The organism is Microbulbifer agarilyticus (genome assembly GCF_001999945.1).
Taxonomy (GTDB): Bacteria; Pseudomonadota; Gammaproteobacteria; order Pseudomonadales; family Cellvibrionaceae; genus Microbulbifer; species Microbulbifer agarilyticus_A.
Genome location: NZ_CP019650.1, coordinates 1211099 through 1268769 on the forward strand (window position 1 = coordinate 1211099; position 57671 = coordinate 1268769).

General features: G+C 53.2%; 37 protein-coding genes (2 of these 37 running past the window's edge). 21 read left to right on the top strand and 16 right to left on the bottom strand.

Annotation, left to right across the window (positions count from 1 at the left end):
- Positions 1-546: the start of a nitrate reductase subunit alpha gene (locus tag Mag101_RS04915; RefSeq protein WP_077401623.1), read on the bottom strand. Its footprint begins 3168 nt before the window's first position; only the first 546 of its 3714 coding nucleotides appear in the window; it begins with the start codon at positions 544-546; its stop codon lies off the left edge, out of view.
- 329 nt (positions 547-875) lie between these two features.
- Here Mag101_RS04915 and Mag101_RS18105 point away from each other — a divergent pair, with 329 nt between their 5' ends.
- The 3 genes from Mag101_RS18105 (at position 876) to Mag101_RS04930 (ending at position 6270) form a co-directional block, all read left to right on the top strand.
- Entirely contained in the window at positions 876-1061 is a 186-nt protein-coding gene (locus Mag101_RS18105; protein WP_077408058.1) for a hypothetical protein, read from the top strand.
- A gap of 237 nt (positions 1062-1298) precedes the next feature.
- The gene (locus Mag101_RS04925) at positions 1299-3128 is read left to right on the top strand and encodes a carbohydrate-binding protein (RefSeq protein ID WP_077401628.1); all 1830 of its coding nucleotides are present in this window, start codon (positions 1299-1301) and stop codon (positions 3126-3128) included.
- Positions 3129-3426: 298 nt separating this feature from the next.
- Positions 3427-6270 (top strand): carbohydrate-binding protein, encoded by a 2844-nt coding sequence (locus Mag101_RS04930; protein ID WP_198040094.1) that lies wholly within the window; start codon positions 3427-3429, stop codon positions 6268-6270.
- 161 nt (positions 6271-6431) lie between these two features.
- Here the strand turns inward: Mag101_RS04930 and Mag101_RS04935 are convergent, their stop codons facing one another.
- On the bottom strand, positions 6432-8324 hold the full coding sequence (locus Mag101_RS04935) for an ADP-ribosylglycohydrolase family protein (protein ID WP_232325138.1): 1893 nt from the start codon (positions 8322-8324) through the stop codon (positions 6432-6434).
- A gap of 309 nt (positions 8325-8633) precedes the next feature.
- The gene (locus Mag101_RS04940) at positions 8634-10286 is read right to left on the bottom strand and encodes an amidohydrolase (protein ID WP_077401637.1); all 1653 of its coding nucleotides are present in this window, start codon (positions 10284-10286) and stop codon (positions 8634-8636) included.
- A gap of 513 nt (positions 10287-10799) precedes the next feature.
- Between Mag101_RS04940 and Mag101_RS04945 the strand changes: the two genes are divergently transcribed.
- On the top strand, positions 10800-12854 hold the full coding sequence (locus Mag101_RS04945; protein WP_232325139.1) for a cellulase family glycosylhydrolase: 2055 nt from the start codon (positions 10800-10802) through the stop codon (positions 12852-12854).
- A 210-nt stretch (positions 12855-13064) separates the two neighbouring features.
- Complete coding sequence (locus Mag101_RS04950; protein ID WP_077401640.1) at positions 13065-14339, top strand: sugar MFS transporter; 1275 nt, start codon at positions 13065-13067, stop codon at positions 14337-14339.
- 56 nt (positions 14340-14395) lie between these two features.
- Here the strand turns inward: Mag101_RS04950 and Mag101_RS04955 are convergent, their stop codons facing one another.
- Positions 14396-15220, bottom strand: a complete 825-nt coding sequence (locus Mag101_RS04955) for a LytR/AlgR family response regulator transcription factor (protein ID WP_077401643.1) — start codon at positions 15218-15220, stop codon at positions 14396-14398.
- The gene (locus Mag101_RS04960; RefSeq protein ID WP_157520178.1) at positions 15208-16383 is read right to left on the bottom strand and encodes a sensor histidine kinase; all 1176 of its coding nucleotides are present in this window, start codon (positions 16381-16383) and stop codon (positions 15208-15210) included. Before Mag101_RS04960 ends, Mag101_RS04955 begins: the two co-directional genes overlap by 13 nt.
- Positions 16384-16737: 354 nt before the next feature.
- Between Mag101_RS04960 and Mag101_RS04965 the strand changes: the two genes are divergently transcribed.
- Both Mag101_RS04965 and Mag101_RS04970 read left to right on the top strand, forming a co-directional pair.
- The gene (locus Mag101_RS04965; protein ID WP_077401649.1) at positions 16738-18042 is read left to right on the top strand and encodes a sugar MFS transporter; all 1305 of its coding nucleotides are present in this window, start codon (positions 16738-16740) and stop codon (positions 18040-18042) included.
- Between the two features lie 364 nt (positions 18043-18406).
- Positions 18407-20239 carry a glycoside hydrolase family 3 protein gene (locus Mag101_RS04970; protein WP_077401652.1) on the top strand — a complete coding sequence of 611 codons (1833 nt, stop codon included), beginning with the start codon at positions 18407-18409 and terminating at the stop codon, positions 20237-20239.
- 57 nt (positions 20240-20296) lie between these two features.
- On the opposite strand, the gene Mag101_RS04975 is transcribed toward Mag101_RS04970, so the two are convergent.
- The 4 genes from Mag101_RS04975 to Mag101_RS04990 all read right to left on the bottom strand — a co-directional run bounded on the left by Mag101_RS04975 (position 20297) and on the right by Mag101_RS04990 (position 27729).
- Positions 20297-21802, bottom strand: a complete 1506-nt coding sequence (locus tag Mag101_RS04975) for a tryptophan halogenase family protein (RefSeq protein WP_077401656.1) — start codon at positions 21800-21802, stop codon at positions 20297-20299.
- Complete coding sequence (locus tag Mag101_RS04980) at positions 21799-23202, bottom strand: tryptophan 7-halogenase (RefSeq protein WP_077401659.1); 1404 nt, start codon at positions 23200-23202, stop codon at positions 21799-21801. Before Mag101_RS04980 ends, Mag101_RS04975 begins: the two co-directional genes overlap by 4 nt.
- The gene (locus Mag101_RS04985) at positions 23199-24746 is read right to left on the bottom strand and encodes a tryptophan halogenase family protein (RefSeq protein ID WP_077401662.1); all 1548 of its coding nucleotides are present in this window, start codon (positions 24744-24746) and stop codon (positions 23199-23201) included. Before Mag101_RS04985 ends, Mag101_RS04980 begins: the two co-directional genes overlap by 4 nt.
- 76 nt (positions 24747-24822) lie before the next feature.
- Positions 24823-27729, bottom strand: coding sequence for a TonB-dependent receptor (locus Mag101_RS04990; RefSeq protein WP_077401665.1), 2907 nt, complete (start codon positions 27727-27729; stop codon positions 24823-24825).
- A gap of 269 nt (positions 27730-27998) precedes the next feature.
- On the opposite strand from Mag101_RS04990, the gene Mag101_RS04995 reads away from it, so the two are divergent.
- Both Mag101_RS04995 and Mag101_RS05005 read left to right on the top strand, forming a co-directional pair.
- Positions 27999-29204, top strand: a complete 1206-nt coding sequence (locus Mag101_RS04995) for a helix-turn-helix domain-containing protein (RefSeq protein ID WP_077401668.1) — start codon at positions 27999-28001, stop codon at positions 29202-29204.
- 694 nt (positions 29205-29898) lie between these two features.
- The gene (locus tag Mag101_RS05005; RefSeq protein WP_232325140.1) at positions 29899-31953 is read left to right on the top strand and encodes a TIM-barrel domain-containing protein; all 2055 of its coding nucleotides are present in this window, start codon (positions 29899-29901) and stop codon (positions 31951-31953) included.
- Positions 31954-32029: 76 nt separating this feature from the next.
- Here Mag101_RS05005 and Mag101_RS05010 read toward each other — a convergent pair whose 3' ends face one another.
- Positions 32030-34345 (bottom strand): S46 family peptidase, encoded by a 2316-nt coding sequence (locus Mag101_RS05010; RefSeq protein ID WP_077401677.1) that lies wholly within the window; start codon positions 34343-34345, stop codon positions 32030-32032.
- Between the two features lie 215 nt (positions 34346-34560).
- Here Mag101_RS05010 and Mag101_RS05015 point away from each other — a divergent pair, with 215 nt between their 5' ends.
- Positions 34561-34776 carry a DUF3820 family protein gene (locus tag Mag101_RS05015; RefSeq protein WP_077401680.1) on the top strand — a complete coding sequence of 72 codons (216 nt, stop codon included), beginning with the start codon at positions 34561-34563 and terminating at the stop codon, positions 34774-34776.
- A 59-nt stretch (positions 34777-34835) separates the two neighbouring features.
- Here Mag101_RS05015 and Mag101_RS05020 read toward each other — a convergent pair whose 3' ends face one another.
- On the bottom strand, positions 34836-35102 hold the full coding sequence (locus Mag101_RS05020; protein WP_077401683.1) for a glycine zipper domain-containing protein: 267 nt from the start codon (positions 35100-35102) through the stop codon (positions 34836-34838).
- Between the two features lie 830 nt (positions 35103-35932).
- Between Mag101_RS05020 and Mag101_RS05025 the strand changes: the two genes are divergently transcribed.
- The gene (locus tag Mag101_RS05025) at positions 35933-38806 is read left to right on the top strand and encodes a glycosyl hydrolase family 18 protein (protein ID WP_077401686.1); all 2874 of its coding nucleotides are present in this window, start codon (positions 35933-35935) and stop codon (positions 38804-38806) included.
- Between the two features lie 110 nt (positions 38807-38916).
- Here the strand turns inward: Mag101_RS05025 and Mag101_RS05030 are convergent, their stop codons facing one another.
- From Mag101_RS05030 to gltA, 5 genes are all read right to left on the bottom strand, one after another.
- Positions 38917-39465, bottom strand: coding sequence for a Tll0287-like domain-containing protein (locus Mag101_RS05030; protein ID WP_077401689.1), 549 nt, complete (start codon positions 39463-39465; stop codon positions 38917-38919).
- 18 nt (positions 39466-39483) lie between these two features.
- A complete protein-coding gene (locus Mag101_RS05035) occupies positions 39484-40824 on the bottom strand; it encodes a cytochrome c3 family protein (protein ID WP_077401691.1) in 1341 nt (446 codons plus the stop codon).
- Complete coding sequence (locus tag Mag101_RS05040) at positions 40825-42855, bottom strand: FAD-dependent oxidoreductase (protein WP_077401694.1); 2031 nt, start codon at positions 42853-42855, stop codon at positions 40825-40827.
- Between the two features lie 176 nt (positions 42856-43031).
- Positions 43032-43538 (bottom strand): hemerythrin domain-containing protein, encoded by a 507-nt coding sequence (locus Mag101_RS05045; protein ID WP_077401697.1) that lies wholly within the window; start codon positions 43536-43538, stop codon positions 43032-43034.
- Between the two features lie 277 nt (positions 43539-43815).
- Entirely contained in the window at positions 43816-45105 is a 1290-nt protein-coding gene (gltA, locus tag Mag101_RS05050; protein ID WP_077401701.1) for a citrate synthase, read from the bottom strand.
- A gap of 659 nt (positions 45106-45764) precedes the next feature.
- Between gltA and sdhC the strand changes: the two genes are divergently transcribed.
- The 10 genes from sdhC to Mag101_RS05100 all read left to right on the top strand — a co-directional run.
- A complete protein-coding gene (gene sdhC / locus Mag101_RS05055; RefSeq protein WP_077401703.1) occupies positions 45765-46139 on the top strand; it encodes a succinate dehydrogenase, cytochrome b556 subunit in 375 nt (124 codons plus the stop codon).
- Positions 46133-46501 carry a succinate dehydrogenase, hydrophobic membrane anchor protein gene (gene sdhD / locus Mag101_RS05060; RefSeq protein WP_077401706.1) on the top strand — a complete coding sequence of 123 codons (369 nt, stop codon included), beginning with the start codon at positions 46133-46135 and terminating at the stop codon, positions 46499-46501. Before sdhC ends, sdhD begins: the two co-directional genes overlap by 7 nt.
- 3 nt (positions 46502-46504) lie before the next feature.
- Positions 46505-48277 (top strand): succinate dehydrogenase flavoprotein subunit, encoded by a 1773-nt coding sequence (sdhA, locus tag Mag101_RS05065; RefSeq protein ID WP_077401709.1) that lies wholly within the window; start codon positions 46505-46507, stop codon positions 48275-48277.
- A gap of 18 nt (positions 48278-48295) precedes the next feature.
- Positions 48296-49000, top strand: a complete 705-nt coding sequence (locus tag Mag101_RS05070) for a succinate dehydrogenase iron-sulfur subunit (RefSeq protein ID WP_077401713.1) — start codon at positions 48296-48298, stop codon at positions 48998-49000.
- Positions 49001-49193: 193 nt separating this feature from the next.
- Positions 49194-52019: a 2-oxoglutarate dehydrogenase E1 component gene (locus Mag101_RS05075; protein ID WP_077401716.1), complete on the top strand. Its 2826-nt coding sequence runs from the start codon at positions 49194-49196 to the stop codon at positions 52017-52019.
- Positions 52020-52101: 82 nt separating this feature from the next.
- Positions 52102-53292: a 2-oxoglutarate dehydrogenase complex dihydrolipoyllysine-residue succinyltransferase gene (odhB, locus tag Mag101_RS05080; protein WP_077401719.1), complete on the top strand. Its 1191-nt coding sequence runs from the start codon at positions 52102-52104 to the stop codon at positions 53290-53292.
- Between the two features lie 171 nt (positions 53293-53463).
- The gene (gene lpdA, locus Mag101_RS05085) at positions 53464-54903 is read left to right on the top strand and encodes a dihydrolipoyl dehydrogenase (protein ID WP_077401722.1); all 1440 of its coding nucleotides are present in this window, start codon (positions 53464-53466) and stop codon (positions 54901-54903) included.
- Positions 54904-55053: 150 nt separating this feature from the next.
- Positions 55054-56220 (top strand): ADP-forming succinate--CoA ligase subunit beta, encoded by a 1167-nt coding sequence (gene sucC / locus Mag101_RS05090; RefSeq protein WP_077401725.1) that lies wholly within the window; start codon positions 55054-55056, stop codon positions 56218-56220.
- Positions 56221-56222: 2 nt separating this feature from the next.
- Positions 56223-57095, top strand: a complete 873-nt coding sequence (sucD, locus tag Mag101_RS05095; RefSeq protein WP_010131883.1) for a succinate--CoA ligase subunit alpha — start codon at positions 56223-56225, stop codon at positions 57093-57095.
- A gap of 282 nt (positions 57096-57377) precedes the next feature.
- Positions 57378-57671, top strand: partial view of a hypothetical protein gene (locus tag Mag101_RS05100; RefSeq protein ID WP_077401728.1) — the 5' portion only. It continues 45 nt past the right edge of the window; the window shows 294 of its 339 coding nt (coding positions 1-294); the start codon lies at positions 57378-57380; its stop codon lies off the right edge, out of view.

Below are 57671 nucleotides of genomic sequence, written 5' to 3' on the forward strand. Positions count from 1 at the left end.
GGGGCCGTGCTTATGTACGGTATAGGCATTTGCCGCGGCGACAATCTCCGCCACTTCATCCCAGCCAATACGCACAAAGCCGCCACGACCGCGGCGCGACACCCAGCTTTCGCGCGTGGGAGCATCTTCGACAATGGAGCGCCAGGCTTCTACCGGCGACTTACTGACCCGGGCAGCACGCCAGGCTTCCACCAGCCTGCCGCGCACCAGTGGATAGCGCACGCGGGTACCGGAGTACAGGTACCAGCTGTAACTGGCACCGCGCGGGCAGCCGCGCGGCTCATGGTTGGGAAGGTCGGGACGGGTGCGCGGGTAGTCGGTCTGCTGGGTTTCCCAGGTAACGATGCCGCCCTTTACGTAGATTTTCCAGGAACAGGAGCCGGTACAGTTCACGCCATGGGTGGAGCGCACGATCTTGTCGGCGGCCCAGCGCTTGCGATAGGCATCTTCCCAGTCCCGTGGATCTTCAGTGGTGATGCCGTGGCCGGCGGAGAATTTTTCTGTTTTTTTGCGAAAGAACGTGAGACGGTCGAGAAATTGACTCATCGGCGGCGCCCATCCATGGCTTTTACATCGGGTGATACGCTTCAAACTAGGCGCGACTTATAGCCCCGTCAAACCGGTTTGCCCGGTAAGTTGGACTTAAATTCGCCAATTCCTTCTATCGGTAGAAATTGGTGCGTTTTGCATTTATTTGGGTGTTTTTCTGGAGTTCCTCGTAAGCTGAGTGGGGATATTTACAATGGGATTCCGTTAACGCAGCGCGTTGTATATCCTGCATAGAAAGAAAACATGCGCCGTGTGGCGCAAAATCATCCGAATAGAGATATTTTGCGTAGCAAGATATTAAAGAAGCACTTCAAGTGGAGAAAATGGTGGGAGATGTCATCCAATTCAAGCGGAAGACGGCTTGGGAAAAGCATAAGGGCAGTAGCTTATGTCGTGACGGATTTCACAAATGGAAGGTGGTGGCCGAGCGAAAATTTGATGTAAAGCAAGGAAAGCTGGTCACGGAATCACGCTGTCAACGGTGCGGAAAAGTAAAAAACGAGTTGCTGTAACTTTTTAGAGTTTCTTTGGAATTGATTGTGAACCGGCTAATTAGCCGGTTTTTTATTGGTTGTCCGGAATAACTGTTTTCTATCCCGCTTTACCTCATCGGGGCGTTTACTCGCTTTGTTCAGTGACATATTGAACCCGGTTTATCCGAGCGACAAGTTCTTGAACGGTTACTCGGATAACGTGTTTTAGCCGTTAAATCACAAATAACAATAGTAATGAAACGGAGCGACTATCTGATGAAGAATGAAAATGGGTGTGCATTTCCTGTAGGAAAAGCACGTAAAAGCATGCTTTTGGCCGCGCTGGCGCTGATGTCCAGTAGCGTCTTTGCGGTTGAACCACTGTCTGTTAATGGTAACCAAGTATTGATTGGTGGCCAGCAAGGTAGTGTGGCAGGCAACAGTTTCTTCTGGAGTAACAATGGCTGGGGGGGCGAGAAGTTTTATAACCCAAGTACCGTCAGCTGGTTGAAGTCCGATTGGAAGTCCGGCGTGGTACGTGCTGCCATGGGCGTGGAAGATCCGGGCGGCTACTTTGATGATCCTGCAGGGAACGAAGCTAAAGTTCGTGCCATTGTAGATGCAGCCATTGCCAACGACATGTACGTGATTATCGATTGGCACTCCCATTACGCGAATGAACATGACTGGAGTCAGGCGGTCAATTTCTTCTCGCGCATGGCCGCCGATTATGGTCATACCAACAATGTTATTTACGAGATTTTTAACGAGCCGAAGCAGGTCTCTTGGTCCAGTGGCGTTAAGCCATACGCAGAATCCGTTATCTCATCAATCCGTTCAATTGACCCGGACAACCTGATTATTGTCGGCACCCCGAACTGGTCTCAAGACGTGGATGACGCTTCCTTTGACCCCATCCAGGGCCACGTCAACATTGCCTACGGCCTGCACTTCTACTCCGGTTCCCACGGCCAATGGTTACGTGACAAGGCGCAGACCGCGTTGAATAACGGTATCGCGTTGTTTGTGACCGAGTGGGGCACCGTCAATGCCGATGGTAACGGCGGTGTTAACTACGGTGAGACCGATGCGTGGATGGAATTTCTTAAGAACAACAATATCAGTCATGCCAACTGGTCGATCAACGATAAGTCCGAAGGTGCCTCTGCACTGGTACCAGGTGCAAGTACCACTGGCAGCTGGGATTCCGCCCAGTTGACGGCATCGGGCAACAAGGTCCGCGACATTATTCTCAACTGGGGTGGCGCCGCAGGAGGCGGTGATGACTGCGATTCTGCAACTGCGGTGAATGTACCCGGACGCATCGAAGCCGAAGCGTTTTGTGGCGCCGATGGGATACAAACCGAAGCCACCAGCGATACCGGCGGGGGTGAAAACGTTGGCTATATCGATATCGACGATTGGATGGCCTATCGCATCAATGTTCCGGCGGCAGGTGATTACGAAATTTCTTATCGTGTAGCGGCCAATGGTGCAGGTGGTGTATTGCAGTTTGAAGGTAAAGGTGGTTCACCGGTATATGGTCAGCTTGACATACCCAACACCGGGGATTGGCAGTCTTGGACAACAATATCTCAAACTGTAAGTCTGCCGGCAGGTGATCAGCAGGTAGCGGTCGCCGCAGTAGGCCCAGGCTGGAATATCAACTGGCTGGATATTAAGTCTGTTGGCCCCAATCCAGACCCCGATCCAAAACCCGGTGAAACCATTCTCATCGAGGCGGAGAACTACAGCTTCATGGGTGGTGTGGAAGTGGAGTCCACCTCCGATGTAGGCGGTGGCCAGAATGTAGGCTATCTCGATGACGGTGACTGGATGGCATACCACGGTGTAAACGTACCGAGTGCTGGCAACTACCGCGTGGAGTTCCGGGTAGCCTCTCAGGGCGGCGGCCAGCTGAGCTTCGAACGAGCGGGCGGCAGTCCGGTATACGGCACCCTGAACGTGCCCGCCACCGGTGATTGGCAGAACTGGACCACGATAAGCATGGATGTTTATCTGGACGCAGGTTCTCAGGACTTTGGTATCGGCGTACCGACTGGTGGCTGGAACCTGAACTGGTTTAGTTTGACCAAGCTCGATTGATTCTTGATTTTCTAGGCGGCTTAACGATTGCCGCTATAGGGGATCGCGGATATCCATACCATATGAAAAGCCCGCGCTAGCGCGGGCTTTTTGTACTTATACACCTGCCTGCACGTTATCGCTTTTGACTTTGTGCTTTCCTAAACTCAGTGGATAAGTCCAAATCTGCGCGTTCGGCTGGCGTCAGGTCATGCGAACCCGTACGAAATTAAGAAAACTCTCTTATTGATACGACGCTCCCCAAGAATCTCCGTATTTTTCACTCCCTCAATAATGAACAAATTCGATGGTGAGAATAATGAAGAAGAACGGAAGAGCATCGCTAACGGTGCTGACCCTGTCCGCGCTGGCATTTGCCAGCTTGTCACTGGCGGAGGAGGTTAGTGTCCTCACTACCCAAGGCGACCGAGGCAAACTGCTACATGAACAGGTTCTTGACCTCCCGTTTACCCAGCCCGCCGCCACAAACGGGTTTGCGATTGAAATTGACCCTTCGCAAACGTTTCAATCCGTAACTGGCCTCGGCTATGCACTCACGCAAGCCAGTGCAGCGGCCATCCTTTTGCTACCAGAAGCCGAACAGAATGCGTTTCTAAACGAGATGTTCCATCCGCAGGTGGGAAACAACGTTTCCATGGTGCGAATCAGCATCGGCGCATCCGATCTCTCTACATCTCTGTACACCTATAGTGACGAAACCCGCAGCCAGGAAAACTTTATTCCGGATCCGGGTAAGACCTACTACATCGACATGCCCGCCCACGGCGTGCGCCTGGGTGCCAGTGGCTCTAACGAAGATCCTTACACAGCACCTGACTCACCGCACGGGCCGGACTTCGAGTGGAAATTTGTCCCTGCGGGCGATGGATTGTTCTTTATTGATCGCGCTGCCGGTGGCAGCGTGCCTCGGTTGCGCACCGACGATACCAATATGGCGGATATGCAGGAAACTTCCTCTGACGGCTGGTGGGAAAAATGGGAGCTGACACCCGGCGAAGGGCATGGCGCTTACTTCCTATCATTGCCGCTAAAAGGCTTCGGAAATCACGACCGGCTGCATATCGATGACAATCTTCTGGTTCGCATGGTAGATAACGACCAATCTGCCGGCACCTGGGAATCCTTTACCTTTACCGAAGTAGGCAGCGACCGCAGTTTCTCTATGCAGGGGCCTGACACGCTGACCTTGCTCCCTGTGCTAAAGAAAATCCTCGCCATAAATCCAGAGATCAAAGTCCTCGCCACGCCGTGGACTGCACCATTGTGGATGAAAACCAACAATGACTGGGTCGGCGGGGCGCTCAAGTCCGAGCACTACGCCGATTTGGCTAACTATTTTGTGCAATATATTCAGGCCATGGCTGCTGAGGGTATTACGATCTGGGGGATGACGCCGCAAAACGAGCCAGAAAACCCTTGGAATGAACCCAGTATGCTGATGAATGCCGAGCAGCAGTACGACCTGATAGAAAACTATGTCGGCCCGGCATTGCAGCAAGCCGGTCTTGGACATATCAAATTACTCGGCTTTGATCACAATCTCGACCACCCGGAGTTTCCCATCCGCGTAGCCCAGAGCCAGTACATTGATGGTTCCGCGTTCCACCTGTACGCGGGTGAAATAAGTACCATGAGTGATGTTTATCACGCGAGTGGTAAAGACGTTTACTTTACCGAGCAATGGACAGGCAGGCCCGAAGACGATACGCCCGCGGGATGGGCTGCGGCGTTTGATGGCGACCTCGCCTGGCATATGGAAACGGTGGTAATGGGTTCCCTACGGAACTATGCGCGCACAGTACTCGAATGGAACCTCGTAACCTCACCGCCTACCACCCCAACCGGTTGTACTGCGTGCCTGGGCGCGATCACCGTAGAAGAGGGTGGGCAGGGGCTTACGCGTCATGTGTCTTACTACATTATTTCGCAACTCTCCCGCTTTATGCAGCCTGGTGCGCGCCGAGTTGCGTCCACAGACTTCTCTGAAAGCATCGTAAACGTTGCGCTGAAAAATCCAGATGGCACTTTGGTGGCTCTGGTGTACAACAAGTCGAATAGCGATCAGATGGTTTCGGTTGCATGGGAGGACTCGGCGTTCGAGCATACTATCGCTCCGCGTACCGCGGTAACCTTTCGCTGGCAGTCAGATGTGCCGGTGGCGGATGAGGACGGGGACACCGTGCCGGACCGGCTCGACCAGTGCCCGGGCACTCCCACAGGTGTAGAAGTAGACAGCCTAGGCTGTCCCGTTCCCGGCGATGATGACGAAGATGGCGTGAGTAACGATGTCGATTTGTGTCCGCAAACACCGCTCGACGCACCGGTGGATGGTGACGGTTGTTCGCTGTTGGATGATGACAACGACGGGGTGCGCAACCCCTTCGACGCCTGTCCGCAGACCGTCGGCTCTGCAAAAAACAGTGGCTGCCCAATTGAAAGTGATTCCGTGCGTATTCAGGCAGAACACTGGCGCGAGGCCGGGGAGGTTCAAATTGAGCCAACGTCCGACATCGATGGTGGAGACAATGTGGGCTGGATTGACGCCGGAGATTGGATGACCTACAGCATCCACTTGCCAGCCAGCAATACAGGTCGCTATGAGGTGAGCTATCGTGTGGCGTCCGCGAGTAACGGCGGGGGTTTAACGCTGGAGCAACCCGGAGGCTCCGTGGAATACGGAACCCTCAATTTCAGCGCTACGGGAGGCTGGCAGAATTGGGCCACCGTATCTCATACAGTTTCCCTACCGGCAAATACCTCAGAACTTGCGATTGCTGCCATAAGCGGCGGATGGAATATCAACTGGTTTGAAATTAAACCGGTTACAGATTCCAGTTGCAACAACGATCCAAGTTGTCTGGATGACGACAACGATGGTGTTGTTAATGCAGCAGATCAGTGCACTGCAACGGCACCCGGTGTCACTGTCGACAGCAAAGGATGTACAGTGACTACCAACCAGTGTGATGGCATTACCGCTTATCCGTACTGGCTTCACGCCGATTATGCGGGCGGTCCCAACACCCACCTTCTTGGCGGAGATCAAATGACCTATCAGGGAAATTTATATCAGGCGAACTGGTACACCAATAGCGAGCCTGGAAGTGATAACTCCTGGACACTGATTGGTAGCTGCCAGTAGATAAAGATGGGCCGCATAGCGGCCCTTCGTATTACAGTACAGAAACCGGCACTTAAGGGCGTAGTGTCTGACCTCGGTGATTATTATCGGTCGAATTGTAGTTGTAGTGGGATGGGCTGGATTAATGGAATAGTATTCAGAGCATCGAATCTTCGCGGAACTTAGGGTTGCAAAGCAGTTACTTTTAGTAAAATACCGGGATGGTCTGATGGGGCGGCGTCAATACTTTTTCCGCTGCCTTTAACGTCTCGTGCAAAGCCGCAGTCAATACCATCTCCATAAAGAAGCGACAAGTCTGTACTGGAAGCGAGTGCCTGGGTTGTCGCACTATCGCAGGCTGTATTGAAATCGCCCACCACCAGTAGCGGGATTCCGCGTAAGTGCGGAGAGGTTGCAGCGGCGGTGGTTTCTCGACTATTGGCGCGACGCACCCGTTCGCTTTCGTGATCCCAGTGTACGTCAATCAGGCCGAAACGATCGACACCACGTCGAACGACAACCAATTCACCTGTGCGTACTGCGTTTGGTCCATCAGTCATATCAAAGCGTTCATTGTGCTCGAATTCCAGCCCCCTACAGCGGTTGGCAAAAACTTGATAGCGGCGCACCCAACAGTTTCCCAAAGCGCTGGCCAGAGCTTCTGCACGTCGGTAATCGGTGGGCAGGCCTTGAATCTGCCAATCTTCGACACCTTCCTGCACAGCCAGCAGATCTACATTGTGGTCGGTAACGAGCTGCGCATACCTGGTCGCGGCCGCCGGCATAGTGCCATGACCGTAAATATTCAGGGATAGAACCGCGAGGGGCTCGGCATCATTGCGTGATTTCTCAGGGTTTTGGTTATCGTGTACCTCTTTGGGTAACTCTTCAGGTAATTCGAATAATGAATTTTCCTCAAAGCGTGGGATGTGCCAGTAATCGCTTTTTGTATCTATCGAGCCTCCCAGTTCGTCTTTAACTACTCGATCTACGATACTCACGCCCACCCGCGCCATGTCAGAAAAGGTATCTTTACCGCTATTGGCAAACCCGCCACGGGTACGATGAATGTCGAATTCATCAGATAGTGGGCCAAACCACTCAGTGAGCTTTTCATGTCCGTAGATAAAACCCAGTAATCCGCCCCAGGTGGCGGCCGGGTTGTCGGAATCCCAACCCATTAACACCGCTAACTTTACGGTTTTTCGGTAGTCTCCTTCACCGTAGAACAGGCTGATTAAGCTTGCGCCGAAATTGATGCCGGCGGCGAAGCAGCCGTTGCAATAGAGGTTACGTGTACTGAGGTCGTAACCAGCTTCGCCGTTGATTTGATATTTTTTATGCAGGCTATCGCGCACTGTTTCCCAGGGTACCTTTTGTTGGTACTGCTCTTGTACGAAGTCGTACATATCTGCATTGTAGCTTCCCGGCGGGAGCTGCTGGCGCGCACGTTCGGCGATGGCGAAGAGTTGTGGCTTAACCGGGCGCGTCGAATCGATGCCCGAAGCGAGAGCATGCATCACAACATAGAATTCGGCCGCCCAGGCGGCATTTTCACGTCCGGTGGTGCGGATGGGAAGGTGGGCCATGGCGAGGGCAATGTCCGGCCTTCCGGGCGCAAACAGGCCGAATATCTCCGTGGTCAGCTGCGCATCAATCATGTCGAAGTGGGGGTTGTGGTTGGGTTCGCTGGTCTCCGGTGGCAGTAGAGATTGCTCACGCATTAAGTCGTGTGCCCGTTGGTTGGATACCCAGAGAAAGTTTTCCGCTTTCCCATCGGCAGTGGTGAAAGGGGTGTTTTCGTCCGAATAGATATGCGTGAGCCAGCCGTCGCGAATTTGCTCGGGGGTGAGCATTGTAGTCTGGTGTTGATCCAGTAGGTGCTGATATATGTATTCGATATCGGTGTCGTCATCCGCTCCCCACACTTCCCCAGGCCGGCGCAGAACCCAGTCGATGGTTGCGGACAAGTCACTGGGCACACCTTGCCCCCAAATACTGGGCTGATCTGGTTTTCCCCAGTCGTCCCGGGTGTAGAAGACACCGTGCGGGCCCGGGCCACCGATTTTGTCCATTTCAGTGACTAGCCCCGTCCAGTTGGCAAGACTTTGTCCCAACCAGAAGCCGCGTAGTTTGTTCTGGTACTGCGTACGCGTGAGCGGAAGAATCCCGTACGTGGTGACACTTATCGCCGGAGTAGCGGCGAAAGACGATGCTCCACTAAGGCTGCTGACCAAAACTAGAATTCCGGTCGTATAGGCTGTCGCTGCGCAGATTTTTTGGAAAAGTGGGTTTTGTGCCATTGCCAAACTCCATAAGGCTTTAGATCTTTGAATGCCTTTTAATTCCCGGGCGTGGATGCCCGGGAAAAGAGTTTATTTAGTTCAATCGGCTTTCGTGTAAACGCGCTCGCCTTCAACCCAGGTTTCGGCAACTTCTACCTGCCAAATATCTTCCGGGGCAATCGCAAATATATTTTTCTCCAGTAGGATAAAGTCCGCGAACTTCCCCGGTTCCAGATTGCCGATCAGGTTTTCCTGGTGGCTTGCATAGGCTGCATCCAGGGTGAATGCCCGTAACGCTTCAGTGAGTGTCATGGCTTGCTCTGGCCGCCAACCGCCTTGCGGCGTATCGGCACGATCTTGCCGGGTAACCGCGGCATGGAGCCCAAACAACGGGTTGGCGGGCTCCACCGGGAAGTCGGACCCTCCCGCGATCTTGGTGCCTTGTTCTAGAAAGGTGCGCCATGCGTAGGCGCCTTCGAGGCGTTCTTCACCCAGTCGGTCACCAGCCATGTTTTTGTCGCTGGTAGCGTGGGTGGGCTGCATTGAGGCGATCAGGCCGAGCGATGGGAATCGTGGTATATCGTTTTTCAGCATGACCTGAGCATGCTCAACCCTGTGGCGGTACGGTTTCTGGTTGTTGTCTTTGTGCAGGGTGTACAAATGGTTGAGTACAATGTGATTGGCACGATCGCCAATGGCATGTACGTTGACCTGGAAGTCGTGCTCGGTTGCAAGCCGTAGTAGCGAGAGGATTTTATCTTCCGGGTGGAGCAGGAGGCCGCGTTCATCGGGCTTGTCCTGATACGGGGCGAGTAGCGCTGCGCCATGGCTGCCAAGTGCTCCGTCGGCCGAGAGTTTGATGCTGCGCACGTAGAGTCGCTGGTCGGGCGCGCCGATGGAGCCGGCTTTGAGGAGTGTTGTGAGGTTTTCATCCTCGATGGCAATCATTGGGTAAATGCGCAGTGGAATGGCACCCTCGGCGGCGAGTTCACGGTAGGCCTGCAGGGTATTACTGTCCACCCCGGCGTCGTGAATACCGGTCAGGCCCAGTGACAGGGCGCTTTTGAATGCGGCCTTTAACGAGGCTTTATCCTGTTGCAGCCCCGCTTGAGGAATGGCGCGCTCCAGTAGCAGCATGGCATTGTCTATCAGGATCCCGCTCGGCTCACCCAATCGGTCTTTGATGATCTCACCACCCTCCGGATTTTCCGTTTCTCGGTCGATGCCGGCGAGCCGCAAGGCGGCAGAGTTGGCCCAACCTGCGTGACCATCAACCCGGCGTAGCCAGACGGGATTGGGGATGTCGAGCTTGTCGAGTGCAGACTTTGTGGGGAATCGCTTGCCAGACCAGAGTACTTGGTTCCAGCCGCGCCCCAAAATCCATTCGTTCGCAGCTTTATCTTTGGCAAATGTTCTTGTGGCGCCGAGGGTTTCTTCCAGGGAAAGATCCCTTACATCTAATTCCTGCCTTAGTCGTCCGAGTGCGAGGACGTGACCATGTGCATCTATTAGCCCAGGCAATAGTGTCCTGCCTCCAGCATCCCGTGCGTTTGATCCGGGGAATTTTTCCTTCAAATCTGCCAGTTTGCCGGTTGCCAAGATCTTGCCATCGTCAAAGATCAGCGCCTCAAATGACTCAAGGCCATCAGATGTCGTGTGATAGCCAGCAATATTGTGGATAAGCGTAGCGGCCTGGATGTTGCTACATGCCAGAGCAAGAATGGCTATGAGGAGCGTGCGGGTGAAGTGCATCGGGAGTCCACCTGTATTTGATTATTATGTATTTGCTACCTTTATACGTCTTTTTGCAGCCTTGTGGAATGACATTGTAGTGGGATGACATCTGACACAGGTTATCTGAGGATAGGGGCGGCTGACTATAGTTACGCGGTGTTTAGGACGAGGAGAGAGCACCTGGAACTCCTTCTTCTCTGTTACCACTGGCGAGTTTTTCGCTAAAAAATTTTATCTATGTATTAATCCGCTTTATCGATTTTTTTTATTTCTTTTCTTTTGGTCGTGTATAGAGACAAAAAGTCTTTTTCCGTACTGACTCCTTTTCGATATGGTTCTTGTGTACCAGTTTTCGTCCCAGGTTCGTTTAATACTGGTTTTGGTACGACTTTTGGTTTCTTCGTCTCTAGATTTTGCTCTCCCAACAATAACTCTTAGATGGTGAGAATAATGAATCAAAAAAGTAGACGTAGGTCCATTCTCGGTCGGGCCGGAAAAAAAGTCGCCGCAGTGTGTTCGGTGCTTGGTCTTATGGTCGCAGCGAGTGGTGCGGCGGCAGTAGAACCATTGCGTGTGGAAGGCAATAAGGTATTGGTGGGGGGGCAGGTAAAGAGCCTTGAAGGTATTTCCCTGTTTTGGAGTAATAACAACTGGGGCGGAGAGAAGTACTACACCGCCGCTGAAGTAGCTCGCATCAAGAATGAATTTGGTGCAAACATTGTCCGTGCGGCCATTGGTCACGGTGAGCCCGGTGGCGTGCAGGATGATTGGGCTTCGAATATGCAGCGCCTGGATACCGTCGTACAGGCCGCGATCGATAACGATATGTATGTAATTGTGGATTATCACAGTCATATCGCTCATACGAATCCCGGGGCTGCGGAAGATTTTTTCCGAGCGGTAGCACAGAAGTGGGGCCAGCACGACAACGTTATCTACGAAATCTACAACGAGCCCAAGCACGTTGATTGGCACTCCACACTGAAGCCTTACGCGGAGCAAGTTGGCAATACCATCCGCTCTATCGACCCGGACAACCTGATTATTATGGGGACACCTAAGTGGTCCCAGGATGTCGATATTGCCTCAACCAACCCGGCCAATGTTTCGAACCTGGCCTACACCATCCATTTCTACGCGAATACCCACAGAGCCGAATTGCGGGCCAAAGCGCAGGCGGCCCTGAATAACGGCATTGCTTTGTTTGCCACTGAATGGGGCATGGTGAATGCTAACGGGGCGGGTCCGGTTAATCGGGATGAAACATGGGCGTGGATCGACTTCTTGCGTAGTAACGGCATTAGTCATGCCGCCTGGGCCTACAACGATAAAGACTTTAATCACCTGGGCGAAGAAGAATCCAGCTCATTCTTCTGGTCCGATGGTACTTTGAAAGAATCCGGGTATTTCATCAAGGAGATTCTTGGTGGCCGTGAGCCAACCGAAACCATCATTGATGGTCCTTGTGATGTGGGTGGCAACGGTACCCAGATTGAAGCAGAGAGCTTCTGCCAGGCAAAAGGTGTTGAATTCGAAACCACCAGTGATTTTGGTGGCGGCGAGAATGCCGGCTGGATTGACAATGGCGATTGGCTGACCTTTGACGTGAATTTGCCACAGGCAGGCACCGCAACCGTTACCTACCGCGTTGCTTCCGGCGTGGACGGTGGCCGCATTAAGCTGGAGCAGGGTGGTGGTGAGAACACCTATGGTGTTGTCGATGTACCAAATACCGGTGACTGGCAGGGCTGGATGGATATCTCCCATCAGGTACAGCTTCCGGCGGGTCAGCAGATCCTAGGTGTTGTCGCTGAAGTTGGCGGCTGGAACCTGAACTGGTTGCGAGTTGATGTCGAGCCGTGCACTACAGACTGCAATCCTGGTGGAGAAGTTGTACGTGTTGAAGCGGAAAACTGGCGTGATGCAGGCGACGTCCAAGTAGAGGCAACTACCGACGTCGGTGGTGGTCAGAATGTGGGCTGGATCGATGCCGGTGACTGGATGACTTATAACGTTACCCTGCCTGCAAGCAGCACCGGTAACTACGAGGTGAGCTATCGCGTGGCCTCTGAAAGTGGCGGCAGCCTGAAGCTGGAGCAGCCGGGTGGTTCTGTGGAGTACGGCGGCGTAAGCTTTGGAGGCACCGGAGGTTGGCAGAGCTGGACCACAGTTTCTCACACCGTTAGTCTGCCTGCTGGCACCACCGAACTCGCTATCGCTGCGGTCACTGGTGGTTGGAATATCAACTGGATTGAGATCAAGGCGGTCGGAGACTCCGGGTGCAACAATGATCCCAGCTGTCTGGATGACGACAACGACGGTGTAGTGAATTCTGCGGACCAGTGTCCGGCCACTCAACCCGGTGTGACGGTCGATAGCAGTGGCTGTGCTGTCACCACGGGTCAGTGTAGCGGTGTGACTGAGTACCCGAACTGGCTGCATGCGGACTATGACGGTGGTCCCAATACCCATTTGCTGGGCGGCGACCAAATGACCTATCAAGGCAATCTGTATCAGGCCAACTGGTACACCAATAGCGTGCCGGGTAGCGACAATACCTGGACTCTGATTGGTAGCTGTCAGTAATGACTGCAATGGGCCGCATTGCGGCCCCTTTTTGTTTCCCCTCCCTCCTGCTCCCCCTCCCAAACTTTCCCTGTTGTCTCCAATTCTTACCACCTTGTCGAAAACCTGAAAACCATTGATTGGGGCGTGTTACAACCTCTTACGTGTGGATCAATCGGCTTATGGGCACCTTTGTGCCCGTCGCATTAATAACATTCTTGGGGTACTTAAATGGCAGCTATCGGACCAGATATAGGGCAGGCTAGCATTAGTCGTGTCGATGAAGGGGCATCAAACCAGCAGTTTGCGTTGATTGCGTTGACGTCACTGTTTTTTATGTGGGGTTTCATTACTTGTCTGAATGACATTCTGATTCCGCACTTAAAAGGGGTCTTTGACCTTAGCTATACCCAGGCGATGCTGGTTCAGTTTTGTTTCTTTGGGGCCTATTTCCTTGTGTCTTTACCCGCAGGTAGGCTGGTAGAGCGAGTCGGCTATCAAAATGGTATTGTCATTGGGTTGGGGATCGCGGTCATTGGTTGTGCCCTGTTTATCCCGGCTGCGCGCATTCAGGTGTACAGTCTGTTTTTGTTCGCGTTGTTTGTATTGGCGGCGGGTATTACCGTATTGCAGGTATCCGCTAACCCGTATGTTACGGCTCTTGGTGCAGAAGAAACTGCTGCAAGCCGACTAACGCTCACCCAGGCTTTCAACTCACTCGGTACCACTGTGGCACCGTTCTTCGGCACCGCGTTAATCCTTTCGGTTGCTGGTGTTGCCGCTTCGGATATTTCAGGTGTCGAGGGCGCATCGGCAGTAGAGCTACCCTATATGATCCTGGCTGCGAGCCTGGCCGTGTTGGCGTTTACCTTTCGCTTTCTGAAACTCCCTAAGATTGAGAGCCATATGGGCGCAGATCAGGCCGCCGAGAAGGTTGGTCGCTGGGAAGCGTTAAAGCATCGCCATCTTGCGCTGGGTGTTGTGGCGATCTTTTTGTATGTGGGCGCCGAAGTGTCTATTGGTAGCTTCCTGGTTAACTTCCTGTCCGAGAGCAATATTGCCGGCATTACCGAGCATGAGGCAGGCTTCTACGTATCTCTCTTCTGGGGTGGTGCGATGGTTGGGCGCTTTATCGGGGCCGCGGTGATGCAATATGTCTCCGCGGGTAAAGTACTTGCTGTATGTTCTATCGGGGCAGTGATTCTGTTGCTGCTGACGATTTTTGGTTCGGGTCAGCTGGCAATGTGGAGCGTACTTTCTATTGGCCTGTGTAACTCGGTAATGTTCCCGGCTATTTTCAGCCTTGCGTTGGCGCGTTTGGGGCCGTTGACCAGTCAGGGTTCTGGCTTCCTGTGCCTGGCGATTGTCGGTGGTGCGCTGGTACCGCTCGCACAGGGTGCACTGGCGGATAGTATTGGCATCCAGATGGCGTTTGCGCTACCTATCATCTGCTATGTGTATATTATGTACTATGGAATAAAAGGACACTTTGTTCGCGAAGCATAGCTTTCGAGCCTGAGGTAAGCTAAAAATGCCCGGATCATCCGGGCATTTTTTTAAGTTCAAATAGCGGCTGTGGTTTGATTGTGCTCCAAATATTCTTTAATTGACTGCCGATAATTTCGGCTGACCTTGACCTTTTCGGCGCTTCTTAGGGTGAGTAAAAACTCGCCCTTGGTCAGAACCTGAATCTCTTGAATGTAGTTTAGGTTTACCAGAGTTGATCGGTGTACACGTTTGAAGGTGTTGGGACACAATTGCTGTTGCAACTCTTTCAGTGTGCTCCGCATGATGTGGGTTTCACCTTTGGTGTGTACACACATATAGTCGCCAGCGGCATCAATCCATTCTATGTCCGACTGATTTGCCAGAATGATCCGGCCTCCGTCTTTGATCGCCAGTTTGCCAGGGGAATCAGCGGCGGCTGTTTCTCCCGCCTCCGGTGATGAATGAGTGGCAAGGGAGGTTAGCAAGCGTCCTTTTTCATCGGCCTGATTATACTGACCTTGTTGTCCTTGCTGGCGCAGTCGTGCTCGAGCGCGGTCAACTGCTAGGGCAAGCCGCTCCGGCTCCATGGGCTTCAATACATAGTCTACTGCGTTTACATCGAAAGCTTCGACAGCATAGTGATCGTATGCGGTCGCGAAGACTACTTGAGGAATAATGTCGCCCTGTAGCCTTCCAATCACATCAAACCCATTCATGCCGGGCATCTGTATATCCAGAAATAGTAAGTCAGGTAAATGGGTAGCGACCGCGTTGAGTGCTTCACGACCGTTGCGGCATGTAGCGATTACCTCTATTTCAGGTATATCCCCCAGCAGTGATTGCAGCAGCTGTAGAGCCAGGGGTTCATCATCCACCAATACCGCTTTCAGTGGGGCCATGGGCTTACCTCCTGTTGTGTTTCCCTGACAGTCTCGCTGGGTAGATTCAGTGTAACGATGAGCCCACCGGAAGGCTTTTGGGATTGGGTAAAATGAAAATCATTGCCATAGAGCGTCGTCAGGCGCTCGTGTACGTTTGATAGGCCAACACCGGTCGATTCCGGGTCTGGCCCGGCCACGGATACATCTCCACTACTTGTGCCTGTGTCACACATCTCTATATGCAATCGGCCCTGATCGATTTTCGCGCGTATTTCAATAGTTCCGCCAGTTACGCTCTGTGCAATCGCGTATTTGATGGCATTCTCTGCGATGGGTTGCAGTAGCATACTGGGCACCAGACTCTTCGAAGCACCCTTTTCAATGTCAACCTCTACGCGGAGCCGGTCCGCGAAGCGAGTCCGTTCAATGTCAAGGTACAACTGCACGGCTTTGATTTCTTCTTCTAGAGAGACTTTTTTCAGTGGCGCCTCTGTGAGAGAGAGGCGTAAGAACTGACTCAGGCGAAGCACCATATCTTGGGCTTGCTTCTCCTGCTTAATGCGAATCAGTGCGTTGATGGAATTGAGGGTATTGAAGAGAAAATGAGGGTTCAGCTGGTAGCGCAGCATCTTCAATTGCGCTTCCTTGGCAATGGATTCCGCCTGGACACGCTTTAGTTGCTCCTGTTCGTGAATGGCCGCAACCTTTAGTACAACCTTGTGCTCATCTTGCAATAGTAGGAAATATTTTACCCCGCAATAAAGGGCGCTCCAGAACAAAAAAGTGAACAGGGATGCGTAATACCATCCCCCAAACTCTGGCCAGAGTGAGTGGTCACCTAGCAGGAGCTGGTTGGTTTCCATGCGAACCATGGTCCAAATACCCGCGATAACCGCGATCGCAAGCAGGTAGACAAAGGTACGCAGTGCAATAGGTGTATACCAGGCAACATCGAAAATAGGCTTCAGGAATAGGGAAAGTAAGACTCCGATTGCGCATTGAAATAACGTATTGAATGGCTCGGACGCAGCTCCAATATCGGAGGAGCTCCATGCACTCACAGATAAAAAGGTAATGACAAGAATGCCGGACCAGCTCACCAATTGAAGCTTGATAAACCAGTGTTGCGACTGAGTCGCCGAAGGCTCAGAGGATGTTTTCCTGGGGTCGAGAGAGGTCATCTTATTGTCAATTATTGCATCATCGATAGTCACCGATCCCACAACTTCGGTACTTCGAAAAGAATACACATTTATAGAGGGGCGGGCTATTCTTTAGCTCTGTGATATGTCCACCTTGTCTTACTTTTGGGGCGCCCTGCCGGAAAGAGCTTACTTGTGCTTTTTGCAATTTCCACTTTATCGTATTTTTGGTCCTGTCGGGCGTATGGGGGGGCTGTTGAAACCACTTTGGCAACTGGGTGTGTTAGCTTCAATTACACCAATTCCATACCTCACAGGGTGTTTTTGGCACAGTGGAAGTAAGTCTGGAAAGGATGCCGTTTTCGACCTGTTTGCTAATTTTGCGGAAAGTACATGAATGAGTTAGTGCCTGAGCGTGCCAGTGGCGCAGCGACAGAGGTAGGCACCTATACCGTGGGTAAGCGTACGGGACTGTTTGTTCTGACAGTGCTGTTTTTTGTCTGGGGCTTTATTACCAGCCTGAATGACATTCTGGTGCCGCATTTAAAGAGTGCGTTTGACCTGAGTTATACCAAAGCAATTTTGGTGCAGTTCAGTTTTTTTGCGGCATACTTTCTGGTATCCGTGCCGGCCGGCATGTTAATTCGCCGGGTCGGATATCAGCTAGGCATTGTGCTCGGCTTATTGATCGCCTGTGCTGGCTGTTTATTGTTTATTCCTGCCGCCCGTATGCATGTTTACATGATGTTCCTATTGGGGTTGTTTGTGCTGGCAAGTGGCATTGCTATTTTGCAGGTTTCCGCCAACCCTTATGTCATTGCTTTGGGGCGCCCAGAAAGCGCTCCTAGTCGGCTGAATTTGACCCAGGCATTCAATTCGCTGGGGACATCACTGGCGCCCATTTTTGGTGCGCTCGTCATATTCTCCGCGAGTGCCGGTGTTGTACATTTTTCGTCAGTGCAAACTACACTCAATTACCCTGCCAGTGAGGCTGCTTCGGTCGAGCTACCCTATTTTTGGCTCGCGGTCGTACTGCTCGCCCTCGTAGCGTTCTTTTCCTGGGTTAGCCTTCCAACAATTAAAGAGGAAGGCGAGGCGCGAGAAGAGACAACACACCGGATCGTTGGGTTCTTCGAGTTTCTTCTGTTTCCACGGTTGGCCCTGGGTGCGGTGGCCATATTCTTTTATGTGGGCGCGGAGGTGGCGATTGGTAGTTTTCTCGTTAGCTATGTAACTGAGAAATCCGTTGGCGATATGGGAGTGAGCGAGGCTGCCCGCTATGTGTCGCTCTATTGGGCCGGCGCGATGATTGGGCGCTTTATTGGGGCAGGATTACTGAATTTTGTACGCTCAGGAGCATTGCTTGCGATTTGTGGCTTTAGTGCGGTAGTGCTGATTTCGCTATCGATTACTTCCGAGGGGGACCTGGCTGTGTGGACAATCGTAGCGGTTGGTCTGTGCAATTCGATTATGTTCCCTACTATCTTTAGTCTTGCACTGGGTGGGCTTCGTCAGTTCACTAGTCAGGGGTCTGGTGTCTTGTGCATGGCTATTGTTGGCGGCGCGATTGTGCCTCTCTTTCAGGGAGTTGCTGCTGATAGTGCGGGCATTCGACTTTCTTTTGTTGTCCCGTTAATTTGCTACTGTTATATCGTCTACTACGGTGCATTTTCGCCATTTCTGCGCAATAAAAAGTAACCGGCTCTATATTTTCTCTTTGTTCGTTCATTGTGTGCCGAGTATTTAATCAGGTACCTTTACCTTGATTTTCTCCTATTTGGAATATGCCGTCCGAATCGTCCCTTACTGAGACCGTCTTGTCGAGAACAACATTTCGTTCGACTTTTGCATGGTAGATTTAATTTTGAACCGAACAGCATGGTGGTTCGCCTGTAAAGCATCTCTCTTGGTCAAGAAGACCGTTGTGCTTTCGATGTTTTTTCTCGTCGAAATTGTGGCCGGTTGCATTTGCTCCGGCTTTTTTTATGCCTAGCTAGTAAAGGCTCTTTGGTATAGATGAAGAAATATTGATGAGAGATGCCCAAAAAAATGGAGATAATTTATGAAGTGGATTTCTTGCCTGAGCGCAGTTGCTACGTTACTTGTGAGTAGCAGTAGTATTGCTGCACAGGACGTTGAAAAGCGGGTTTCAGCGCTCATTGAACGTATGTCGTTAGCTGAAAAAATAGGACAAATGACCCAGGCAGAGCGGTCTCATGCAAGTCCGAAAGATGTGAAAGACTACTTTATCGGGTCCATTCTCAATGGTGGCGGTTCTGTACCCGGCGAAAATGAGAGAAGCGATTGGGTTGGGATGATCAGCGACTATCAGGATGCCGCGCGGTCAACCCGACTTGGTATTCCCATTTTGTATGGCACTGATGCAGTTCATGGCCACAGCAATGTAAAGAATGCGACGATTTTTCCTCATAACGTTGGTCTGGGTGCGACGCGTAATCCAGAACTGGCGTATTCCATCGGTCTGGCTACCGCAAAAGAAGTCGCTGCCACGGGTATCCACTGGACATTCGCTCCGACCCTGTGTGTCGCCCGCGATGATCGTTGGGGGCGCGCCTATGAGTGCTTTGGTGAGGAGCCTTCCCTGGTCGCAGAGTTTGCTGAGCCCTTCGTAAAAGGTTTGCAAGGGGATACATTGAACGGCAACACTATTGGCGAAAACCGTGTAATTGCGACGGCGAAACATTGGGTAGCTGATGGCGGCACCACCTATGGAACCGGTGATGAGGGTTATGCGATCGACCGTGGCGATACGCAGCTGACGGATGAAGAATTGCAGCGACTGCATATTTCTCCCTACCTGCCAGCTTTGTCGTCGGATGTAGGCTCGGTAATGGTTTCCTACAGTAGTGTGAATGGGAAAAAAATGCATGAACACAAGGGATTGGTGAGCGATCTCCTCAAAGACGAGCTGGGATTTGTTGGTTTTACAATTTCCGATTGGTCTGCATTGGGCGAAATTCCAGCAGAAACAAATCGTGAGCGAGTGGTCCGCTCCATTAACGCCGGCCTTGATATGATCATGGAACCAGAGAAATGGCAGGAATTTATCACCGACCTGACTGCGGCAGTAAAGGCTGGTGAAGTACCGATGGAGCGCATTGACGAGGCAGTGAGACGTATTCTTCTGGTTAAGGCAAGTTCAGGACTGCTCGAAAATCCGGTATCACCTTTGGCACTCAGTGCACAGGGCGATAGTGTCCTCGGCAATGATGAGCACCGTGCGCTCGCACGCCAGGCGGTACGTGAGTCAATGGTGTTGCTGAAGAACGAAAAGTCGCTGCTACCAATTGAGAAAAAGTCCAAAATATTTGTTGCCGGCGTACATGCCAACGATATTGGTTTCCAGTCAGGCGGGTGGACGCTTGAGTGGCAGGGTAAATCAGGAATTGATACGCAGGGCACGACGATTCTTGAAGGTATCCAGGCAGCGGTATCCACGGTTACCTACAGTGAAGATGGCAAAGGCGTCGAAGGCCATGATGTGGCGATTGTTGTGGTCGGCGAAGACCCATACGCGGAAGGTTGGGGAGACTATCGTCCGGCGCCATGTGAAAAATGTAAGCCAATGAGCCTATCAGCTGAACAGCGTCAGTTGCTGGATCGTGTGACCGATAGTGGCGTACCGACGGTTGTCGTGATTGTTTCCGGTCGTCCATTAATGGTTTCCGACCAGATATCCGATTGGCAATCTGTTGTTGCCGCATGGCTCCCTGGTACCGAGGGCGCTGGTGTGGCCGATGTACTGTTTGGCGAATATGCGCCAACCGGAAAGTTGCCGGTGACCTGGCCACGTAATCTGGCTCAGATCCCGATCAACTTTGGTGATGAGGATTATGATCCGCTGTTTCCTTATGGATTCGGTCTGAGTTATTAATGATGTGAAATAAAAGGCGGGGTTCGAGCCCCGCTTTTTATTGTATGCTACCGGTGATTATTTAACCTTGCAGTAGCGGTCGAGATACTCCCCGTGGGACGGCATGGCACCCACAACATATTGAATCCCGTCTCGAATCTCTTGCAGTCTTTCCTTGACAAATGACGCGTCCATTTTGCTCGTTAATGGGTGACAAGACTCCGTGCGAATTCCTTGTCCATGCATCACAGCAAGCCAACTGGGTACACTGAACAGTTCGTCATCTTCGCGAAATATATTGCCCGCTTGCTGGTAGCTTGTCAGCTTGCGTGCAAGGTGAGGGGGTGCCTCCATTGCGGCGAGTGCGCGCCAGAAGGGCTCTGGCCGGCGGTTGGCTCGGTAGTGCAAGATAAGAAAATCACGGATTCGCTGATATTCCAAGATAGTACGCTCATTAAAAATGCGGCGTTTATCTTCTTCAAAGTTTTGGCTGGGATAGAGCGCTATCAGTTTTTGAATCGCACTTTGAATTAGGTGAATACTGGTGCTCTCGAGAGGCTCCAGAAATCCGGCGGAAAGCCCAATCGCAATACAGTTTTTTTCCCAGAAGGACTCTAGATGTCCGGTGGTAAATTTTAGTTGGCGCGGATTTCCCTCCGCAACGCCATCCAGATTTTCGAGCAATGTCGCGGTCGCCTCATCATCACTGATGTAATCGTTGCAGTAGACATAGCCGTTGCCATTTCGGTGCTGCAGTGGGATGCGCCATTGCCAGCCCGCTGAGCGCGCAGTGGAGCGCGTGAACGGCTCCGGTGCACTGCTGCGTTCGCAGGCGACTGCTACTGCTCGGTTGCATGGTAGCCAGCTGCTCCAATCGACAAATTTTGTTCCAAGGGCTTGCCGAATTAACAGGGAACGAAAACCTGAGCAGTCGATGAATAGATCGCCATGAATTCGCTCACCCGACGTCAGCCGGACACTTTCGATGTAGCCTGATTCGGGATTTTTCTGGCTGTCCTCAATCACTCCTTCAATGCGCTCGACGCCAAGGTCTTCTGAGAATTTACGCAAGAATTGTGCATAGAGACCTGCGTCGAACTGAAACGCATATGTTAATGCATCAAACGGCGCGTCGGGCATGGGTTGCATTCTGGTGAACTTGCCGGCGAATGCAGATTGGGCAGCCAATGAGTATTCTTCGAGATCGGGTGAGTTGCTCTGGTTGTAGGACTGTAGCCACCAGTGTTGGAAATCTATGCTGTTGATACCTCGGCCATAAGTACCGAACGGATGGAAGTACCGATCACCTTCAGCACCCCAACCCACAAAATCGATCCCTAGCTTGAAGGTGCCTTTGGTCTCGGCCATAAACTGGTTTTCGTCTATACCCAGCATTTTGTTGAAGGTGATGAGGCTTGGGATGCTTGCTTCGCCCACTCCTACGGTGCCAATAGACTCAGACTCGATCAATTGAATCTTGCTGTCGGTCCCTTGGGTAACTTTGGCGAGAGCGGCGGCGGTCATCCAGCCCGCAGTACCACCACCGACAATAACGACGCGTTTTACGGGGGAGGGAGTAGTCACAAGCGCGCTCCTCTATTAGTGGTTTTCGGCAGCGTTGCAAGGTAGTCAGTATACGCAGGAGCTCTTTGCGCGGCCTCTTGATAGTGTGGCCACAAGGCGTTGAGCCAGTTTGCATAATCTTTATCGTTTCCGGGCTCGGGAATACTGCCTTTGCGCGGCCTAATACCCGCAAAAGTGGGCAGTATTTGCCAGAGAGATTTGCCCACAACTTCGTGATCAGTTTGCGGAGTTTGACCGCAGGCGCGTAGTAGTGCCAAACGGTGCCTATTCGTGCGGGTAAGGAAACCTGTCTGTCCTGCGAGCCAGTTGCATAGATTCTGCAGGTCGTTCACTTCATCGCGATAAAGAGCAGATTCAAGGTTGAACTGTTTCTGTTGGAGTTGCCAGCCTTGGGTCTCGTTAAGAAGTGGTAGGAGCTGTTGGAGCTGGAACTGGGTCACGGCTAACGGATTCGTACTGTAACCGGGATCCGCCCAGGCTGGGCCCATGGCAAGTATATTTTGCACCCATGCATTCTGAAATTGTGGCTGTAGCTCTGCCTGGATCTCGTACTCGAACCGCTGACCACGTACTTTGAGTTGCCAGGATGTCCGTTCAAGATGTAATTGTGCAAAGGTTTTACGACCGGCTTCTTTCGCTCCAGGGATCTGTGATGCATTGATCTGGCGATATATGGGAATACCGGGGCAGGGCTGGTAGTGCTGGTCCCCATGCCGATGGTCGTCGGCCAACTGGTGCATCAATTGGCCGTCACAGTCGACGATCAGGTCGCTTGTTAGAATACGACCGTCTTCCAGTTGCAGCGAGTTGGTACGTGTGTTGTCAGCTTCCCGAAAGAGCTGAACGTTTTGTTCGATGACGTTGAGCCGGCGGGCGTCGGCTATTTGGGACAGGAATTCGCAATACTCTTTACTGGAGCACTGTAGGCCAGCTTGGGTGGTTTGATAGACATCGGCGCTGTTGCGGTCTGCGAGTAGGTAACGACCTTTCTGAGCCATCAGACAGGCAATATTAAACCGGCTCGCTTCGATCTTCATTCCGAGCCGGTGTGATCGTTGCCACCACAGAAAAAATGCTTGTCGGTGGTGTTCGAATCCGTAGCCGCCACTTGCCAGCCACAATGGCTCATGCATATAGGAGCTTCCCGGTGATGTTACCGCGCATGCCAGTAATATGTCTGCCATATCCGCAGTGATGAACTCGACCGGGTCAATCCCAATGTTGCCGTGCGCCAGAGCCATATCCTCGGTGAGAATAAGGGGAGTATTGCGTGAATTGTGAGGCGCTGCCAGGGTGACGTTACATGCCTGCGTGGGTAGTTGCTGTGTCAGGAATAGGAGTGTGTACCAGGCGCTCGGATTGTTGCCTACTACGGTTATGTTCAGTGGATTACTTTTCATTTACCCACACTCCGGTAGAGACTCATGGAAGTGGAAGGTACTCTCGTAGGGCGAGGGCCACATTGGCGGTCGACAACATCGCTGTGTAGGGGCATATCCGATGTGGCGCGGCGTACTAGTGCCGCGTAGTTTTTCAGGAGTGCTGCGAGTTCATCACTCTCGATTGTGTCTGCCCGGGGGGAGTATTGCTTCGGCGAGATACGTTGCCCCTGGTAAACCGCCAGCCAACTCGGTTCCAAAAAGAGCCCATTCTTATAGTCCGCTATATGGCCGCTTTGCCGATACAGCGCCATTTTGTTCTGTAGGGATCCAGGAAGCTCCATGTCCCGGCAATAACGCCAGAACGGGCTGTCATCGCGCTCTGTGGCGCAATAATGGAGGATAAGAAAATCCCGAATACGTTCGTATTCCAGGGCCATCTGCCGGTTGAATTCGTTGCGTTGCGGACGTTGGCTGGCAACGTGATTAGCGGGCAGCAGGCCAATAAATTTGGTGATGGCGATTTGAATCAGGTAGATACTGGTACTTTCCAGTGGTTCGAGGAAGCCGCTAGAAAGCCCAACAGCGAGGCAGTTTTTTCGCCAGGATTCCTGCCTGCGCCCGGCCTGGAACCTCAGCTGGCGCGGCTCGTTCGTCGCAGCACCGGGGAGGCCCTGCATCAATAGGTTTTGCGCCTCGTCATCTTGCATATAGCGCTGTGCATAGACGATGCCGTTACCCATTCGGTGCTGCAACGGAATTTGCCAGCGCCAGCCTGCGGTATGGGCCTCGGCGCGGGTATAAGGTCTCAGCTCGCCTGCGGGGGCTTCAGAAGGCACGGCGATAGCGCTATCACAGGGGAGCCAGTGGCTCCAGTCGATAAACGGCGAACCCAGTTCCTGGCCGATTAGTAGAGAGCGGAAACCGCTGCAGTCGACAAAAAAGTCTCCCGCAAGGCTCTGACCATTTTCTAGGTGTAATGCAGCAATATTGCCATCTGCATGATGCTCCACGCGATCGACCTTACCCTCTATTCGCTTGACCCCGAGATCACAGGCAAACTTTCGTAAGTAACGTGCATATAGGCCGGCGTCAATATGAAATGCATAGGAGTAAGTAGCGAGGATAGATCTAAGGTCTTCGCTGGGAAATTCAAAGCGATTCTTGAGCGCAGCGATTACGGGCAATGAGTAATTGTCCAGCGCTTCTGCGTTGTCGTTAGCACGCGCTTTTAACCATAAGTGATGGAATGGAATACCGTTAAGGCCTCGGCCGTACTCGCCGAATGGGTGAATGTAGGAGTCGCCTTGCCTTGCCCAGTTGGCGAACTCAATACCTAATTTGTAAGTGGCCTGGGTTTCACGTACGAATACGTTTTCGTCGATACCCAGCAATTCATTGAATGAGCGCAGGTGGGGGAGCGTTGCTTCGCCCACTCCGACAGTGCCAATTTGATCCGACTCTATGAGGGTGACTTCGATACCCCTCGGGAGTACGAAGCGCGCCATGGCCGCTGCGGCCATCCAGCCGGCAGTGCCACCACCGAGTATTATTATTTTTTTCATTCGGTTCTTTTGATAACTGCTTATACGGTCTCTGATATCCGGAGGAGGGTATTCCCACCTCCGGATATCAGAGTGATTAGAAGTTTATGCGTACGACAGCAGCGATTCTCCTGTCATTGATAAACCATGAACGGTCCAGCTTCTGCCCTTCTTCATTTACCTGCATGCGTGTATTGGTAACTTGGTCGAGAATGTTGGTCGCTTCCAGTCCAATTTTCATGTTGTCATTGACGTTATAGAACACAGAACCATCCAGCTGTCCGCCCTCACCATTGTAAATCGGTAGTTTGGTGATTACATCGCGGGTAGTCAGCAAATATTCCGAACGCCAGTTCCAAGCCAGTCGTGCGGAAATGTCTTCGTATTCGTACAAGCCTACCAAGTTGTAGGTATGCTCGGACATACCCGCAAGAGGTAGGCTGTCAAATGCTACTTCTACATTGCCGCCTTCTTGCGAGTCAAGGTTTTGGTTTGGAATACTCTTGCTGTCCACATAGGTATAGTTTGCCTGAAGGCCCAAGCCGCTCCATGCCCCCGGTAAAGTATCAAAGAACTGCTGATAGGCAAGCTCCAACCCTGTGACCTGCCCGTCGCCGAAGTTTACGGGTCCTTCGACTTCGACCACGCGAGTAACCCCGTTATTGGTTATTTCACGTGGGAAGGTGCCGCTGGTGAAGAAGTCGGAAATATCCTTGTGGAATAGGGTTCCGGAGAGTGCACCGACATCGCTGAAATACCATTCGAGCGCAAGGTCGAAATTATTTGCTTGCATTGGCTTGAGGCGTGAGTTGCCGGTTCCTGCGCGATAGTCGCTTACAAAACCTTCATCGTCGACACCATCGTTGTCGGTATCACGCCCTTCGATGATTGCATATACACCGAGATAGCTTCTCAGCATACCCATATCCGGGAATGCGACCGCTTTTGACGCACCAAATCGAACCAATAAATCGTCTTGCAATTCGTACTTCAAATTTAGGCTGGGAAGGACGAATTGATTATCCACTTCATCGGAGAACGCAGTAGATGCACCGTTAAAGAATGCGATATCGTCAGCGGGTAGTGGCAGACGATCGTCAAGGTAATCAAATGATGAACCACCGGTCGTTTCATAACTTAAGTCAACATAGCGCAGACCGATGTTACCGCTTAAAGAGTCGTCTTCATTGGCGAACTCTGTCATTACGTAGCCGGCGAATCGGTCTTCGGTAATGGGGTTGATCTCATCTGGGAGAAATGGGCCCTCTGCTAGGCCATCACGATCGGCGATGGTTTGGAAGCCAAATGTGTCGCCGAGCTGCGAGCGGAAATTGGAGAAGTTTTCAACGAGATCTGTGCCGGGGACGAGTAGGTTGCCACCGGAAATACCCGTTGTTTTGTTACGGAAGAAGTCATTAAAACTAATGCTACCGTATTCTGGAGCGGAGTAGGTATCGGTGCCTGGTAGTCCATCCCAAGGGTTAGTGTCGTAAACTCCGTTGAAGTACTTTTGGCCTCCCGCCCAATCTTCAGACAGGACGCCCCAGTTATAGGTTGACCAACGTGTGGTTTGCTCTCGCTGGGATGACCGCAATCCGCTCTTCACGCTACGGAACCAACCGTTGTCCAGCTGGTATTCGACATCCAAGGCGAAGGCTGCTTCCTTACCCTCGCTGTCTTCTTGGTGATCCATGGCCGCACGATAGAAGTAGTTTGCCGGGTCGCTAAAGTACTCCTCACTAGATTGAGAGGAACTCGACGGTGCAGCGAAGGCGATATCTGGGGTGCTACCGCTGAAATTTGCATATACGTCAGCGATAGTATTACCAAAAACGGAAAGGTCCGTTACAAGTGTACTAGCGTCGACATATTGTGCATCGAAGATAACTTGAAGGCGGTCTGTGGGGTTCAATTCCAGATTCAGAGAGAAATCTTCTACCAGAGTTTCTTGCTGGAACTGACGAGTATAACTGTTGTAGCGGTCCGCGCCCTCGAGGGTGCCGCTTATAAAACGTACGTCGTTGTAGTCGCTATCCGCACTTGGTGTACCTACGGTATCGTCGGATTGGAAAGCATGCTCTAGCCATGACTGCGTCGCGTTAGAGCGTACATACTCCGCAGTGAACAGTTTGCTACCGTCATTGTCCGCCCATTGGAACACCATGCTGCCGCCGGAACGTTCGCGGTCCTGGTCAACCTGGCGAGCACCAATATTGATTGGAACCCAGCGTTCGCCGACACCATCGATATCGAGTAGGTTTGGAACACCCTGTTGGATGGAGTTGTTACTGACCTCCAGTTTGGAGTTGGCTGCACTTACCAGAAAGCCAAATTCACCCGCTTCCGTTTCCCAGGTGTTGCTGTACAGACCTGAGAAATCCGGCGTTGCAGAGTCGCGCATATCGGTGTAATTCACCGCGGTGTTGAAAGCAATCTTCTGTCCGTCACTATCAAATGGTTTACGGGTTTCCAAATTGATGGTGCCGGCAATACCGCCCTCGATCATGTCGGCGGTTTGGTTCTTGTATACAATCACCGCGCCCATCAGTTCTGGCGGCACATCTTGGAAGTTTAGGCCGCTGCCGTTGTTTGCTGAGAAGCTGTCGCGACCGTTAAATTCACTACGGCTCTGCACCATACCACGCAGGGTTGCGCCGCTACCTTCGATGGAGAAATGATCAGGATCTTCTGCGGCGGCAAAACGTTCGATGGAGACGCCGGGAACCCGCTGCAGGGCTTCCAGAACGCTTTTATCGGGCAGTGCATTGATATCAGAGGCAGAAATCGCATCGGCAATTGTGGAAGCATCACGCTTCATGTCCTGCGCATTCATTAGGGAGCCTCGGACCCCCTGGACGACGACTTCTTCCAGTGCCTCAACACTGGTTTTTTGTTCCTCTGCATACGCCCCGGTACTAGCGGCTGCGACGCAGATTGCGAGCAAACTGCGTTTAAAAACGGTGTTGGATGTGGTTGTATCCGGATTGGACCCTGTCATACTCATCACTTGCCTCTTATTTTGTCGATATTTTAGGCGCGCGCGTTATTGCTTACTTTATAACGTCGGTGCAAAACGACCAATCAGTACCCGTATTTTTCTGAGGCGGCGCACAATCTAATTGGTACAGTATTTCTAACATGCCGTGAGAACCGACTTGCCGGGTTGCGACGAGAAGGATCGATTTAGCGTTGGTGTGGCCGTTAAACGGGTATATCTGGTTATAAAACAAAGATAATGTTGCGAGACGACCGGGATCTAGGGCGGAGTAAACGATGAAATTAGTTCTGTTTAATGCACATGACATAGTGCTTTTTTTGACAGTTTACTTGTGCCTATTGTTCGCCTTGATTGCCGCGATCGGCCGTCGTAGCTATGGATGGGGAAACGTATGGCTAGGGGCATTCCTGCTTTCACAGGCATTGGTTGCACTGCATGTATTGGCTCTGTGGGGAGAGGCGTTTCACGTTTGGGTGGTGGCGCATGCTCCATGGGTATTCGCGGCTTCTGAGGCCTCTCTATGGATAGAGGGCCCACTATTACTACTCTATACCCGGAGTGTACTTTTTACCCAGGCCGGCTTTCGCCGTAAAGATTTGACCCTATTGTTCCCTCTGGGGTTGTACGCGATTTTCTATTTTGGCGCGTTTTTCTATTACGGTGTGAGTGAGGGGTCCCCGGTGCTTCAATTCTTGCGTTCGGATTCCGTTCAGTTCTATGAGCACTGCCGGAATCTGACACGGGCTGGGTTTGGCGTTTGGGCTTTTTGGACCATCAAAAGCTACGAGCCACGGATGTCCAATGTCTATTCCAATGTGGATCATCTTAGCTATCGGTGGTTAAAAGTCCTAGTGTTTGGGTTCATTGCGCTGAGACTGTGGAATATTTTGTACCTCAGTATTTATACGAGCTTCAACTTCGTGCTGGGCGAGGGTGCTATTCAGAAGAGTGATCTGGATGGTGTGGGAATAGCGTCCAATTATGGACAGCTACTTCTGATATCAGGGCTACTGTACTACGGTTTTGGCGTCGCCAATGGTGTACAAAAAGTTACTCAGGAGGTGTTGGACGAAGTCGCTGACCCTAAGGTGGGTGGCGGAAATGCAGATGAGCGAGCCCCCTATACGCAAGAGCAGATTCGGCGCGTCACTCGGTATATGGAATCGTCTCGCCCGTATCTGAATAGCAACCTAAAACTGGAAGATCTGGCGAGCCAGGTTTCGCTTTCGCCTAAGTTGCTGTCTAACCTAATTAACCGCGAATTCGAGTGCAATTTTTTTGAGTTTATCAATCGCTACAGAATTTCTGAGGTAAAGCAGTTTCTGGCGGACCCCGCATTACAGGACCAGTCTGTCATGGACCTTGCGATGCGTGCAGGTTACAACAGTAAAACAACCTTTAACCGGCTGTTCAAAATAGATACAGGGATGACGCCAACGCAATATCGAAAAATGGAGCCTCTATCCGAGGTTGCTTCCTGAGTCACGACAATCCAGGGCTGGATAGGTAAGCGCTCACTACCCAATGGTGTGATTTTTGAGCCCGGCCTCAACAAAATAGGTCCCAACTTCCGATTTACCTAGTCTTGGTACGCACTTTCTAGGCTTTTTCACTAGATTGCCCCGACTATTCTAAAAAAAGAACCGTCGAGGCGATTAGGATGATGAAAGGTATTCGCGGGCGTTGGCTCAAAACTCAGTCACGGTCTGTTCGGGTCGCGGTAGATGTTGCTGCTGTACTGTGCACAATGGCGGTCTTATTGGGTGCGGTAACTGCCGAAGCGGCAATGGTAGCGTCAGTAAACACGCCCCTCTTTGAAACTGTTGAGCCGGGTATCGGTCAGCCCTAGTTTAGCGAAGTTCTGACTTCCAGAATTCAGGTTTATGTGGCCTGCCGGCAGATAAGCATCATTCATTGCACACCATTGCACGCGAGTCCCTCAGTGCCGCGCCTCGGACCGTGCTTATGTGCCCTATCTCCCTTGTCTCAATATTGTCCCGCCTTAGCGTAATCTTTCCCCGCCTAGCTATGCGTCAATGGGCGCTCACATTACAGTCCTGTTAGACATTGTGTAGCGCAACTTGCGATGAGCAAAACCGCCTTTTTCGGGTGGATAAAGTTTGACCGCAAATTGTGTTGATTGGCGTTTCCAGCTTTTGAATGTGTAATAGCTCGATGAAAAAAAATACAGCACGCAGTTTACTTATTGGAGCTGTGGTAATTGCCCTGGTTAGCGTTGTAAGCGTCGTAGTGTCCGCAAAAGACAGCGATGGCGATGGCCTGAAGGACCCCCGTGACAACTGCCCATATGAAGCAAACGCAAGTCAGGCGGACATGGATGGTGATGGGCAGGGGGACATATGTGATATCGACATCGATGGCGATGGTTTTATCAATGAGCATGAGATTATTGCCGAGACAGACCCCGAGGATGCTGGGTCGAAGCCGGATCTCCATGCGGATGATGACCGCGACGGTATTCAAAATAAAGATGACCGTTGCCCAGCGTCGCCCATTGGTCGGAGTGTTGACGCCCGTGGCTGTGCAGTGGCCGGCGTCACCGAGATGTTGGATGACTATAGTGATGAAATTACCCTAAACGCGCCCCATACCGAGCCAATGATTCCCAAGTGGGGGTTTGGTTACATGCAGTCAGGGTGGGGTGAAGAAGATTTTGGCTACGACAGCCAGGAAGGGTTTCTGGACCATGCCCGCGCATTGAGAGGTATCGAAAATCGCTACGGAAATCACCGCTACCCCTCAGATATCATGGTTCTGGACATGTATTGGACCGGCAAGGAATGGAGCTGGCCTGGAAATATGACGTGGGACTTGAACAATTTCCCCGACCCTGAAGGTTTGATCGACTCGCTTCACGAAATGAATTTCAAACTCATGATGAACTATCACGAGGGCGGATTCGGGGAAGAGTGGTTGGCGCAGCTCCAGCGTGATCTTGATTACGGCCTGGATATTGTCTGGCTGGATTTTTGGCGAGCCGATTCCCAGTATGAAAAGCGCGTATGGGAGCTGTTGCGCAATCATCACGGAGAAGACAAACGCATCATGTTTATGGCCCGCCACTACGCGCGGCCGAATCATCACAATCAGGAATCGATTTTAGGTGGTGACTATATGCGTACACCTAATGAGGAATTTTTGGAAAAAGCCATGCCCGTTCACTGGACCGGCGACGTGCTGGGTGACTGGGAAGGTTTCGCTGAAACCATCGAGGCAATTGTTCACAGCAATGATGGTGCGCCCGGCGGCTGGTCTTATTTACATGCAGATACACCAGGGCATACCAAGGGGGAAGACCCCGAACTCGCGTTGCGTTGGATGCAGTTTTCCGACTTCACTACCTCTACGCGCAATCATGGTACTACCGCGCGAGATGTATGGTCTTGGGGCGATCAGGTAGAAAAACTGAGTTATCAGTCGCGCATGCTGCGTTACCGCTTGTTGCCCTACATTTACACCTACAGCTGGCATATATGGCAAGACGCCATGCCATTGACACGGCCACTGCGCCTGGCTTACCCCGGGGAAGCCGACGAAAACCGCTATGTGTATCTTTTTGGCGAGGAGATCCTGGTGGCGCCGGTGTACAAGTCCGCTGCTTCTTTTCCCGGGGAGAAAATGGATGTTTATCTTCCGAAGGGCAATGGGTCACAGTGGGTGGATTACTGGACCCATCAAGTGTACGAAGGCGGGCAAACGATTCAGGTTGATGCCAGTATGGATATTCACCCGCATATCCCATTATTTGTAAAGCGCGGGGCTATTATTCCGATGGGACCGGAAATTTTCCATATTGATCCAGCGGTGCATGCGGATCCAATTACCTTGGATATTTACCCTGAAGAGAAAGGTGAATCTGCATTTACTCTGTACGATGATGACGGTGAAACTCTAGGGTATCAAAGGGGCGAGCAAAGCTTTTCGCGAATTTCAGCAGTCTCCAGTGATAGACAGTTGGAAATCGTGATCGGGGCGCATAAGGGGGAATACGCCGGAAAGCCAAAAAAACATAACTATAGGGTGAAGCTTAATCTGATAGGGCGTGACTTCCAGCCACCAGAGTTGAATGGAGATTCGTTGCCTGCACTGGTTGATATTGACTCAGAAAATCCGCGGGGTTGGCTCTACGATAAAGAAAACAAGATTGTGTGGGTAAAATTTTCAAGCGCTGCTGATCAAGAAAATCGTATTGTGCTCCAAAATATTTAGTAACCACATAGTAGAGTCATAAAAAAGCCGGCAATAAACGCCGGCTTTTTTGTGCTTGGAAGTTGGGTATAGGAAGTTACTGTTGAGCTTCCTTAACACCCATTTCCTCAAGCAGGTTATGGGCGTTGTCGACCTTGTCCATCACCCACAGCATGTATTCCACATCGACGTGGATTGCGCGGGTGTTGTCGTTGAAGTCCCAGTCGGCGTTGATGCTGTCGTAGGTGCCGTCGAATACCAGGCCGATGAATTCGCCTTTGCCGTTCATGGTGGCAGAACCGGAGTTGCCGCCGGTGATGTCCACAGTGGTGAGGAAGTTCACCGGCACGGAATCGAGGTTTTCATCGTGGTAGTCACCGTAGTCCTTGTTTTTGATGGCATCCAGTAGTGCCTGCGGAGAATCAAACGGATCTTCGCCGGTGTACTTGGCTTCGATACCACGCAGGGTGGTGAAGGGAACAAAGCTGTCTTTACCATCGTTGCCATCGGCCGCGCCTTTTACCGTTCCGGCGGGCGGCGTGTAACCTTTCACCAGGCCGTAGGTCAGGCGCAGTGAGCTATTCGCATCCGGGTATACCGGCTTGCCCTGTTCCTGGTAGTAGGAAATAAGCAGGTCCATAAACTGCGGGCGAACCTTGGCAAAGGCACCGGTCAGAGCTTTGTTCTTTTTCTCCAGCGCCATGCGGTCATCGAAGGTGGCGACAGCTAGCTGGATAAATGGATCATCACTTGCGCGGAACTCTTCCGGCGATTTATCCATCCAGGCCAGGCGGGTATCGGTGTCGGTGAGGCCGGTTTTTTCGTACATGGCAGACAGTTTGTTCTGCAATGCTTCGCCACTCAGCTCACCGCCGAAGAAGGCATCAAAGCTCTCGATACGCTGATCTTCCGGCAGCGCGTTGTAGCGCTCGAGGAAGTAGCTCCATACGGCCTGGTCTACCGAGGGCTCGAAGTTGCGCTCGATACGCTTCATGCTCTCGCCAAAGCGGGTCATGTCACGTTCCTGATAGCCGGGTTCACGGTCTGCGTCCGCTTTTTGCTTTTCCTGGCTCAGGCGGTAGAGGCGTTGGGCACTGCTCAGCATCGCGGAGCGGTTCATGTAGTTGAGCAGCAGGTCGCGCTCTTGGGTGGACTGCTTTTCGGTGATTAGGTTATTCAGGTCGTTGATCACTGAAGCGTACTGTTTGCGCTCTTCGGGCTTTTCGCCGATCCAGTCCTGCAGGTCCTTTTCCAGCTTTTGTTTGCGCGTCAGCAGGTCGCTGCGGTTGTAGCCTTCCATCATGCCGGTGAAGTTCTTGGAATAGTTGTTCAGGCCGGCAACCAGGCTTGCGTACTTCAACGCAGCGTCTTTGTTGTTTTCGGTCGCGTTACCGATCACTTCAGACCACTCTGCCAGTACCTTCTGCATGGTGGGGTAGTACCAGGTGAAGTTATTGCTCACTTCTTCGGCGGTGCGGTAGCGGTTGGTGCGGCCGGGATAGCCGGCAACCATCACGAAATCGCCTTCCTGAGGTCCTTCGGTCGCCACGGTCAGGTGGTGCTTGGGCTTAAACGGCACGTTGTCTTTGGAGAAGTCCGCAGGCTTGCCGTCGGGGCCGACGTAAGCGCGGAGGAATGCGTAATCGCCGGTGTGGCGCGGCCACATCCAGTTGTCGATATCACCGCCGAATTTGCCGATGGAGGAGGCTGGGGCGTGTACCAGACGCACGTCGCGGATGGCCAGCTGCTTGATCAGGTAATAGCTTGCGCCACCATAGTAGCTGTAAACCTCGCAGCGGTGGCCGGGGTCGGATTCACACGCGGCAACCAGTGCTTTTTCCGCATCTTCAATGGCTTTGAAGCGGGTGGCGCCGTCCATGGTGTCGTCGAGCTTGCTCTTGATTTTGTCGGTAACGTCGTCCATTTCCACGGTAACGTAGATGCGCGAACCCGGTGCCGCAGGGACTTCTTCTTCCAGGGTCTTGGCCAGGAAGCCGTTGGCCAGAAGATCATTGTCTTCGGTGGAGTTGTAGGAAATGGAGCCGTAGGCACAGTGATGGTTGGTGGCAACCAGCCCTTGGGGGGACACGAAAGAAGCGGAGCAGCCACCGAGGCTGACCACAGCATTCATCGGGAACTTGGTCAGGTCGGTCATGGTACTGGGGTCCAGCTCCAGTCCCAGCTCTTCCAGCTTGTTGCCCAGTTCAGGCAGCTGGCGGGGCATCCACATGCCCTCGGTTGAAACCGTTGCGGTGCTGCTGGCCGGCTGCGCCTCAGCGGTGGCGGCAGGCTTGTCGGCGGCAGCGGTGGTGCTGGCTTCCGTGTTGGTGTCATCTGCGGGTTTGCCGCAGGCGGTGAGCAGGGCGATGGTAAGCGCCAGTCCAAATTTTTGTGTGGACGCGTTTATTTTCACTGTTATTCCTTAATTCATTGTAAGGGGCTGGTGCAAGCGTGTGTCGAGGATCCTCCCGAGCACACAAGCATCGGCCAAATAGTCGGCCGCGCCTTGATGTTGTCACATAACCTCGGCGGCAAAAAGCTTCCTGCGATCAAAGGAGGTTCCACCGGGGCAGGTCTCAGACAGTGTAGAATCCGCAGGAAAAGAAGTTGTGTGAAATAGGAGACGTGATGCTTCAGAAGCAGGATCTGATCGATATCGCCCGTACCGAGATGCCGTTCGGAAAATATGCGGGAAGGTTGTTAATTGATCTGCCTGAAGAGTATTTGCTCTGGTTTGCGAAGAAAGAGTTTCCCAAGGGACGGCTCGGACACCTGATGGCACTGACCCTGGAGATAAAAATTGAAGGTCTGGAAGGCTTGGTGAAACCTCTGAAAAAACAATGAGCTCCAGCAGGTATCACCATGGGAACTCATTGTTTGGATACGTTTAGCAATGCATTCGTTTAGCGATAAACACGGCGGCCACGGCTGTCGTAGTAATAGCGTCTTTTTTTCTGGCGGTCGTACAACCAACCACCGGCACCGCCGATAGCAGCGCCCACCGCTGCACCACCGGCATCACCCGTGATGAGGGCACCGGTTACTGCGCCAACCCCAATACCGGTACCTACGCGGCGGTCGGTATCACTCATGCTGGCGCAGCCAGCGGTTGTCAAAGTCAGCGCCAGGGCAGAAGCCACACCGGCACGCTTCAGGATCTGTAACTGCATAAATACTCCGCTTGCAATTGCTAAGACATCGCTCGGGGAGTGTATGGTCCGGAATAACCGCTCCCAATGATGCCCAAGGGAAAATTACACGCCAGGACAAAAATGAGAAAAAAGTGTGGGGGCACTTTTTGCGATCCTAAACTGGTATCAGTCCCGGGAAGACTCCCCCATCGCGAGACGAGGTGGAGTGCCAAGAAAAAGCGGTCCGTAACGAAGACTGAACATGACCGGAAATACGCCCACAGCGGGTGACCACTGGTCTGAAATATTGGTTTCAGCGAGTGAAAGAGCGGGAAGTTTCAGTCAGCTTGATTGGGAAAATGGGGCGAAGGCGGTCGACATTGTTCGGCCGCTTTTCCGTTGTGGCGGTACCTAAAGACGGCCGAAGCGCTGCAAGAGTGTTGGGGTTTCTCTCCTTCTGCCTCTCCCATGGCACACCTTTCTTTATTTGGAAATAAATTCCTCACAGTACGGGTTTTGAGGTGGTTTTTTGCGCCATTAGTGATATTGAAGTTGTGACATATCTCCCACTGGTGACTTAACGCACTGGCCACATGGTTCAAAAACGGGTTATGGTAAAAATGTAATGACATCGCTGTCATTGTCTTAAGGTGAAATGACAGCGGTGTCATTTGCGGGCTGCAGACCGCATATACACGAGGTACCCGTTCAAGAAGTTATTGAATAACGAACAAGTTAGAAGTACCGGCATTGCTGTTGAATGCCGTTCCACTGAGGGCAGCGATGCCCGTTGCGGTTTAACGGAAACAGCATTTCGCTGCCCTGGTTGATAGATCCTTACCCATAAAATAACGACAAGGTGACAATCGATGAAAGGGCTAACTCCAAGCCACTGGCGCCATGCAATGCTTGCATTAGGTCTCGCCAGCTCCTCTGCTATCGCCGCGCCCGGCGCTCCCACCATTGACTGGATGGAAACCAGCTTCGCCATTATCGAAGTGGATGAAGCCGCTACCGCCTATGAGCAATTGGTAACCATTAACGACTACGCCGAAGTACCGGTAGCCTGGTCCAAGTGGTCTGGTGATCCCGCGACCACCGCGCAGTACCTGCTGAATGGACAGGTTGTTCTGGAGCAAAACGTGGGCGGTGGTGCCACCCAGACCGGCACTGCGACCCTACAAGTGGCCGAAGGCGGCCAGTACTCCCTGCAAGTTGCGCTGTGTAATGACGATGGCTGCTCCACCTCTGCCGCAACCGACATCGTGGTTGCCGATACCGACGGTAGCCATCTCGACCCGATTACAGTAACCGCGGGTGAGAACAACAAGCCTTACACCAACTCCACTAACTCCGTTGTGGGCACTTACTTTGTGGAGTGGGGCGTATACGGACGCAAGTTCTCCGTAGACATGATGCCTTCCTACAACCTGACCCACCTGATCTATGGATTTATCCCCATTTGTGGTGGTGACGGCATCAACGACAGCCTGAAAGAAATTGAAGGCTCTTTCCAGGCGTTGCAGCGTTCCTGCTCCGGCCGTGAAGACTTCAAGGTTTCCCTGCACGATCCTTTTGCCGCGCTGCAAAAATCTCAGGCAGACCAGACTTTCTCCGATCCGTACAAAGGCAACTTCGGCCAGCTGATGGCGCTGAAGCAGGCTTACCCGGATCTGAAAATTCTGCCGTCCATTGGTGGCTGGACCCTGTCTGACCCCTTCTACTTCTTCAGCGATGCCGCCAAGCGTAAAACCTTTGTGGATTCTGTTGAGGAATTTATCCGCACCTGGAAATTCTTCGATGGTGTGGATATCGACTGGGAATACCCAGGTGGCCAGGGCGCGAACCCGACTCTGGGTGACCCCGCTATTGATGGTGAAACCTATCGCCTGTTGATGCGCGACCTGCGTGCCATGCTCGACAATCTTGAGCAGGAAACTGGCCGTACCTACGAGCTCACCTCTGCGATTGGTGCAGGCTCCGACAAAATCGAAGATGTGGATTACCTCGATGTACAGCAGTACATGGATTACTTCTTCGTGATGACCTACGACTTCTACGGCGGTTGGAGCAACGAAGTACTGGGTCACCAGGCGGCACTCTATGCCCCGGCCTGGAAGCCCGATACTGACTACACCACCCACAATGGCATTCAGAACCTGCTGGGCCTCGGCGTCGATCCTGGTAAGTTGGTTGTTGGTGCGGCGATGTATGGCCGCGGTTGGAAGGGCGTTTCCGGTTGGACCGGTAATGACCATATGACCGGCACCGCAACCGGTATGGTGAATGGTACCTGGGAAGACGGTGTTGTGGACTACCGCGATATCGTTTCTCGCATCGCCACTGGCGAGTGGGAGGAGTACTACGATAGCACCGCTGAAGCGCCCTATATCTTTAAGCCAAGCACTGGCGATCTGATTACTTATGATGATCATCGCTCGGTCATGGCGAAAGGTGCCTATGTTCAGTCCAACAACCTGGCTGGCCTTTTCTCCTGGGAAATTGACGCGGACAATGGCGATATCATGAATGCCATGCACGAGAGCCTGGGCCACGGTGATGGCTTCGGTAATCGCGCACCGGTTGCGCGTGCCGGCGGCGACCAGAGCGTGGACAGTGGTGCAAGCGTATCCCTGGATGGCAGCACTTCCAGTGACCTGGATAATGACCCGCTGACGTACAGCTGGGTACAGGTTTCCGGTACCAGCGTAACCCTGCAAAATGCCAGCAGCGCTTCTGCGAGCTTTACCGCTCCTGCGGTAAGTGCGGACGAAGAACTGGTCTTCTCACTGACCGTTTCCGATGGTGAGGCTTCGGATTCCGATCAGGTTTCGGTGACCGTTGTTGCGGACCAGCCGAACCAGGCACCCAGTGCCGATGCAGGCGCGGACCAGATGGTAACCACTCCGGCTACCGTTACTCTGAACGGCAGCGCCTCCAGCGACCCGGATGGCGATGCACTGACCTACAGCTGGGTGCAGGTTGCCGGCAGCAGCGTAACCCTGAGCGACGCTTCCAGCGCAACGCCGAGCTTCTCAGCGGCGGAAGTCAGCGCGGAACAGGAGCTGGTGTTTGAGCTGAATGTGAACGACGGCAGCCTCAGTGATGCAACTCCGGACCAGGTCAGCATCTTCCTGTTGCCAGCCGATGCCAATACTCCGCCGCAGGTTTCTGCCCCGGCGCAGGTAACCATTCAGGAAGGCGCCAGTGATTCCATCACCGCTACCGGCACCGATGCCGACGGCGATGCACTGACCTACACCTGGAGCGGTATGGTCAGCGGTTCCGGTGACACCATCTCCATTACTGCACCTCAGGTAGAAGCGGATACCAACTTCACCCTGACCGTTACCGTGAGCGATGGCATTGCCTCAGCGAGTGCGGACGTAACCGTGACCGTTACCAATGTGATTGTGGATGGTGGCTGTAGCTCTACCGACCCGAACGCGGGTAACGTTCCTGCCTGGCAATCTGGCAGCACCTACTTGGGTGGCGATCAGGTGAGCCACGAGCAGCTGGTATGGCAGGCCAAGTACTGGACTCAGCAGGAGCCCGGTTTCAGCTCCGCCGACTGGCAGCTGGTCAGTGACATTGAAGTACCCTGGAACGCCAGCACGGCCTACAACGGCGGTGACGAAGTAAACCATGAAGGCAAGCGTTACCGTGCCAAGTGGTGGACCCAGGGCCAGAATCCAAGCTCTTCCTCTGACTGGGAAGAGATCGGTGATGCGAGCTGCAACTGATCAAGAGGTTTTGCGTTAACGCGAACTAATTGAGCAGCAAAGAAAAAGCCCCGGTATTTACCGGGGCTTTTTTATTGGGTGCAGGCTATATGCTGTAAATGGAAAGAGCGTTACAGCGGGAAGCGGATCACCACGCCGCCCATGGTTTCACCCAGCTCGAAGTCGGTACGCGGGCTATCCACATGTTCGTTGTGGCAGCTGACACAGGCGGGAGATACCGCTACGTCGGGGTAAACCGCAGTAAAGTAATCGGTGTCCCCGAGAGTTTCGGTGCCGTAGAAGTTTTGCCCGGGATTGTCGTTGATAAACTGCAGGCCTTCTTTTTCCAGCTCGGTGCGCGGCTTGTTCTGTTTGTTAATAGCCCACTGGGAGAGTAGGGCATAGTTAAAGCCGGAATCCATTTCCGCAACGCGCTCGGCCCCCATGCGCATCATTTGTGCAGGTAGCGGCAACGCCTTGGTATCTTTCCAGTGCTCGTCGGCTTTGATGACCTGTTCTTCATTTGCCAGTCGGTTGACCACAAAGTTGGTATAGCTGGCCCTGTCTGCTTCGATGACTGCAAAGATAGCGTCGGCCATCCGCTCCGGTTGAACACCACTTTGTTCACTACAGCCAGCCAGTACCGCTCCAGCCATCATTACGGAAAGTAATTTACGCATGTTCCCCTCCTGTTGGGATTATCGAGTCGTTTTTATGCGGGCAATTCGCTCGCGAATCAGTTCAAAAGTCTTATGCTCTGAATCTGGTTCATTATTAAAGTTACTCTCAATCAGTCGCTCATCAGCCAGCGCAGCAACCGCAAATTCAACTCCGTGACAATTGAGGCATACCGGCAGCATTTTTTCGTTCGGGCGCAGGTTGTGGTTTTGGTTGTGGTTGACCTGTATCTGTCCCTTGTGTTCTTCCCGTGGCAGGTGGCAGTTCGCACAGCTGACGCCGTTCGGCTGCTGCTGGTCCCACAAGCGGAAGTGTTCCGTGTTTTGGTAGGCAAGGCTGTGTTTGTCGTTGTGACAGCTCAGGCAAGCATCCACTTCTGCAACGCGGGTATCCAGGTCGTGAGGGTTGTGGCAGCTGGCACAGTTGAGCTCCTTGGCCATCTCAATGACCCCTGCCTTCATGGGAATTTGTGCATCCCCCGCAGACATGGGTTGCCGGACGGGGAGACTCGCTGAAAGGCGCATACCGTGTTTGCCCTGGCTGAACTGTTCCAGTTGACGGCTGTGGCAGTCGCCACAAACGCTGACCACTTCTGCGCTGGTTAGCTCCGATTCTCCATTGATATGGCAGGCATTGCAGTTGGTACCTGTTGCGGCGTGGGTAGAGTGTGCCCAGGCTTCGGCTGCAGACTGCATCGGTGAATTGTCGTGAATGTCGGCTTTGCTAAAATCCGCGTCGGCCAGTTCGAGCGCTTTTTTTTCCGGGTTTTCCTGTTGCCACTTGGCGAGGAGGGAGCGCATCGGCAATTGCGCCTCCGCGACGAGTGCGGGGTGATCAATGCGCTCGGCCAGGAACTCTTCATACAAGTAGCGGTTGTCGTGGTAGTTGTGACAACCAGCACTGGCACAGGTCTCGAAGCCGAAGTCCTCGTGATTGGGGCGGTTTTCTGCAATGTCGCTGTGGCAGTGAAAGCAAAAGTCTCCGGCGAGAGTAACGCCCATTTCGTGCGTGATTTCCGGCTTGTGCTCCGTGTGACAGCTAATGCACTGGCGTGCATCCAAATGGGCGAGCAGCCCTGCGTTGCGCGGGTCTAAAAACTTGCTGCGGGGATGGCTGTCATTCGCCATCTCCAGCTCTTCACTGTGACAATTGACACAGGCACCCTGGATAAATGTTTGCCCGGCAAACCCATCGCCATGGCAGGTGGAGCAGGACATTTCAATCTGGTGGTGGCCATGGGTCGCATCGCCACTCAGGAAATAGGATTTATCCGAGGCCTGCAGGTTGTAGGTAATAAACGCCGCGCCCAACAGCGTTACGATCAGGCCGTAATGCCAGAATTTGAATTTATAGTTTTTCATTTAGAAGTAGTACACGGCAAGAATATGGTAGAAGAGCAGTACCGGGAGTGCCCATAGCAGTGCGTAGTGCACGCGCGACCACCACTTGCGGTGCTCACGGAGCTTTATGTCGGTCCAATGGTGGTTGCGGGCCATAAATACCCCAACCAGTGACCCGGTACAGGTTGCCGCAAGAAACACCAGCATCAGTGCGAGGTTCAGGTTTTCTCCCAGGCGGAAGCCCGTGTGCACAACGAGCACCAGCAGGGCGGCAAAGCCAATCAGGCTGTGGATGTATCGCCAGTGGTCCAGGTGCCCAGCTTTTATTTTTTGCCAGCGCTTGCGCAGGGAAAGACTGGCGGTCATGACGCAGAGTGCCAGTAAGGTGTAGCCGCTGACCTGCTTCCAGAAATTGTCGTACCACAATTTCTTCAGGTACCAGCTCACCTGTACGCTGTCGGAAACCGGTGGGGGTGGTGAGAAGGCTGCGATGGCGATAAGCACAAGTGACAAGATGGAAATTACCAGAATGCCCCGGGCATGGCGCATCACCAGATTGGGTGCGGGAATGTCCAGCAGTTCTGCCATCAGCGGCCGGCAGCTGCCACAGGCAGAGCCAGCGTTAGTTTCTATCTCGAGGTCCTGCAGCTTGCGCTTGCCGCCAGCGATCGCTGTACAGAGTTCACCCTTGCTGACGCCATTGCATTGGCATACCAGATAACTGTCCGGTTGCTGTTTGAGGGTCTGCTCGCGGGTTTCCTGCCAGAGATTGCCCTGCTCACAAAAGCTTTCCAGTTGCCTCTCTGACACGTCTGCGCCATCTGCAATGGCTTGTTTCAGAGAGTGGGATTCCTCCCAGGCACCCACAACGACTGCACCGATGAGTTTGCCGTTACAGACATACAACTCCCGGCACAGGCCCCTGAAGCGATTCTCAAAGGTGAGTACGCGCAAATTCGGGTCATTGGAACTGTTAGTACTACCAATAAGGAAGCATGGAATGTGGGAAATCTTGAGCTGGATGTCATTACTGCTGCCCTGATAGGGCGGCAGCGCTCGTGCCTGGTCGGTGGTTGCACACACATGGCGGCTACAGATTTCCGCCTGTTCGAAACCCGGGCGTACCAGCTGATAGAGTTGTTCGTTGTACTCGGCGCATTCGCCGACCGCATAGATGTCGGGGTCACTGGTCAGCAGGTATGGGGAAACCAAAACACCGCGTTGGGTATCGAGCCCGCATTTCTCCGCGAGGGTGGTTTCAGGTTTTATGCCCGTACACAGGACGACACCGTCTGCATCAATAGTTTCCCCACTCGACAGCGCAATGCGCTCTACCGCGTCCTTGCCGAAACACTTCTCCAGCTGGGCGCCTGCGAGTACTTCTACTTGCAGGGCTGATAGCGCTGCACTGAGATAGCTCTCTGCGGTATCAGAGAGGCGGTTGCCGAGCAAACCGCCCCGCGCAAGCAGTACGACGCGATTGTTACTTGTTTTTAGCGCAGCGGCGGTCTCCAACCCTAGGGCGCCGGCGCCTACTATCACGATGGTGTTGGCCGTCTGTCGTAATTCGATCAGGGTTTGTGCATCTTCCAAACTGCGAAAGCTGATGATGTTATCGAGGTGCACACCGGGTATTTCTGGGCGCGCGGCGATAGACCCGGTGGCGAGAATCAGTTTGGTGTAGGGGAGTTGCTGGCCCTGATCATCGATGATCCGCTTGTTTTGGCGGTCGATTTCGAAGATTTTGCGGTTGTGGAATTCCGCCAGACGAGGGTGCGGGGCGTGGGTGACGGGGTTGTTGAGTTCGGATTGTTCCAGGTGGTCGGCAAGATACTGAGAAAGGCGGACCCGGTTGTACGGTTCGCCTTCTTCATCACCCACTAGTACTACCTGCGCATCGGAACTGTAATCCAGTAGTCGCTGTGCGCAACGAACGCCAACAGGGCCTGCGCCGACCACAACAAAAGTCGGGTAGCTTAGATCGCTGGTGTGCGCACCAGTCGTATTTTCTTGTTTCTGGCTTTCACAAAGCCCGGAAACCGTTTCGGTCACAATTGCCTCCCGAGTACTGCCGCACTACCTCATCACATCTTGTGTATGGGTTGCTCTCGAGCCATTTGGGCGCTCGATTATTATTGTTCTATATCGTTATGCTTATATTTATCGTTCTCATTTGACGCACGTTCAACTAATGTTGATTGCGAAGAGCCGGCACTGGCTACGGGGGGTTAGCTGGGGTTATAGAGCGTATAGAGCTCTTTTTCTTCCAGTGACACGCGTCGGGTTAGGGCTTCGCCGATTTGCTCGTAGTCGCTTTTAAAGCGAATGAGCTCTTCTCGTGACAGCGTGCCGCGGGAGTAGCGTTTACAGAACTGGATTACCGCATTGGCAATGTCGTTCATATCGGTACGGAAATCTTTGACGATCTGCAACGTGTGTCTGTCGTTGACGAGAGACTGTTCCAGATACACATAGAAGCTGACGTTTTCCTTGATCAGGTGTGCCTGAAAGGTGGATTTGAACACACTCAACAATTCGGAAAGCTGGCGAAAATTCTGTTTTTCGAAACCTTCAGACCAGATGCGCTGGAAAATATTGACCAGCTCATGGTGGTCATTTTTTAAAGACAGGATGAGCGAAGGGTCATACTTGATCGTGCGACGGCCACTTGTGCCACTCGCATCTTTCTCGGTGTCTTTATTATCGCGGGACTTGCTGGAAAAAAGTCCGAACATGGGAAGGCCTTTCTAATTGTCTAATTGGTACGTTCGTAGCAATTAAATTCTCCATACATCTATATAGGGAGTAATTTATTCTCAAGGCGCAATATTAAACTTATTTCTTAGAATAATGTTTCCTTATCCTGTTCAATATGTGATGTGCGTCACACTTATTGCGCGGTCCGAAAATCCATGTTTTGGTTGGGTCACGAAGAGGGCACCTGCTTGGTACGCAGGTACAAAAAACCCGGCGATTGCCGGGTTTTTTTGGGAGGCGAAATTCCGTTCGGAATTAACGCTTGTCGAGATCCACGTAGTCGCGAGCAGTGTAGCCGGTGTACAGCTGACGCGGACGGCCGATCTTGTAAGGGTTGGAAATCATCTCGTTCCAGTGCGCGATCCAGCCTGCGGTACGGCCGGTAGCAAAAATCACGGTGAACATGTCGGTAGGAATACCGATCGCTTTCATGATGATGCCGGAGTAGAAGTCGACGTTCGGGTACAGCTTCTTCTCTACGAAGTACTCGTCTTCCAGTGCGATCTTTTCCAGCTTCTTGGCGATACGCAGCAGCGGATCGTTTTCGGCGCCCATTGCACCCAGAACTTCGTCACAGATGCCCTGCATTACACGGGAGCGCGGGTCGAAGTTCTTGTATACGCGGTGGCCGAAGCCCATCAGGCGGAACGGATCGTTCTTGTCTTTGGCCTTGGCAACGTACTCGTCGATACGGCTCTCGTCACCGATCTCCTGCAGCATGTTCAGTACCGCTTCGTTGGCGCCGCCATGTGCCGGGCCCCAGAGGGTAGCAATACCGGAAGAGATACACGCGAAGGGGTTGGCGCCAGAGGAACCAGCCAGGCGTACGGTAGAGGTAGAGGCGTTCTGCTCATGGTCAGCGTGCAGCAGGAAGATCACGTCCATGGCTTTTGCCACGATCGGGTCGATCTTGCTCGGCTCACAAGGGTTGCCGAACATCATGTGCAGGAAGTTCTCGGCGTAGCTCAGGCTGTTGTCCGGGTACATGAACGGCTGGCCTTTGCTGTGCTTGTAGCACATGGCGGCCAGGGTCGGCATCTTGGCGATCAGGCGGTCCGCAGAGATTTTGCGGTGCTCCGGATCGGTGATGTCGAGGGAATCGTGGTAGAAGGAGGCCAGTGCACCGACAACACCGCACATCATTGCCATGGGGTGAGCGTCGTAGCGGAAGCCTTTAAAGAAGTTAACCAGAGACTCGTGAACCATGGTGTGGTTCATGATGCTGTCAACGTACTCTTTTTTCTGCTCTGCGTTCGGCAGTTCGCCATTCATCAGCAGGTAGCAGGTTTCCAGGTAATCGGATTTGTCCGCCAGTTGCTCGATAGGGTAGCCGCGGTGCAGCAGAACGCCCTTGGCGCCATCGATATAGGTGATCTTGGATTCGCAGGAGGCGGTGGACATAAAGCCCGGGTCGTAGGTGAACAGGCCTTTACTGGCCAGGCTGCTGACGTCAACAACGTCGGGACCGGCAGTGCCAGAGTAGACTGGCAGGTCGAATGGGGCGTCGATACCGTCGACCGCGAGTTGAGCTTTCTTGTCAGACATTGTGGACTCCTAAAAACTATTCTTTCGCCAGCTTTTTTATTTCCACACAAATTGCTGAAGTGGATTCGGCAATTCACGGCCCTGGGAGGGGCGAAATCCGCGCTGATCCGTGATCACATTTTATAAATCGTTGTGTATCGCGGATGTTTCAGTTGCGCAGGAGAACCCGGAAAGTGCCGGATTCTGCGGGCTCGGACGGCCTTCATTGGCTACATCCAGACGCGGATATGGGGCTAGCGGGCTTTTGAGCGCGGCCAAACTTAAGTGTCGCGCCTCAAATTGTCAAACCAAATTGCCGTGGCCGGCCGGTTCCGTGGCCGCAGGATCTTCCGCGGTAGATCGGAGTGGCAGGGAAATTGCCTGTCTGAAAGGGCGATATGGCATGTAAATTTCGGCACTACCCCAGCGGGTCGAATCGTGCGCTTCATACTTTGGTCTGCTGGGTGGCGCTGAATACAACTGGTACAAAGCCGCCCGTGCCGACTTTCGGTTCGTTGTGTTTTGATATGTGAATGCCTATAATCCGCGCGGCTTGCGCCTTGGTAAGGCCACTTTGTACAAGACCTCTACAGGTTGGTTGGAAAGTGATCAGCAAGCTCGCCCGGTATGTAGAGAATTAGCGGGCGCCCCGTCTTTCAGGGCAACAAGGTGTTTTTCCTGTGAACAAGAACAGACCTGTCAATTTAGACATTTCTACTATTAAGCTCCCTGTACCAGCGTTGGTATCCATTCTTCACCGAATTTCCGGTGTGGTGCTTTTTGCTGTGGTTGCACTTTTATTGTGCATGCTGGATTCCAGTCTGGAATCTGAGCAGGGTTTCCAAAAAGTAGCAGACTTTTTTACCAGTGTTCCGGCCAAGCTTCTGCTGTGGGCATCACTGGCTGCACTTATTTACCACCTGGTCGCTGGTGTGCGTCACCTGATTATGGATCTGGGTGTGGGTGAGAGCCTCGAAGGTGGTCGCCGCGGCGCCATTCTGGTTCTGGTGCTTTCTGTTGTCCTCATTCTGCTGGCGGGAGTCCTGATATGGTAGGTGCAGCTACTGGTTTCGGCCGTAACGGCGTTCAAGACTGGTTTATTCAACGTATCAGTGCTGTGGTGCTGGTGGCGTACACCCTCTTTATAGTGGGTTTCATTTTCCTTTCCAAAGATTTTGGCTACGCAAGCTGGTCCGCGCTGTTTGAGCAGCGTTGGGTTCGCGTATTCAGCCTGGTTGCTCTTATCTCCACAATTGCTCATGCCTGGATCGGTCTCTGGTCTGTGGTAACTGATTACATCACCAACCGCATGATGGGTGGCAAAGCGACCGTCCTGCGAATTCTGGTTGAAGTGTTGTTGGGTGCTGTTGCCGTGTTCTACGCGGTGTGGGGCATCGAAATTCTGTGGGGTGTATAAGTTATGTCGAATATGCGAACAATAACCTTTGACGGCATTGTTATTGGCGGTGGCGGCGCGGGTATGCGCGCTGCACTGCAGATGGCCCAGTCTGGTTTCAAGACTGCGGTAATCACTAAAGTATTTCCTACCCGTTCTCACACGGTTTCTGCACAGGGCGGTATTACCTGTGCGATTGCCAGCGATGACCCCAACGACGATTGGCGCTGGCACATGTTCGATACCGTCAAAGGCTCCGACTACATCGGTGACCAGGACGCGATCGAATATATGTGTTCCGTAGGCCCCGAAGCAGTGTTCGAGCTCGAACACATGGGCCTGCCGTTCTCCCGTACTAAAGAAGGTCGTATCTATCAGCGTCCTTTCGGTGGTCAGTCCAAAGACTTCGGTCGCGGTGGCCAGGCTGCACGTACCTGTGCGGCGGCAGACCGTACTGGTCACGCACTGCTGCACACCCTGTATCAGGGCAATATCAAGAACAACACTGTATTCCTCAACGAGTGGTTCGCGGTCGATCTGGTGAAGAACCAGGACGGCGCTGTTGTCGGCGTGATCGCGATGAACATCGAAGATGGCGAGGTCGTTTACGTTAAGTCCAAGGCGACCGTTCTCGCCACCGGTGGTGCTGGCCGTATCTTTGCCTCTACTACTAACGCGCACATCAATACTGGTGACGGTATCGGTATGGCGCTGCGTGCCGACATTCCTGTCCAGGATATGGAATTCTGGCAGTTCCACCCAACCGGTATCCACGGTGCTGGTGTACTGGTGACCGAAGGCTGTCGTGGTGAAGGTGGTTACCTCGTTAATAAAGACGGCGAGCGCTTCATGGAGCGTTACGCTCCGAATGCGAAAGACCTGGCAGGCCGCGACGTTGTTGCACGCTCCATGGTTCTCGAGATCCTCGACGGCCGCGGTTGTGGTCCGGAAGGCGACCACGTATTCCTGAAGCTGGATCACCTGGGTGAGAAAACCCTGAACGCCAAGTTGCCGGGCATCCTCGAGCTGTCCCGTACCTTCGCGCACGCTGACCCGGTTAAGGTGCCGATCCCCGTTGTTCCGACCTGTCACTACATGATGGGCGGATTGGCGACCAATATTCACGGTCAGGTGCTGACCCAGGATGCTTCCGGTAACGATCACGTGATCGACGGTATCTATGGCTGTGGTGAAGTTGCTTGTGTATCCGTACACGGCGCCAACCGTCTGGGCGGCAACTCGCTGCTGGACCTGGTGGTATTCGGTCGCGCCTCTGGCCTGTTTATCGAAAAAGCCCTGCGTGAGGGCATCGAGCATCGCGAAGCGAGCGACTCTGACCTCGAAGCAGCGATGGGCCGCCTGAACCGTCTCGAAACCAAGAACGACGGCGAAAAAGCTGCCGACCTGCGTAAAGAACTGCAGAACGTAATGCAGAATCACTTCGGTGTATTCCGTCGCGGCGACTTCATGGCCGAGGGTGTGAAGAAGCTCGAAGACCTGCGCGCACGTATCGAAAACGTTCGCCTGGACGACAAGAGCCGTGCGTTTAACACCGCGCGTATCGAAGCGCTGGAACTGCAAAACCTGCTGGAAGTGGCCGAAGCGACTGCGATTGCCGCAGAGACTCGTACCGAAAGCCGCGGCGCCCACGCGCGTGAAGACTTCCAAGAGCGCGACGACGAGAACTGGCTGTGCCACTCCATGTTCTTCCCTGCGGAGAAACGTGTTGGTAAGCGTGCCGTTAACTTTGCGCCCAACACCGTAGAAGCTTTCGAACCGAAAGCGCGTACCTACTAATTCGGGAGCGGAAAGACCATGTTGAAAGTAAGCATCTACCGTTATAACCCGGAAACCGATTCTGCACCGTACATGCAGGATTACGAAATAGACACCCAGGGCAAAGACCTGATGGTGCTGGACGTACTGGAGCTGTTGAAGGCTCAGGATGCGACCCTGGCATTCCGTCGCTCTTGCCGTGAAGGTGTGTGTGGTTCCGACGGCATGAACATCTCTGGCAAGAACGGTCTTGCCTGTATCATGCCGCTGTCTGAAGCTGCGCCGAAAGGCAAGCTGGTACTGCGCCCGCTGCCGGGTCTGCCGGTTATCCGCGACCTGGTTGTGGATATGGAGCAGTTCTACACCCAGTACAAGAAAATCGAACCTTACCTGCAGAACGACACTCCGGCTCCGGCCATTGAGCGTCTGCAGTCTCCGGAAGATCGTGCAAAACTGGATGGCCTCTACGAGTGTATTCTCTGTGCCTGTTGTTCCACGTCTTGTCCTTCTTTCTGGTGGAACCCGGACAAGTTCATCGGCCCGGCGGGCCTGTTGCAGGCTTACCGCTTCCTGGCGGATAGCCGCGACACCGCAACCGACGAGCGCCTGGGTAAATTGGACGATCCGTTCAGCGTTTTCCGCTGCCACGGTATCCAAAACTGCGTCAACGTTTGTCCTAAGGGCCTGAATCCAACTCGGGCAATCGGACATATCCGCAACATGTTGATAACCCGCGCCGTATAACGGATGCCCCGGTAACGGGGAGTGGGTTTCCCACCAAAAATATAAGCACAATTAGGCCGACAGCAGCGCAGGTGTCAGGTCTATACGAAAGAGGGGAGGTGTCTATTTCAGCACCTCCCCTTTTGTGAGTGAAAAGACAGGAAAGAGCGGCGCGAAAATCAAGGGTGCGCGCCGTCAATTGAGGTAGGCATTAATGCACGAAAGCTCTATGGAGGCGCTCTGGCGGACTTCACATATCTCTGGTGGCAACGCCGGGTATGTCGAAGATCTGTACGAGACCTATCTGCACGACCCCAGTGGTGTACCGGAAGAATGGCGCAGCTACTTTGACAGCCTGCCGCGTGTAAGCGGTGGAGATGTCTCCCATGCTGCTATTCGCCAGCATTTCGAACTGCTGGCGAAAAACCGTACCCGTCCTCTCGCCGCTCCCGGCGCCGGCTCTGTTAATGTTGAACACGAGCGCAAGCAGATTAAAGTTCTGCAGCTGATCAATTCCTACCGTCACCGCGGTCACAAGAAGGCCACTCTTGATCCGCTGGGCATCATGGCCCGCGAACAGGTGCCGGATCTGCAGCTGAACTTCCACGGCCTCACCGAGGGCGACTTTGACACCACCTTCCAAACGGGTGATCTGTTCTTCGGGAACGGCGAGTCCACTCTGCGTGACATCGTACAGGGCCTGGAGAATACCTACTGCGGAAATCTGGGTGCGGAAATCATGCATTTGTCGAATCTCGACGAGCAGCAGTGGTTTCAGCAGCGTCTCGAGCGCAGCCAGTGCAAGCCCACCTTTGGTGAAGATATTCGTATAGAAATTCTGCAGCGCCTGTCTGCGGCAGAAGGCCTTGAGCGTCACCTGGATTCCAAGTACCCGGGTACCAAACGCTTTGGTGTGGAAGGTGGTGAAAGCCTGATCCCGCTAATGGACGCGTTGGTTCGCCGCTCTGGTACCTATGCGGTAAAAGAGATCGTGATCGGTATGGCCCACCGTGGCCGTCTGAACACCCTTGTGAATATTCTCGGTAAAAACCCTGCCGATCTGTTTGAAGAGTTCGAAGGTAAGCGCACCCTCGATACGTCCGGTGACGTTAAGTACCACCAGGGCTTCTCTTCCAACGTGATGACCCCGGGTGGCGAAGTGCATTTGGCATTGGCCTTTAACCCGTCTCACCTGGAGATCTGCGCGCCGGTAGTGGAAGGGTCTGTTCGTGCTCGTCAGGATCGCCGTGGCGATAGCACGGGTGAAAAAGTGCTGCCAATCAACATCCATGGTGATGCAGCGTTTGCCGGCCAGGGCGTGGTGCAGGAAACCCTGCAGATGTCTCAGACTCGCGGTTACTACACGGGCGGTACCATCCATCTGGTACTGAACAACCAGGTAGGTTTCACCACCAGTAAGCGCGAAGATGCGCGCTCCACCGAATACTGTACCGATGTCGCGAAGATGATCGACGCTCCGGTACTGCACGTAAACGGTGACGACCCGGAAGCGGTTGTACTGGCTGGCCTGCTGGCAATCGATTACCGCTACGAGTTTAAGAAAGACATCGTGATCGATCTGGTTTGTTACCGCCGTCGCGGTCACAACGAAACCGACGATCCCTCCGGCACCCAGCCGCTGATGTACCAGACCATTCGCAAGCACAAGACGGCCCGTACTCTGTATGCAGAGAAGCTGATTGGCGAAGGCGTTTTGGACAAGGCTGCCGCCGACAAGTTGGCCAACGACTACCGCGACAAACTGGACCGCGGTGAAGACGTAGCGACCGGCCTGGTGAATGAGCCGGACGAATCCATGTTTGTGGACTGGCGCCCGTACCTGAACCACGAGTGGACTGTTGAAGGCGATACCAGCTTTGAGCTGACCAAGTTGAAAGACGTGGCGACCCGCATGACTACCGTTCCCGACGGTATCGTGATGCAGCGTCAGGTTTCCAAGATTTACGACGACCGCCGCAAAATGGCCGGTGGTGCGCTGCCTCTGAACTGGGGCATGGCGGAAACCCTGGCCTATGGCACTTTGCTGGAAGAGGGCTACATGGTCCGCTTCACCGGTGAAGACGTTGGCCGCGGTACCTTCTCTCACCGTCACGCGGTTATCCACAGCCAGAAAGACGGCCAGAGCTACGTGCCGCTGCAGCACATGTTTGAAGGTCAGCCGCGTTTCGATATGTACGACTCACTGCTGTCGGAAGAAGCGGTGCTGGCGTTCGAATACGGCTATGCCACTACCACTCCGAAATCCCTGGTGGTTTGGGAAGCGCAGTTTGGTGACTTCGCCAACGGTGCCCAGGTGGTAATCGACCAGTTCATTACTTCCGGTGAGCATAAGTGGGGCCGTATGTGTGGCCTGGTGATGCTGCTGCCGCACGGTTATGAAGGCCAGGGCCCAGAGCACTCCTCTGCGCGTCTCGAGCGTTTCATGCAGTTGTGTGCCGAACACAATATTCAGGTATGTAATGCCACCACCCCGGCACAGATCTTCCACCTGCTGCGTCGTCAGGCCGTGCGCCCGATGCGTCGCCCGCTGGTGATCATGAGTCCGAAGTGGATTCTGCGTCACAAGCTCGCAACTTCCAGCCTGGACGAGCTGGCTACCGGCCAGTTCCAGAACGTCATTCAGGATGGCGGTGTGGAACCAGCCAAAGTGAAGCGACTGATCATCTGCTCCGGTAAGGTTTACTACCACCTGCTGGAAGCGCGTATGGAACGCGAACAGGAAGACGTTGCACTGGTCCGTTTGGAGCAGTTGTACCCATTCCCAGACGACGAATTCCTGAGTGCGGTATCCGCGTTCAAGAACGTCAAGAGCGTTGCCTGGTGTCAGGAAGAGCCCATGAACCAGGGCGCCTGGTACTCCAGTCAGCACCACTTGCGTCGCCTGCTGAAAGAAGCACATCCCAAGCTGGAGCTGGAATATGTCGGCCGCGCGGCTTCCGCTGCACCTGCGGCGGGTTACATGTCCACCCACTTGGAAGAACAGAATAAGTTCATCAACGAGGCGCTGACTGTCAAATAAGGCAGCAGTACAACGAAAGAGCAGGATGTTGTGAAGGATTAGTGTCTTTCCACATCCCCGAAAATCTCAGGAAACAGGAACAATGACCATCGAGATTAAAGCGCCAACATTCCCGGAATCTGTTCAGGACGGCACCGTTGCCACCTGGCACAAACAACCGGGTGAAGCTGTGTCCCGCGATGAACTGATCGTGGATATCGAAACCGACAAAGTTGTGCTGGAAGTAGTTGCACCGGCTGACGGCGCCATTAGTGAAATTATCAAAGGTGAGGGCGATACCGTTCTCTCCAATGAAGTAATTGCCAAGTTCGAAGAAGGCGCTGGCGCCTCTGCCGAAGCTGCACCTGCGGCAGCTGAAGCTCCGGCTGCTGCGGCACCTGCCGCCGCCGGCGAAAAAATTGCTATGCCGTCTGCCAAGAAAATGGCTGCGGAAAAAGGCGTTGACCTGGCTGGCGTTGAAGGCACCGGCAAAGGCGGTCGCGTACTGAAAGAAGACGTGATGAAAGCGGGCACTGCGCCGGCTGCTGCCGCACCGGCTGCTGCCGCGCAAGTGGAAGTTGCTGCGGGTGAGCGCGTTGAGAAGCGTGTTCCGATGACTCGTATGCGTAAGCGTATCGCCGAGCGTCTGCTCGACGCATCCCAGTCCACTGCCATGCTCACTACTTTCAACGAAGTGAACATGAAGCCAGTCATGGATCTGCGTAAAAACTACAAGGACCTGTTCGAGAAGACCCACAATGGCACCCGCCTGGGCTTCATGGGCTTCTTTGTTAAAGCGGCAGTAGAAGCGCTGAAGCGTTACTCTGCGGTGAACGCGTCCATCGATGGTAACGACATCGTATACCACGGTTACCAAGACATTGGTGTTGCGGTTTCCTCCCCGAAAGGCCTGGTAGTACCTATTCTGCGTAACGCAGAAAACATGGGCCTGGCGGATCTGGAGAACAATATCCGTGACCTGGGCCTACGTGCCCGTGATGGCAAGCTGTCTATTGACGAGATGACCGGTGGCACCTTCACCATCACCAATGGTGGTGTGTTCGGTTCCCTGCTGTCTACTCCGATCCTGAACCCGCCGCAAACCGCCATCCTCGGTATGCACAAAATTCAGGAGCGCCCGATGGCGGTCAACGGCAAGGTAGAAATCCTGCCAATGATGTACCTGGCGCTGTCTTACGATCACCGCCTGATCGACGGCAAGGAAGCGGTTGGCTTCTTGGTTGCGATCAAAGAAATGATCGAAGATCCGGCGCGTATCCTGCTGGAAGTATAAGCAGGTTAGATTTGGAGAAAGGGCGGCCCTTAAGAGGTCGCCCGCAAAATGAGCCAGCCGTTCGAGCTGGCATCAACGGCAACAAGACCGTCTCAGGGAAATCCGGGAAGAAGCCCGGGCATGCGGTGACAAATCCGCATTCGTTGAATCCACTCAAATTTGGAACAGACCATGTCAGAAAAATTTGACGTAATCGTAATCGGCTCTGGCCCCGGTGGTTATGTTGCTGCTATTCGCGCAGCGCAGCTGGGTCTGAAAACTGCCTGTGTTGAAAAATGGGTAAACAAAGATGGCAAGACCGTTAATGGCGGTACCTGCCTGAACGTTGGTTGTATTCCTTCCAAGGCGCTGCTGGACAGCTCCTGGAAGTACCACGAAGCCAAAGACGATTTCGAAGTCCACGGTATCGATGCCAAGGTCAAGATTGACGTTAAGAAAATGATCGGCCGTAAGGACGACATCGTTAAGAAGCTTACCGGTGGTGTAGCCGGCCTGTTTATGGCCAACAAGGTGACCTCTATTGAAGGTACCGGCAAGCTGCTCGCAGGCAAGAAAGTTGAAGTAACTGACCACAACGGCAAGAGCACTACCTACGAAGCAGAAAACATCATTCTGGCTTCCGGTTCTGTTCCGGTGAACATCCCGCCGGCGCCTGTGGACAACAAAATCATCGTTGATTCCACCGGTGCACTGGAATTCACCCAAGTACCCAAGCGTCTGGGTGTGATCGGTGCCGGTGTAATCGGCCTGGAACTGGGCTCTGTATGGAACCGTCTGGGTTCCGACGTAGTGGTTCTGGAAGCCCTGGATAGCTTCCTTGCCATTATGGATCAGCAGATTGCCAAAGAATCCCAGAAAATCTTCAAGAAGCAAGGTCTCGACATCCGTCTGTCCTGCCGTGTAACCGGCAGCGAAGTGAAAGGTAAAGAAGTTGTCGTTACCTATCAGGACAAAGATGGCAAAGAGCACCAGGAAACCTTCGACAAGCTGATTGTATGTGTGGGCCGTCGTCCGTACACCGAAGGTCTGCTGTCTGAAGACGCTGGCGTAAAACTGGACGAGCGTGGCTTCATCTACGTAAACGACCTGTGCATGACTTCTGCACCGGGCGTATGGGCCATCGGTGACGTAGTACGCGGCCCGATGCTGGCGCACAAAGCGTCTGAAGAAGGCGTGGTGGTTGCCGAGCGCATCGCCGGTCAGAAGCCGATGATGAACTACGACGTGATCCCGAACGTTATCTACACCCACCCGGAAATTGCTGCGGTTGGCCGCACCGAAGAACAGGTGAAAGCTGACGGCGAGCCCTACAATGTGGGCGTATTCCCGTTCGCTGCTTCCGGCCGCGCTATGGCCGCCAACGATACCTACGGCATGGTGAAAATCATTGCGCACGCGGAAACTGACCGCGTACTGGGTGCACACATCGTTGGCCCGTCTGCTGCTGATCTGGTTCAGCAAGTAGCGATCGCCATGGAATTCGGCTCCAGCGCAGAAGACATCGGCATGACCGTATTCGGTCACCCGACTCTGTCTGAAGCGGTGAAAGAAGCTGCACTTGCTGCGAACGGCCATGCGATCCACATCGCCAACCGTAAAAAGCGTAAGTAAGCGACCCGATAAACCGGGGCGGAAGTGTCTTCCGCCCCGGATTCATTTCAGGGTTCTGGTTTTGCAATTCAACAGCGCCCGAACCTTGTTTAAACGCGCAGAGAAATCTGCAATTGGTAAACACATTTCAAATGTGAATTGGTATTGACTATGAACTTGCATGAGTATCAGGGCAAACAACTGTTTGCAGCATACGGATTGCCGGTTTCCAAAGGCATTGCAGCGGAAACCCCGGCAGCGGCAGCAGCGGCAGCAGATGAAATCGGCGGCGACAAGTGGGTTGTTAAAGCCCAGGTACACGCTGGCGGCCGCGGTAAAGCGGGCGGTGTGAAGCTGGTAGACTCCAAAGCGGAAATTGAAGAATTCGCCAAAAAGTGGCTGGGTAACAACCTGGTAACTTATCAGACAGACGAAAACGGCCAGCCGGTTTCCCGCATCCTCGTGGAAAGCTGCACCGATATCGACCAGGAACTGTACCTGGGCGCGGTGTTGGACCGTGCTACCCGTCGCATCGTTTTCATGGCCTCCACCGAAGGTGGTGTTGAGATCGAGAAAGTTGCGGAAGAGACTCCGGAAAAAATCCTGAAAGCCATCATCGACCCGCTGGTAGGCGCACAGCCTTACCAGGGCCGTGAGCTGGCGTTCAAACTGGGCCTCGAAGGCGATCAGATCAAGCAGTTCACCAAGATCTTCCTGGGTCTGGCGAAAATGTTTGAAGAGAAAGATCTGGCCCTGCTGGAAATCAACCCGCTGGTAATCACTCCAGAGAAGAACCTGCACTGCCTGGACGCCAAGATCGTTATCGATAGTAACGCTCTGTACCGTCACCCGGACCTGCGTGAAATGCACGACCCGTCTCAGGAAGACGAGCGCGAAGCACACGCAGCCAAGTGGGACCTGAACTACGTAGCATTGGATGGCAACATCGGCTGCATGGTAAACGGTGCTGGTCTGGCCATGGGTACCATGGACATCGTGAATCTGCACGGCGGTAGCCCGGCCAACTTCCTGGACGTTGGTGGCGGTGCGACCAAAGAGCGCGTTGTTGAAGCGTTCAAAATCATCCTGTCTGACGACAACGTAAAAGCCGTTCTGATCAACATCTTCGGCGGTATCGTACGCTGTGACATGATCGCCGAAGGCGTGATCGGTGCAGTGAAAGAAGTGGGCGTTGAAGTACCCGTAGTTGTTCGCCTGGAAGGTAACAACGCTGAGCTGGGTGCCAAGGTCCTGAGCGACAGCGGCCTGAACATCATCGCTGCAACCAGCCTGACCGATGCTGCACAGCAAGTGGTTAAAGCTGCGGAGGGTAAATAATCATGTCAGTACTGATTAACAAAGACACTAAAGTAATCTGTCAGGGCTTCACCGGCTCCCAGGGTACTTTCCACTCCGAGCAAGCGATCGAGTACGGCACAAAAATGGTCGGCGGTGTAACCCCGGGCAAAGGCGGCCAGACTCACCTGGGCCTGCCGGTATTCAATACCGTAAAAGAAGCCGTAGAAGCAACCGGTGCGGAAGCATCTGTAATCTATGTACCTGCGCCTTTCTGTAAGGATTCCATCCTGGAAGCGGCGAACGGCGGCATTAAGCTGATCGTGTGCATCACTGAAGGCATTCCTACTATGGATATGCTGCAGGCCAAGGTTAAGTGTGACGAGCTGGGCGTACGCCTGATCGGCCCGAACTGCCCGGGTGTTATCACTCCGGGTGAATGTAAGATCGGCATCATGCCTGGTCACATTCACAAGCCAGGCAAAGTGGGCATCGTATCCCGCTCCGGTACTCTGACTTATGAAGCCGTTAAGCAGACTACTGACCACGGTTTTGGCCAGTCTACCTGTGTCGGTATCGGTGGTGACCCCATCCCGGGTTCCAACTTCATCGATATTCTGGAAATGTTCCAGAACGACCCGCAGACCGAAGCGATCGTTATGATCGGTGAGATCGGCGGTTCCGCTGAAGAAGAAGCGGCTGCGTACATCAAGGAAAACGTCACCAAGCCGGTCGTTTCCTACATCGCTGGTGTAACCGCTCCTCCCGGGAAGCGCATGGGCCACGCCGGTGCGATCATCTCCGGTGGTAAAGGTACCGCGGACGAGAAATTTGCTGCTCTGGAAGACGCCGGTGTTAAAACCGTGCGCTCCCTGGCGCAAATTGGCGACGCACTGAAGGAAGTGACCGGCTGGTAATCGGCACGGTTCTTTCTGACAAAAAAGCCACCTTCGGGTGGCTTTTTTTATACCTGCAGAAAGCGTTACTATGCGCACTTGTTCTACACGGTTTCGGCGATTCTCCGTGTTCGGCAGCCTATGGCTTGTGTTCCCGGATTGAAGTAGGCTAACTCGTTGATTTATGGCAGGTTTTTCATCGCTGGTCGTTTTTGCTTCCTATGAACAGAAGCCCCTGACGACAATAGACCATGGCTCATGAATAAAACTGTTATGCAATAAAATCAAAAATCGAGGAAAATAATGATTCAAGCATTGCTGGCTAGTGGTATAGTTTTTGGCCTGTTGAAATACTTTGAACGAGGTAAGGATCGCGGTCTAGACAGCTTCACATCAATAACATTCGTCCTTGTTCCGGCTCTACTGATATTTCTAGCGACAATAGGTACTGGGATAGCTGGTATTGACCAGCAGTTTCTTATTGCACTTGTTGCTTTGTACTTTATCGTACCGATGCTTATGTTGCGGCTGCAGTTTGAGCTCTCTTGGAGGCAGTCTGCACAATATGGGCTACTAGTGTTGTTGGTCGTGATTACT

Bases quoted from the DNA above. Each gene is read 5' to 3' on its own strand.
- Mag101_RS04925 (WP_077401628.1), top strand. From the start codon at position 1,299: ATGAAGAATGAAAATGGGTGTGCATTTCCTGTAGGAAAAGCACGTAAA.
- Mag101_RS04930 (WP_198040094.1), top strand. From the start codon at position 3,427: ATGAAGAAGAACGGAAGAGCATCGCTAACGGTGCTGACCCTGTCCGCG.
- Mag101_RS04935 (WP_232325138.1), bottom strand. From the start codon at position 8,324: ATGGACAAAATCGGTGGCCCGGGCCCGCACGGTGTCTTCTACACCCGG.
- Mag101_RS04940 (WP_077401637.1), bottom strand. From the start codon at position 10,286: ATGCACTTCACCCGCACGCTCCTCATAGCCATTCTTGCTCTGGCATGT.
- Mag101_RS04945 (WP_232325139.1), top strand. From the start codon at position 10,800: ATGGTCGCAGCGAGTGGTGCGGCGGCAGTAGAACCATTGCGTGTGGAA.
- Mag101_RS04950 (WP_077401640.1), top strand. From the start codon at position 13,065: ATGGCAGCTATCGGACCAGATATAGGGCAGGCTAGCATTAGTCGTGTC.
- Mag101_RS04955 (WP_077401643.1), bottom strand. From the start codon at position 15,220: ATGGCCCCACTGAAAGCGGTATTGGTGGATGATGAACCCCTGGCTCTA.
- Mag101_RS04960 (WP_157520178.1), bottom strand. From the start codon at position 16,383: ATGACCTCTCTCGACCCCAGGAAAACATCCTCTGAGCCTTCGGCGACT.
- Mag101_RS04965 (WP_077401649.1), top strand. From the start codon at position 16,738: ATGAATGAGTTAGTGCCTGAGCGTGCCAGTGGCGCAGCGACAGAGGTA.
- Mag101_RS04970 (WP_077401652.1), top strand. From the start codon at position 18,407: ATGAAGTGGATTTCTTGCCTGAGCGCAGTTGCTACGTTACTTGTGAGT.
- Mag101_RS04980 (WP_077401659.1), bottom strand. From the start codon at position 23,202: ATGAAAAGTAATCCACTGAACATAACCGTAGTAGGCAACAATCCGAGC.
- Mag101_RS04985 (WP_077401662.1), bottom strand. From the start codon at position 24,746: ATGAAAAAAATAATAATACTCGGTGGTGGCACTGCCGGCTGGATGGCC.
- Mag101_RS04990 (WP_077401665.1), bottom strand. From the start codon at position 27,729: ATGAGTATGACAGGGTCCAATCCGGATACAACCACATCCAACACCGTT.
- Mag101_RS04995 (WP_077401668.1), top strand. From the start codon at position 27,999: ATGAAATTAGTTCTGTTTAATGCACATGACATAGTGCTTTTTTTGACA.
- Mag101_RS05005 (WP_232325140.1), top strand. From the start codon at position 29,899: ATGAAAAAAAATACAGCACGCAGTTTACTTATTGGAGCTGTGGTAATT.
- Mag101_RS05015 (WP_077401680.1), top strand. From the start codon at position 34,561: ATGCTTCAGAAGCAGGATCTGATCGATATCGCCCGTACCGAGATGCCG.
- Mag101_RS05020 (WP_077401683.1), bottom strand. From the start codon at position 35,102: ATGCAGTTACAGATCCTGAAGCGTGCCGGTGTGGCTTCTGCCCTGGCG.
- Mag101_RS05025 (WP_077401686.1), top strand. From the start codon at position 35,933: ATGAAAGGGCTAACTCCAAGCCACTGGCGCCATGCAATGCTTGCATTA.
- Mag101_RS05030 (WP_077401689.1), bottom strand. From the start codon at position 39,465: ATGCGTAAATTACTTTCCGTAATGATGGCTGGAGCGGTACTGGCTGGC.
- Mag101_RS05035 (WP_077401691.1), bottom strand. From the start codon at position 40,824: ATGAAAAACTATAAATTCAAATTCTGGCATTACGGCCTGATCGTAACG.
- Mag101_RS05045 (WP_077401697.1), bottom strand. From the start codon at position 43,538: ATGTTCGGACTTTTTTCCAGCAAGTCCCGCGATAATAAAGACACCGAG.
- gltA (WP_077401701.1), bottom strand. From the start codon at position 45,105: ATGTCTGACAAGAAAGCTCAACTCGCGGTCGACGGTATCGACGCCCCA.
- sdhD (WP_077401706.1), top strand. From the start codon at position 46,133: ATGGTAGGTGCAGCTACTGGTTTCGGCCGTAACGGCGTTCAAGACTGG.
- sdhA (WP_077401709.1), top strand. From the start codon at position 46,505: ATGTCGAATATGCGAACAATAACCTTTGACGGCATTGTTATTGGCGGT.
- Mag101_RS05070 (WP_077401713.1), top strand. From the start codon at position 48,296: ATGTTGAAAGTAAGCATCTACCGTTATAACCCGGAAACCGATTCTGCA.
- Mag101_RS05075 (WP_077401716.1), top strand. From the start codon at position 49,194: ATGCACGAAAGCTCTATGGAGGCGCTCTGGCGGACTTCACATATCTCT.
- odhB (WP_077401719.1), top strand. From the start codon at position 52,102: ATGACCATCGAGATTAAAGCGCCAACATTCCCGGAATCTGTTCAGGAC.
- lpdA (WP_077401722.1), top strand. From the start codon at position 53,464: ATGTCAGAAAAATTTGACGTAATCGTAATCGGCTCTGGCCCCGGTGGT.
- sucC (WP_077401725.1), top strand. From the start codon at position 55,054: ATGAACTTGCATGAGTATCAGGGCAAACAACTGTTTGCAGCATACGGA.
- sucD (WP_010131883.1), top strand. From the start codon at position 56,223: ATGTCAGTACTGATTAACAAAGACACTAAAGTAATCTGTCAGGGCTTC.